Source organism: Saccharopolyspora aridisoli, assembly GCF_004348445.1.
In the GTDB taxonomy this organism is placed as follows: Bacteria; Actinomycetota; Actinomycetes; order Mycobacteriales; family Pseudonocardiaceae; genus Saccharopolyspora; species Saccharopolyspora aridisoli.
In genome coordinates this window covers 1-57,671 of the sequence record NZ_SMKV01000014.1, presented here as the reverse complement: position 1 = coordinate 57,671, position 57,671 = coordinate 1, and the positions used below count along the sequence as shown (strand labels likewise).

Sequence of the window (57,671 nt, the reverse complement as noted above, 5' to 3'; positions counted from 1 at the left end):
GCGTCATCGAGTACGGCCCCGAGGGGCAGCGCCGCGGCGAGGGAATGCGGGTGTTCGTCAACGCCTTCGAGCCGCCGCCGCGCATGCTCGTCTTCGGCGCGATCGACTTCGCGGCCGCCATGGCCCGGATGGGTGCTTTTCTCGGCTACCGGGTGACGGTGTGCGATGCGCGTCCGGTGTTCGCCACCAACAGCCGGTTCCCGGGGGTCGACGACGTCGTCGTGGACTGGCCGCACCGCTACCTCGCCCAGGAGGCGGAGGAGGGGCGCCTCGACGAGCGCACGGCGGTCATGGTGCTCACCCACGACCCGAAGTTCGACGTGCCGGTGCTCAAGGAAGCTCTGCGCATGAACGTCGGGTACATCGGCGCGATGGGTTCGCGCCGCACGCACGAGAACCGCTTGACGCGGCTGCGCGAGGAGGGCGTCACCGAGGAGGAGCTCTCCCGCGTGTCCTCGCCGATCGGTCTCGACCTGGGTGCCAGGACCCCGGAGGAGACCGCCGTTTCCATCGCCGCGGAGCTGATCGCGCTGCGGTGGGGCGGCCGTGGTGTGAGGCTCTCGGACGTGGAGGGCCCGATCCACCACGACTGAGCCCGCTTGCTCTCGTCGGGACGGAGTAGGACCCTCTAGCGGAGTGACATCCGTCACTCGGCGGATAGTCGTGTCCCCGAACGTTCGCGCTCCCGGCGAGGAGGCCGTTCCATGTCCCGCATCACCGTCAACGTAGACGGCACCAAGTACACCGATGAAGTGGAACCTAGAACGCTGCTCGTGCAGTACCTGCGCGAGCAGCTCGGCAAGGTGGGCACCGTAGTCGGCTGCGACACCAGCAACTGCGGTGCCTGCACCGTCCACATGGACGGGCACAGCGTGAAGGCGTGTTCGGTCCTGGCGGTCCAGGCCGACGGCCACGACGTGACCACCATCGAAGGACTGGCACAGGACGGCAAGCTGCACCCGTTGCAGGAGGCCTTCCACGACAACCACGCGCTGCAGTGCGGGTACTGCACCCCCGGCATGATCATGCAGGCGTTGGACCTGCTGGCCGAGGACCCGAAACCCGACGAGCAGGCGGTCCGCGAGGGCATGGAGGGCAACCTCTGCCGCTGCACGGGCTACCAGAACATCGTCCGTGCGGTGCGCGACGCCGCCCAACGCATGGAACCCGGCGCGGGGCCCGCGGCCGAGCACACCGAAGACACGCCCATGCAGCGCAAGCCCGCCGACGAGCGGACCGGCGCCGAGGCCACGGGAGGTCGCCAGTCATGACCGCCGTGGCAGAGCCGGAACTCGGGCGTTCCCGCAAGCGCAAAGAAGACGCGAGGCTGATCACCGGTCGCACGCGCTGGACCGACAACCTCGCGCCCAGCGGAACGCTGCACCTGGCGATCCTGCGCTCACCGATGGCGCACGCCAAGATCACCGCGATCGACACCGAGGCCGCCAAGGAGTCTCCCGGCGTGGTCGCGGTCGTCACCGGCCGCGACATCGCAGATGTCCAGGGCAGCCTGCCCTGCGCGTGGCCGATCACCGAGGACATGAAGGCCCCGGCGGCTCCGGCGATGGCCGTCGACGAGGTGCACTTCGCGGGTGAAGCGGTGGCGATGGTCGCCGCCCGCTCGGCCGCCGAGGCGCGCGACGCGATGGACGCCATCGACGTCGACTACGAGGACATGCCGGTCGTGCTGGACATGCCCTCGGCGATCGAACCGGGATCACCGCTGGTCCACCAGGACCTGGGCACCAACACCAACGCCGTGTGGACCTTCGACTCGGCCGAGGCCGGCACCGGCGGAGACGTCGAGCAGGCCCTGTCCGCCGCGGAGGTGGTCGTCGAGCGGACCTTCCGGCAGCAGCGGCTGATCCCGGCGTTCATGGAGCCGCGCTCGGTCGTCGTCGACCCGACCGGTGAGCAGATCACCGTCTGGTCGGCCACCCAGGTCCCGCACATCCTGCGGGTCATGCTGGCCATGACGCTGGGCGTCGCCGAGAGCAAGATCCGGGTCATCGCCCCCGACGTCGGTGGTGGTTTCGGAGGGAAGCTCCAGGTCACGCCGGAGGAGGTCCTCTCGTTCCTGATGGCGCAGCGGCTCGGCCGTCCGGTGAAGTGGACCGAAACCCGTTCGGAGACCATGGTTTCGGCGCACCACGGCCGGGACCAGATCCAGAAGCTGTCGATCGCGGCCACCCGCGACGGCCGGATCACCGGGCTCAAGGTCGAACTGCTCGCCGACATGGGCGCCTACCTGCGGCTGGTGACCCCGGGCGTGCCGATCCTGGGCGCGCTGATGTTCAACTCGATCTACAAGATCCCGGCGTACCACTTCAGCTGCACCAACGTGTTCACCAACAAGACGCCGACCGACGCCTACCGCGGCGCCGGGCGTCCGGAGGCCACCTTCGGCATCGAGCGGATGATGGACGAACTCGCCGCCGAGTTGGGCATGGAGCCCATGGAGGTGCGGCGCAAGAACTGGATCGCCCACGAGGAGTTCCCGTACGACACGGTCGCGGGTCTGACCTACGATTCGGGCAACTACGAGGCCGCCAGCGACAAGGCGATGGAGCTGTTCGGCTACACCGCGCTGCGCGAGGAGCAGGAGCGGCGCCGTCGCGAGAACGACCCGGTCCAGCTGGGCATCGGCATCTCCACCTTCACCGAGATGTGCGGGCTGGCGCCCTCGCGGGTGCTGGGGTCGCTGTCCTACGGCGCGGGAGGTTGGGAGCACGCGGCGATCCGGATGCTCCCCACCGGCAAGGTCGAGGTCGTCACCGGGTCCTCCCCGCACGGCCAGGGGCACGAGACGGCGTGGAGCCAGATCGTGGCGGATCGGCTCGGCATTCCCTTCGAGGACGTCGAGGTGCTGCACGGTGACACCCAGGTCTCGCCGAGGGGCATGGACACCTACGGTTCCCGCTCCCTGACCGTGGGCGGCATGGCCGTGGTCGCCGCCGCCGACAAGGTCATCGACAAGGCCCGGCCGATCGCCGCGCACATGCTCGAATGCGCCGAGGACGACCTGGAGTTCTCCTCCGGCCGGTTCGGCGTGCGCGGCACCGACCGGGGTGTGGCGATGGCCGAGGTCGCGCTCGCGGTGTTCGCCGCGCACGACCTGCCCGACGGGGTGGAGCCGAACCTGGACTCCGATGCGACGTTCGACCCGGAGAACTTCTCGTTCCCGCACGGCACCCACCTCTGCGCGACCGAGGTGGACACCGAGACCGGGCACGTGGAGATCCGCAAGTACGTGTGCGTGGACGACATCGGTTCGGTGATCAACCCGCTGATCGTGGAAGGCCAGGTGCACGGCGGCCTCGCCCAGGGCATCGCGCAGGCGCTCTACGAGGAGGCCGTCTACGACGAGGGCGGCACGCTCACCACGGGCACGCTGGCCGACTACCTGGTGCCCTCGGCAGCCGACCTGCCGGAGTTCACCACCGACCGCACCGAAACCCGCGCGACCTCGAACGCCCTGGGTGTCAAGGGCGTGGGGGAGGCGGGAACGATCGCCTCCACGCCCGCGGTGGTGAACGCGATCGTCGACGCGCTGCGGCCGATGGGCGTGAACGACGTCGAGATGCCCTGCTCACCGCAGCGGGTGTGGCGGGCGGTGACCGGCGCTCGCGCGTCCCGGGAGACGGCGCCGGAGGCCGGCGGTGGACTCGGCTCGATGAATCCCCATGGAGGTGCCCGGTGATCCCGGCCCAGTTCGAATACGTCGCGCCCTCGACCGTGGACGAGGCCGTTGCCGCGCTGGCGGCGGCAGGTGAGGACGCCAAGGTGCTCGGCGGCGGGCAGAGCCTGCTGCCCGTGCTGCGGATGCGGATGGCAGATCCGAGCACGATCGTCGACGTCGGTCGCATCCCCGAGATGCGGGGCGTCCGCGAGGACGGCGACAAGCTCGTCGTCGGCGCCATGACCACCCACTACGAGGTGCAGCGGGATCCGCTGATCCGGCAGCACGCCGAGCTGATCATGCTGGCCACCCGCACCGTCGCCGATCCGCAGGTGCGCCACCGGGGCACCTTCGGCGGTTCGCTGGCGCACGCCGATCCGGCCGGTGACCTGCCGGCCCCGGCGCTCGCGCTGGACGCGGAGATGGTCATCGCCGGTCCCTCGGGTCGGCGCACCGTCCCGGCGTCGGACTTCTTCGTCGACTACTTCACCACCGCGCTGGAACCCACCGACCTGCTGGTCGAGGTGCGGATGCCGAAGTGGACCGGCTGGAACGCGCACTACGAGAAGTTTAACCGCGTGGCCCAGGCGTGGTCGATCGTCGGAGTCGCCGCAGCGGTGCGGGTTTCCGGCGGCGCCATCGCCGAAGCCCGCATCGCGCTGACCAACATGGGCGCCACCCCCGTCCGCGCGATGGGTGTGGAGCAGGCGCTGGTCGGCCAGCAGGCCACGGCCGATGCGGTCCGCGCGGCCGCCCGGCACGCGACCGAAGGCACCAGCGCGACAAGTGATTCCAGCGCTGATGTTGACTACCGGGAGCACCTCGCCGAGGTCCTGACCGGACGTGCGGTGCTGGCGGCGGCAGGCGGCTGATCCGCTCCGGCGAAGACCGGGTCTGGCGGCGTTCCGCGGAACCGCCGCCAGACCCGGATCGTTCTTGTGGGCGGGTGGTCCTCCCCGCTGAGCCGATCGGGCTATCGGCGCGCCGTCCGGCCTGGGAGGCTGGTGGGTGGACTGCGTTATAGCTTCAGACTGAAACGATGGCTCTGCGCCTGAGCCGAGCACGGTCAATCAGGAGGACCTTCCAGTGGAAATGCAGCACACGTTCAGCGTTCCGGTGCCGATCGATGCGGCGTGGAAGGCGATGACCGATCCAGAGCGGGTCGCTCCGTGCATGCCCGGCGCCACGCTCACCAAGGCCGAAGGCAACGAGTTCGCCGGTTCGGTGAAGGTCAAGCTCGGACCGGTGACGCTGCTGTACAAGGGAACCGGTGTCTTCAAGGACATCGACGAGGAGAACCGGCGGCTGGTCATCGACGCCAGCGGCAAGGACTCGCGGGGCAGCGGCACCGCCGCCGCGACGGTCGTCGTCACGTTGACCGACGAGGGCGACACGACCTCGGGCAAGGTCGACACGGACCTGAAGGTCACCGGCAAGCCCGCTCAGCTGGGCCGCGGCCTGATCTCCGAGGTGGGCGGCAAGATCTTGAACCAGTTCGCCGACAACCTCGCCAAGAAGCTGGAGTCCGAGCAGGAGGCCCCACCCGCGCAGGAGAAGGCGTCGGCCGAGCCGCAGAGCACCGAGACCAAGGGCGGCACCAACGGCGACGGTGCCGCCGCAGCGGCGGGTTCGGCGGCTGCGGGCCCCGCGGTCGGTTCGGCGCGCAAGGACACCAGCTGGCGGGTCACACCGGCCAGCGCCGACTCGCCGAGCCCGACCACGGTCGCTGATCCTGCCGCCAACGACGAGGCCATCGACCTGCTGGGCACCGCGGGAACACCGGTCCTCAAGCGGGCCGCTCCGGCCGTGATCGGTCTGCTGGTGGCGTTCATCGTGCTGCGCCGCTTCAAGAAGCGCCGCGCCCGCAAGCGCGCCTCGTAGCGATTCCCCCAGGCGGGGGCCAACCCTCAGTCCTGCAGTAGGGCTCCGACCCGGCCGAGCCGGTCAAGCCACCACCGCTGCACGTCGGCGGGGGGAGTGGCGGCCGCGACCAGCGCCGGGTCGGGCTTCGGGGGCTTCGACAGCACGGGCAGGAATCCCTGCTCGGGCAGCAGCGAATCGGCGACCACGTCGCCGTCGAGCAGCGCCATGGTGCCCAGCCCGCACGCGAACGGCAGCTCGGGCAGCGCACCCGCCAGCGCCAGCTGCGCTGACAGACCCACGCTGGTCTCCACCGCCGAGGACACCACGCACGGCAGACCGGAGGCCTCGGCGACCTGCAGCGCTCGGCGGACTCCGCCCAGCGGCGTCGCCTTGATGATCGCCACATCGGCTGCTCCGGCCACGGCCACGCGCATCGGGTCCTCGGCGCGGCGGATGCTCTCATCGGCGGCGATGCGCACGTCGACCTTGCGCCGCACGGCGGCGAGCTCCTCGATGCTCGGGCACGGCTGCTCGGCGTACTCCAAGCCGTGGGCGGCGGCGTCGAGCTCGCGGATGCGGCTGACAGCGGTGTCGACGTCCCACGCCGCGTTGGCGTCGACCCGGATCGCGCCGTCGGGCCCGAGCGCGTCCCGGACGGCGGCGACCCGCTCCAGGTCTTCGGCGGCGGTCTGACCGGGATCGGCGATCTTGACCTTCGCGGTCCGGCACCCGGAGCGCGCCACGATCTGCGCGGCCTTCTCGGCGGACACGGCGGGAACGGTGCAGTTGACGGGGATCCGGTCCCTGATGGGCTCCGGCCATCGGTCACCGCACGCCTCGAACGCCGCCTCCAACCACGGAACGGCGCTGGCGTCGTCGTAGTCCTCGAACGGGCAGAACTCGCCCCAGCCGGCAGGGCCGGACATGAGCACCCCGCGCCGCACGGTGATCCCGCGGAACCGGTTCCGCATCGGCAACGCGTACACCCGCACGGCGTCCAGTTCCGCAGGATAGAAGCTCGCCATACCTCAATCCTTCCAGCCCGAACCTGCGTCCGCGCCCCCGAGGGGGACCGGACACGGCCGTGTTCGGCCCTCCGATCACGGCGGTAACCAGGGGTTCACCCAGGAGCCCAGCGGGTCGGGTACCCGGAACACCGCCGTGATCAGGAACCGACTACGGCGGTGATCCGACCACCCTGGGGTCGGGTGCTGGACCTCTCCGTGACCGGGTTCCCCGAACGCGGGGTGATCAGGCTCCCCCCGGGACGTGGGGATGCCGGAGCACTGCCGTGATCAGGTTGTGGGTGCGGCCGTGATCCGGGTTCCTCCCCGGGGCGCTGGTGTCGTTGGTGGTGGGCGGTCGGTCAGGCGACGCTGGGGCGGCCCAGGTCGAAGACGTCTACCTCGAAGCGGGCCCATTGCTGGCGCAGGGCGGTGACGCCGTGGTCGAGGATGTAGTTGAGCTCGCCCAGCGTGACCGGGAGGAGGGTGAAGACCTGGAGCTGCTCGATGCCCTCCGGGTCGGTGAAGCGGGTGAACTCCGACGGGAAGATCGGATGTCCGCTGGCCAGGACGCCGTGGAACTCGGTTCCCGGCAGCAGCGGCTTCTCGTTCGGCACGATCTGGTCGGGAACCAGGAAGGTGCGGTTCTGCACCAGCAGTTCCGAGGTGAGGTCGACCAGGTGGCGGGCGGCTTCGGCCTGCTCCCGGTAGACCGAGCAGGCCAGTTCCTGAGCGGGGTGGGCGCCAAGTGGCTGGAACCGCAGGCCGCTGCTGATCACCGTCGTCAGATGGAGTTCTTCGAGGTGGAAGAACACCAGACCGTAGCCGCGGTTGGTGCCGTTCACGTTCGGCGGCTCGGCTCCCGTGGGGGCGCCGGCGTAGCGCTCGAGGTTCTCCGCGAGGCCGACGAAGCGGTGCGCACCGCCCATCGCCGGCCGTTGGTGCTCGGTTTCCATCCGATCTCCAGTGTCTTGCAGCTCAGGCGCTGCGTTCGTTCAACGCAACGGTAGCTGCAAAGCAGCCGAACGCGGGCCCCTTTTGGATGACAGCTATCCGAGGCTCACCCGGAGTTTCGGTCACCCCGCGTCCGGGAGAGCCGGGCCGAGCAGGTCGTCGGCGTCCACGATCCGGTAGGCATAGCCCTGTTCGGCGAGGAACCGCTGCCTGTGCGCGGCGTAGTCGGTGTCCAAGGTGTCGCGCGAGACGACCGAGTAGAAGTGCGCCTGCTTGCGCTCGGCCTTGGGCCGCAGCAGCCGGCCGAGCCGCTGCGCCTCCTCCTGCCGGGACCCGAAGGTGCCCGACACCTGCACGGCGACCGAGGCTTCGGGCAGGTCGATCGAGAAGTTGGCGACCTTGGACACGACGAGCCGGTTGATCTCGCCGCGCCGGAACGCGTCGAAGAGCTCCTCGCGCTCCTTGTTCTTCGTCGAGCCCTCGATGATCGGCGCCTCCAGCGCCTCGCCGAGCTCGTGCAGCTGGTCCAGGTAGGCGCCGATGACCAGGGTGGGCTCGTCCGGGTGCTGGTCGAGGATCGCCTTGACCACCGGGGCCTTGGTGCGCGCGGTCGCGCACAGCTTGTAGCGCTCCTCGGCTTCGGAGGTGGCGTACTGCAGGCGTTCGTCGTCGGTCAGCGTCACCCGCACTTCGACGCACTCCGCGGGCGCGATCCAGCCCTGCGCCTCGATGTCCTTCCACGGGGCGTCGTAGCGCTTGGGGCCGATCAACGAGAACACGTCGCCTTCCCGGCCGTCCTCGCGGACGAGGGTGGCGGTCAGGCCGAGCCGGCGGCGGGACTGCAGGTCCGCGGTCATCCGGAACACCGGGGCGGGCAGCAGGTGCACCTCGTCGTAGACGACCAGGCCCCAGTCGCGGGAGTCGAACAGCTCCAGGTGCTTGTACTCGCCCTTGGAACGGCGGGTGATCACCTGGTAGGTCGCGATGGTGACCGGCCGGATCTCCTTCTTCTCCCCGGAGTACTCGCCGATCTCCTCCTCGGTCAACGAGGTCCGCTCGATCAGCTCGCGCTTCCACTGGCGGCCCGCGACGGTGTTGGTGACGAGGATCAACGTGGTCGCCGCCGCCTCGGCCATGGCCGCCGCGCCGACCAGCGTCTTGCCGGCGCCGCAGGGCAGCACGACGACGCCGGAGCCACCGGCCCAGAACGACTGCACGGCTTGGCGCTGGTAGTCGCGCAGGTTCCAGCCGTCCTGCTCCAGCTCGATGGGGTGCGCTTCGCCGTCGACGTAGCCTGCGAGGTCTTCGGCGGGCCAGCCGACCTTGAGCAGCATCTGCTTGAGACGTCCGCGCTCGCTGGGATGCACGACGACGGTGTCGTCGTCGATGCGGGCGCCGAACATCGGGGCGATCTTCTTGTTGCGCAGGACCTCTTCGAGCACGGCGCGGTCCACGGAGACCAGCACGAGGCCGTGCGCGGGGTCGTTGGTCAGCTGCAACCGGCCGAAGCGGCCCATGGTCTCGACGATGTCGACCAGCAGCGGCTGCGGCACGGGGTAGCGGGAGAAGCGAACCAGTCCGTCGACGACCTGCTCGGCGTCGTGCCCGGCCGCGCGCGCGTTCCACAGCGCGAGCGGCGTGATCCGGTAGGTGTGCACGTGCTCCGGCGCGCGCTCGAGCTCGGCGAAGGGTGCGATGGCGGTGCGCGCGTCGTCGGCGAGGTCGTGATCGACTTCGAGCAGCAACGTCTTGTCGGACTGGACGATCAAGCAGGACACACATACCTCCAACAGATAGGTTCGTCACGTGACCCACGAAGCTGCTCCCGAGTCCGTCACACCTCGCTCGCCCAAGGCTATGCCTCGTGCGAAGAGACGGAAGGGAACACCTGTCACGACTGGGCCTGGGATGCGCGCGGCCATCTACGTCCGGCTGTCACGGGACACCGACGAGAGTACGTCCCCAGAGCGTCAGCGGGCGGCGTGCGAGGCCATATGTGAGGCACGCGGTTGGGAAGTCGTTGCGGTCGAGGAGGACATCGATGTGAGCGGGTTCTCCCGCGGCCTGGAACGTCCGGGACTCCAGAGAATCTTGGCCCGCCTGGCCGACCTTGATGTGGTGGTGTTTTTCAAGATCGACAGGCTTGCGCGGTCGACCGTCGACTTCGCCGAGATCATGCAAATCGCGGAGACGCAGTCGGTTGCACTGGCCTCGGCGCAAGAGCCTCTGGACCTCACCTCCTCGATGGGGCGGGCAATGGCGCGGGTGATCGCTGTTTTTGCTGAGTTGGAGTCCGACACCATCGGGTCCCGAGTGTCCAATGCGCACGAGCATCTGCGCCGTGAAGGACGTTGGACTGGTGGGCGAGTCCCGTACGGGTACCGGGTTGTTCCCAACCCGAACGGTGCTGGGCGGGTGTTGGAGATCAACCCTGACGAAGAGAAGGTCGTTCACGGGATCGTTGATCGAGTCCTGGCTAAAGAATCGCTCATGAAGATCGCCACGGATCTGACCAAGGCGGGTGTGGTTTCGCCTGGGCACCGCTCACGTCAGCCGAACGGCAAACGGAGTGATTCGGAGCGGTGGTATACGACCACGCTGCGGAGCTTGTTGACGAACCCCCAGTTACTTGGCCAGGTGATCGAAGACGGTAAGCCCATCTTGCGGACAGACGGGCTGCCGCTAGTGACACGTCCTCCGATCCTGGACATGCGCACTTGGCATGCCCTCCAGGATGAGTTGACACGGAGGAGTGACCGCAGTGAGCGGCGGCGCGAGGGGACAGCGTTACTGCGGGGAGTCTTGTTCTGTTCGTTGTGCAGTGGGCGCATGTATACCTACGTGGCGGGCGGGCGCACTCGATACCGTTGCATTGGTCGGTTGAAGCAGCGACAGGCTGGCCAGGACGTGGATTGCTACGGACCGAGCGTCGCGGCAGAGGCGCTGGAAGCGCATGTGGCCAAGGAATTCCTCCGTGGGATCGGTCACATGCCGGTGGTGAAGATCGAAAAGAAGGTCGCTGAAGATTTCCGGCCTCAGATCCGACAGGCTGAGGAAGCGCTGAAAGACCTAGAGGCTGACCGATACGAGCGCGGCCTCTTCAAGGGCGAGGACGGTGCTCACCGGTACGCAGCGCAGTACGCCAAGCTGGAAGAGCGGCTGTCCAGCCTTAAAGCGAGGCAGAGTGATGCAGCTCCCGGCGGCGTTGAAGAGATTCCAACCGGCAAGACGCACGCCGAGCTGTGGGACGATTCAGACACTGCTGGTCGGCGAGACCTCTTGCTGAACGCCGGAACGTTCGTCGAGGTGGCGCCTGCCCAACGCGGCGGAAAGAAGCTCGACCCATCGCGCATCTCGGTCTACTTTGGACCCGAAGGCTTTATCCGCCGAGCTGAGGCGGAAGGCAAAGACCCCGAGTCCGCCACCCTGATGTTGATTGATTCTGATTTCAACTAGCGCTCGCCGCTGGGCACAAAGAGTAATTGCCAGGCAATGTAAGGCCCTTCCGGGGGAGCAAGTGCTACGGCTGCGTCCGTAACACTTCGCCTTGGTTGTAACGGATGTTCATGCCTGTGTGCTGCACTGTTGCGCCGGTTACGGCTGTTACGGCCGAGCTGGGCGCGCCCGCCTCGAAGTGGCCGATGATCACCTTTTCGTAATTCTGGCGCGCGCTCGCCTTCGGGCTACTTCCTAATTCTCACTTTACAAATTGATATGATTTTGGTAGTTCAATTGTGAAGGTTCGCGATGAGCAAGCTCCCTCTTGACCCGCCCTGCACGCCGCTAGCGATGGCATGGGCGAAGGGAGAGGCAAAAGCCTCTTCCTTCGTCCTGGGCAGCTAGGCAACGCTATGGTATGACGCTTGTAATTGCACTTATCGGACTCGCGCTAAGTTTGATATCGCTTGGCTGGCAGATCTGGTCTTGGCTACACAACGGCCCCTGGGTACAGGTCACGTCGCAACATGCATACGCTGCGGAAATCGGTGGAGCCGTAGGGCCGCACCTGATCGCAGTGCGCGCAATAAACAAGGGCAGGGCAGCAACGACGGTAACCGGCTTCGGACTTCGGAGTCCCAGCGGGGGAACGATCGTCTCGCCGAACCAGCCGATGCAAACACACTCCCTTCCGCATCGCCTCGAACCACACTCCGACGCGACCTTCTACATGCTCGGCTCCAGCGTGAAGGAAACCCTCCAGGAGCAGAAGATCAGGCCATCGGACGTACGGCCGTACGTGACGCTTGGCAGCGGCAAGTCGGCTCGTGGGAAGCCGGTGAATTGGTGAGAAAGCCCGACCCCTCATTTAACTAGGAGGCGTTCGCTCTTACGCCCCCGTAACAAGCGTAACTGGCGTAACAGTGCAGGTCACAGCCTTGAAGGCCCGAAACGATCCTTCAGTGTCGTTACGGCGCGCGCACGAGAAGCCCAATTTGTGATCTGGGTCATATGCGGCTTCGTGCCCAGTTCGGGGACTCCAGCACCCACTACAAGGGCGAGGGCCATTTCCCGCCCGTCTGCCGGGGTCGACCTGCACGCGCCCGTGCCCCGCGTGCTTCCCCCCGGCCTCTCGCCGCGCCGTCCCGTAAAGCGCTCCACGTCGCGTCTCCATGCCGCGTGGTCGGTTGACGGCGCGGCGTCTCTACGTGGGCACCTTCCAAACCTTCGAGGGAAGGGAAATGGTCGCAGGCAACAGCAACCCCAAGTGGCGGACTGGCTGCGTGTTCGAGGACCCGAGCGCAGTGTTGCCCTACCTCTACCGATCAACAGCGGGTGAAGTCCGGCGTCTGGCGGCCACGATGAGCCGCCGGATCGAGATCGAACGCGGTGCCGTGCACCCGACACCGGTCGACATGACCGCCGAGCAACTGTCCGCCTTCGAGCCGCGACCGATGACCGTCGCGGAGTACGCAGCCCGCATTGGCGATGTCCGGGCTCTGCTAGATCGTGCAGACGAGCTCGCCGCGATCGCTGAACAGACAGAGGAGTGGGAGTTCGGGCATGACCACCGAACGACCCCGACTCCTTGACCAGACTCCACCACGTGCCCGCAGCGATAGCGGCGAGCCCTGCCCGTGGGGCAGGGCTAGGGGATGCCCATGCGCGTCGCCGCGGATCCCTCGGGCGTTTCTATCGCTGCGCGACGTGGTGACCCGCCGCGTGTCTGAGCAGGCAGACAAGACCACACCGGTCTTTGGGTTCGATTCCCTGCGTGAGCGCTCGGGCATCTCGCTACCCCCAGAAGGCACGTCTTCTTACGGCGCCTCGCGAGATGCCCCGGCCTGGTTGACGGGGCGTTCTCACGACTGATCACCGCGAGTCCCCGGCCCAGGCCCTCAACTTCCGCGCACCTGAACCGCCGGCACCCGTTCGCCGGCGGGCGTCTCCAGGCCCGCGCAGCCCGTGCGACCTGACAACTGAATACGGCACGAAATCAACGTCACAGGAGGCATGAACCATGACCGCCGAGGACAGCGACAGCAAGGACCGCACGACCTCGGGCAGCAGCTCCGACAGCGACTCGGGCTCCTCGTCCCGGTCGCGAAGCGGGAGCAGTGACCGCTCCGGCTCCTCGTCTTCCCACAAGCGCAGCAGCGGCAGCGACTCGGGCTCTTCGTCGGGCAAGCGCGGCAGCGACAGCGATTCGGACTCCGGCTCGTCTTCGCGGAAGCGCGACAGTGACTCGGACTCGCGTGACCGCGACTCCGGCTCGTCCTCCAGGAAGCGGCGCGACTCTGACTCGGACTCCGACTCCTCGTCGCGCAAGCGCAGCAGCTCGGGCTCGAAGAGCGGTAGCGATTCCGACAGCGACTCCAGCTCCGGCCGCAGGAACACCAGTGACCGCAGCTCCGGTTCGGACGACTGAGTTCCCGGCAAAAGTAAAACGGCCCGGCAAACATCCGTAGCGGATGCTGCCGGGCCGTTCGCCTCAGCTTCTCGCACGTCCTACTGGAGACGTACCGGCGGGCCGCACTGGCGGTTGCCCATCGTCTTGCAGTCCCATCCGGCGTCGTCCTCTTCGATCCGGCCGGGGTGGTGCGCGCTGGGCGCAGGCACGATTGTGGTCTGACTTCCGATCGGTCGCTCAGCCAGTGCAGCGCCCACAAGTAGGACGAGAACGACGCTTGCAATCCACGCTTTGATCATCACGCCCAATTCCCGGTGACCTCTGCGCTGTAGTGCTCGTACCCGCGCTTTACGAGCTCGTCGAAGTCCAGCGATAGCGCATCGCACAAGTGCAAGAGGTCGGCGAGTAGGTCCGCGACGACGAGGTCGATGTTCTCGCCGTGCAGGCGAGTCGTCTCGGTGAAGGCTTCTAACGCCGGGACGGCGAAACCGGCACGCCGCGAGTTGTCGTGGACGTGGTCCTCGGGCGAGTTTCCGTAAAGCATGTCGCCTTCGCCGTCGAAATCGATCTCGGCCAGGTCTTCAACTGACTCGGCATCGATGCGCTCGGCCGGAAACCGGTCGACCGTCGACAAGGGCTCAGGGCTGTAAGCAAGCTCCCAGTCGTACATGCTGGGGCCAAGCCACGTGATCGGCCGCCCACAGTCCTTGCAGCGATCGCCCTTGTCCGGCATGTCATCCGGGCGGTGGGCTCCCCCCGAGCTCTGGCACAGGGGCTCGGTCTGCTCCGTGGCGCTGACAGTTGTGTTTTCGGACATTGGTGTTCTCCAATTCGTTAGGGCACCGCAACGCTCAGGCCCTAAGAACCTGAGCGCCACGGCATGTCTCAACGGCCGACAGGGAACGACTCCGCATCGGAGTCCGGCGCCGCGACCTCGAACTGAACGCGGGAGAGCATGAACGAGGAAAAGCGGCGGTGGCCGGTGCTCTGGACGTGGTCCTTCTCCCAGCTGTTGCCGTCCTCAGCCGTGAAGACCCACGACGAAAACTGCCCGCACTCCAGGCAATCCGTCCGCAGCCACGACGCGTGCGGCCACTCCGTTGGTGCCTGCTGGAGGTTCGGGACGGTCAGGAGAAAGCCGACTGGTGAGACACGCCGGTCTTGTAACCAGGATGGCAACCCCGGCGGCTCTGGCTGGAGATCTGGAAACAGATCGATCTGTCCTGGTTGTGGGTGCGCGTTGATATGCTTCGATTCAGCCATTGGAACCTATCTCCGATGGTCAGCGAGTCGCCCTGGTCCTTGCCCGAGGCAGGGCGGCTCGCGCGTACAGATCTGATGCGCCCCTCTCTGCGGCGCGGTCCCTCCGGTGTCCGTTGGGACACCGCAACGCTCAGGCCGAGACCTGAGCATCACGGCGTGTCTCAACGGCTCAGGAGTCGATGCGGTACACGAACACCCGCGCGCCGATGTGCATTGCGTCGAACCACTGCAAGGCGACCCACACGTGCGCCCAGTTGAACGACAGCCGGAGGTAGTCAGGTAGTGCCTTGATCGCCTCCCCGTCGACCTCCAGACAGTATTCCGCTGCGAAATTCTCCTCGGACTCGTAAATTCCTTGCCCGTTTTCCTTGATCCACCGCGCGACTTCCCACCCGTCCATGGAGCGGTTCAGGTGTCCGTCGCTGTCCAATTCCTGGATCACGACGCGGATCGCGTCGCGGTCGAGATTCAATAGCGGACCCGGCGTATCCGTTTCCAGGTAGTCAACCACCGAACGAAGCCACCCCATTTTGATCACCTTTCCGATCGAGTCCGTTGGGATACCGCACGACACGGACCACGGCCCGTGTCGCACGGCGTATCTCAGCGGTTCAGATCAGCCATAGACGACGTCGCCCAGGACGGCGACCTGAACAATGCAGTCGAACGAGTCGGCATCGAGCTGGCACAACTCGTCTTCGGCGTCCGCGTGACTTTCGGCGGTCAGAACGTCGCGAGCCTGGCGCACGTATCGATCAGCGAGCGATGTACCGCCGCGCTCGATCTTCTCCATTGCCGCCAGGATTTCGTTGTGGCCAACGGTGGACGAACGGTCGAGGTTGTCGGATTCGGTGATCTTCACCGACCACTCGCCGGTTACGTCGCCCTTCTCGGTGACGTGGCGCCATTCGCTGTAGTTAAACCACGATGAGCCGAAATGCAAGGAGTCAAGCAGGATGTCATAGGTGGTTTGCTGGCTCAGGTATGCCATTTTTCCTCCGTATCCGTTGGGATACCGCACGACACGGGCCAGTTCCCGTGTCGCACGGCGTATCTCAACGGCTGGCCGCTTCGGTCCAGTCGTGCCAGTCGTGCCCGTACATTTCCTCTGCGGACTGGACCGTCTCGAAATCGTCCTTGCCCTCCTCGTAGGCGTCTGTCCAGATCTGGGCGACTTCCGCGAACCGTTCGGGCATTTCGGTTTCCGGCGTCGGGCCATAGGCGTCCACGTAGTTCGCCTGGTCATACCCCGCATTGAAACCGTTCTCGCGTGCTTCGTGCTCGTGGTCAGAGTGGCGAAAGTCCCGATAGACGGTGCCCATAGCCATTACATGCTCCCTCAGATTTCCGATCCTGTATCGGCGGCACGGTGTCAGGGTGAATCTGACACCGACCGTAGAAACAGTTCAGACGTCCCACTTAAGAACAGTGCGGGCGACGTGCAAGACTGTGTCTTCGTGGCAACCGTTGACGACGGACGTTGCCGTTTCGCAGTTCCACTCGTTCGTCTCGTAGGAGTAGTACGCCTCGCGGATAGTGTCTTCGCTCTTTTCCCGCAGGTATTCGACGTATTCGGCATGGTCCTCGACCGGATAGCCGTAGTGCGTCAGATCGTCGGGAATGTCAACGTCGTTCTGTTCCGCGAGTTTGATCAAGTCTCTCTGGGTGTCGTCGCCGAGGAACTGTCCCCATGCTTCATCGGCCAGCTCCAAGACGTACTCAGAGTGGGTTTCCTCGTTGATCAGTGGGTAATCCGTGAGTCCGTCCATGGTGTCGGCAAGGTGCTTCAGCCACCCGATGCCGGTTTCGATGTCTTCACCGTTAGTCGGAAGCTCGCCTAACTGAATCCACGCGGAGTTTTCACCGTGAACGCCGTTGGTGGAGACGTTGACCCCTGGCGTTCCGTCCAGTGCCCGGACGTTGGCGGCATCAAGGTCGGTACCGCCGTAGTCCGAGTAGCTGATCAGATTCAGAGTGACCGGGAAATAGTCCTGCGGTTCCTCGCCATCGCTGAACACAAGCGCGTACAGGTGCTCGCACCTGTCTGGCTTGTCAATGCCCCATTTGTAAGGGCGCTCCTCGATAAGCGAGGTGTAAGGGTTGCCGATCAACCGTTCCCAGAGTTCAACAACTCGCGCGTACTGCTCCGGCGAATAGACGTGCGTCATCGTGAACAATTGATTCCTCCCAGTTGATCGGGTAGGCGACGCTTTGTCGCCTGATCTCTCAGATGCCGACACGGAATATCCGCGCCGACTACTCAAAGATCAGTTTCGCGGCGGAGTTAAGCGCTATGGAGTTGTCAAGGAACAAAAGCAGATCGCGGAGGATATTGGGATTCCGTTTCGCTGATTTTTGCGTACGGCGATAAGCCTACGGATAAGGCTATTTCGGTCAAGCATATGTGTTGTCTATCACATCTGCACGTAGCAAAAAGTCTCTGACCAGGGGAGATGCATATATGGATGCATGGGGTGGCAGTGCCCGTAAGCAGCGGCTACCGCGTACCTGGTCGCACCTGCGGTCACAGGTGATGCGTAGGGACGCCTACACCTGCCAGATCAACGGACCGGATTGTGTGCGTGCGGCTACCGATGTGGATCACACGCAACGTGGTGACCTGCACGAACTAGCCAACCTGCAAGCCGCATGCAAGCCATGCCATGCACGCAAGTCCGCCCGTGAGGGTGTGCAGGGGCGCGCACGTCGTGCCGCGCTGCGGCTACGTCCGGCCGAGCGGCACCCAGGGTTGACCGGCGAGCACTGACCCAGGGGGAGGCCCCTCCCCCTGGTCATTCGGGCTCGGTGGGCATAGCGGCCCAGCAGTTGTACGGGTTTTCAGGTCGCGCAGCGGCCGATTCTTTCGATTCGATTGGACTTTCATGGAGACGGGATACTTCTGGACGCCGCTGATGGCCTGGCACGACACCGGGACATCCGCGGGGCTGTTCAAGCCGAAGCCGTTGTCCGGGATCGAGCCCGGTCAGCACTTCGAGCACCCCGACACGAAGCGCAGGCTCGCTGAGCTGATCGAGACCTCGGGTTTGCTCTGGGACTTGGACCGCATAGACGCGGTGCTGATCGACCGCGAAGACCTGGAGCGCGTTCACGACGCGAGCTACCTCGATTGGCTGGAGCAGGCCAGTGCGAACGATGGTGGCCGGGTGGATGGGTCCAGCCCGTTCGGGCGCGATAGCTACGACATCGCGCGGGTGGCCGCCGGGGCACTGCGGCAGCGATGGACGCCGTCCTCGAAGGTTGGGTCGACAACGCCTACGCGCTGGTTCGTCCGCCCGGCCACCACGCGCGCCGAGCCGGCGGCCTTGGCTTCTGCCTGGTCAACAACATCGGAGTCGCGATCGCGCGGTCGATCGCCCGCGGGGATGCCGAGCGGGTCGCGGTCGTGGACTTCGACGTGCACCACGGCAACGGCACACAGGACATCTTCTACGCCGACCCGAACGTGCTGACGATCTCGCTGCACCAGGACCAGTTGTTCCCAGCGAACTCCGGTCATTTGCACGAGAACGGCAACGGGCCGGGTGTCGGCGCCAACCTCAACGTCCCGCTGCCTCCGGGCTCGGGCCACGGTGCCTACCTGGCTGCCTTCGATGAGGTCGTGCTGCCCGCGCTGCACCGGTTTGTTCCGGACGTGATCGTGGTCGCCGCCGGGTATGACGCTGGGGCTTACGACCCGTTGGGGCGGCAGATGCTCACGAGCGCGACCTACCGGGAGATGACCCGCAAGCTCCTGTCCGCGGCCGAGGAGCTGTGTGACGGGCGCCTGGTCGCGAGCCATGAGGGTGGGTACTCGCCATGGGCCGTTCCCTTCCATGGCCTCGCGGTCTTAGAGGAGATGGCCGGCGTCCGGAGCGGCGTCGCTGATCCCTTCGCCCGCAGCTTCGAGATCGCAGGTCAACAGGACCTACAGCCGCACCAGCGCAGCGCTATCGAGCGGGCCGCCAACCTCGTGACCAACCGCCTCGACTCGACGGCCTCGTAGGTCTTCCGGATCGCGGTGAACTGTCCGGAGAGCGATACCGGGGTGCCGTCGGTCTGGATCTTCTCCCAGTAGTCGAACAGGTTCTCCTCGGCGGTGTGCCAACGTACCGGCAACGCGTCCCGGTCGCGTAGCCCCCACTTCTCCAGTTCACGATCGCTGGCCGAGCGGACTGCGCCGGCAAGGTCTCGAAGGCGTTCCCCTTGCCTCTCGTCGACGCCCGACGGGCTCGATGAGCTGGTCAGGGAGATGGGGCCATTGTTGACGCCGATTTGAAAGCTGGTCCCGGCCCGACCACTGAACTCGTTGTGGATCTCGTTCCCCTTGGCCACCCGCACAGTGTGCCGGACACGTCTGCACGCCTGTACGGAAAGACACCCAACTGCCCGAACCGTTGACGCATCCTTACGCGCCTCAAGTGGTCGCTTAGCTCAAGTCGGCCAGCAACCACGGAAAGGAGGGCCACGCGATGGGCACTCGTGGCCCTGTCCCCAAGCGCAGCGAACAGCGAATTCGCCGCAACCGCACGGACCAGCCCACCGAGTCGGTGACTGAACTTGGTGCCGTCAGCGCACCGGACCTCGGGCTCGATGACCCGCACCCGCTCGTCGCGGAGTGGTATCGGGCGCTGACCGAGTCCGCGCAGAGCCGCTACTTCGAGCCGAGCGACTGGCAGACCGCGCGCTTCGTCGCACACACGATGGACCGCTACGTCCGGTCGTCGAAGCCGTCGTCGCAGATGTTCGCCGCGCTGATGAGCGCGATGTCAGACCTGCTGGTTACCGAAGGCGCTCGGCGCCGGGCGCGGATCGAGATTGAGCGTGGGCAGGTCGAAGAGAGGGCTAGTGTCTCGGCGCTGGCCGAATACCGTAGATCTCTAGGGGTCTAACCGGTGGATTCCTTGCGGGCTTGTAGCTGTTTGGTTTTGCTAGCTTGCTAGAAGATCGAGAGCTGTCCCTGCGATAAAAATCAGTAGTGCTATGGTGCGTAGGCGGCGTTCGTTTGCCATCGTAATCGCGCGATTGAGTAATTTGGAAGCGATTCGCGACCATGTTGTAAGGAGTAATAGCGTCATCCTGGTCGGTTCGAATGACGTGAAAACGCGCATGAAGATATTGGGGTGTTCACGTCGGGTCTCGTCGTCGAGTAGGGCACTGATGGCCACTACGAAAAAGATCAATCCCCACAGGGCGTAGAGCAGGCCTGCCGAGAATATTCCAGGTACAATTGGAACCCAGATTATCGCTATCGAGACTCCCCAGTATAGGTTGAAATTATTTTTGGCTCCGTAAAGGCGGAGCGCAGCGCGTTCTTGGGTCTTGAACCTTTTTCTCATAAAGGCGTCGACCTGTTGATTAAACAGACGTGCGCCGTGCTTACATTCCCATAGTTTCAATGAGGGTGATAAGGTATGCAGCCTGCCGGGATTTGGCGGCTCTACGCAGTAGGCGCAACGGGACTTGTTTTCGAACTCGTCACGTAGGCGCTGTAGGATGTTCTGGTATTCGTCATCGTGTTTGAACGAGTGCTGCCATTCTCCGAGCGATCGAATTGCTTCATGTGCGTCTAGTGCCGTTCGGGAAAGATCGGAGTCGAGCGCTTGCCGTAAGTACCTGTCGGTGCTGCCCATTCGCCGCCCAAGTCGTAGATATTGAATCTTCTTCATTCTTCTGTCTGCGCGGCTGTCGATCCGGTCTCTTGTTTTTCTTAAGCCTCTAGGTCCGTAGATATCGATAAGTGCAACAAATCCAGCCGCGAATAGAACGAACTTCCCAATGCGCCCCCAATATAAAATTGTAATGCCCAAGACTTTGTGGTGTTCCGGAATTTTTTCTTGTGGCCAAGTTAAACTCGCGTCCCATGCCCCGTAGTGCAGCGCGCCGATTACCGCAGCCGCCATGGCCAGTCGTGTGAGCCATTTGCGTATTTTTGAAGGCCGTCTTCGATTCGGGGTGTTCAGATGCTTGTCTGCGTTGTGTTCGGCCTCCATGAGCATGATCTTGCCGTGTAGTCGTGCGGTTGTCATCGGAGAGCGCGGTTCTTGACAGCGAGCTCGATGGGTGAGCGTTCTGTTTCCTCGCCCGCGGCGTGGAGGGGAGGTGATCAGGGTGGCAGCGCTGAGGGAAGGCGGCACGCTCGAACCGGTCCTGATTGGTCCCGGGGGCCTGCCGCAACGCACGCTGGGCTGGGATCTGCTCGCGTGGACCGCCGACTATCTCAACCAACCGGACGGTGAGGGTGCTGGGCAGCGGTGGCGGTTCACGCCGGAGCAGGCACGGTTCATTTTGTGGTGGTATGCGGTCGATTCATCGGGCCGCTCCGTGTACCGCAACGGCGTGCTCAGGAGGATGAAGGGCTGGGGTAAAGACCCTCTCGGCGCCGTCTTATGTGCCCTGGAGTTGTGCGCCCCGGTCCGTTTCGACGGCTGGAACGCTGAGGGCAATCCGGTGGGGCGGCCAGTTGCGGCGCCGTGGGTGATCACCGCCGCAGTGTCGAAAGACCAGACGAGGAACACCATGAGGTTGTTTCCGTCGTTGCTGTCGGATGCGTGCGTCGATGAGTACGGGCTCGACATCCACCACGAGATCATCCACAAGGCCGGTGGTGGGCAAGTCGAGTCGGTGACCTCGTCCCCGCGGGCGTTGGAAGGTGCTCGTGCGTCGTTCTCGCTGATCAATGAGTCGCATCACTGGTTGGCGAACAACGACGGCCACGAGATGTATAAGGTCATCGTCCGCAACGCGGTGAAGACCCGGTCCCGGCACCTCCAGATCACCAACGGCCATGTTCCCGGCGAGGAAAGCGTCGCTGAGCAGGCATGGGAGGCGTGGCAGAAGATCCAGGCGGGTCAGGCCCGCGGGACCGGGATGCTCTACGACTCCCGTGAAGCCCCGCCGGAGACCGACATCCATGATGAGGCGTCGCTGCGGCAGGGCCTTCTCGCTGCCCGTGGGGATGCGACGTGGCTGGATGTGGAAAGCCTTGTGGATGAAATCCATGACATCCGCAATCCACTGTCGGTGAGCAGGCGGTTCTACCTGAACCAGATCGTCGCGGCCGAGGATGCGTGGATGGCCTCGCACGAGTGGGACCGCTGCCGCATCGACGCCGAGCTCAAGCCCGGTGAGCGAATCACGCTCGGGTTCGACGGCAGCCGTAGCGACGACTCGACGGTGCTGATGGCCTGCCGGGTCGACGATGGCGTGTTGTTTCGCTTGGCCGCGTGGGAACACCCGGCGCATCAGCCGGTCTGGGAGGTTCCGCGTGAGGACGTCGACAACCATGTCCGTGCGGCGTTTGAGCGCTACCGCGTGCAGGCGATGTATGCCGACATTGCTTATTGGGAGTCCTACGTTGATCAGTGGACTGCGGACTTCGGTCGCCGAGCCAAGCTCAAGGCCAGCCCCCGCAGTGCGTTCGCCTTCGACATGCGCGCCCGCATCCGCGACTTCGGCCTGGGCTGCGAGAACTTCCTTGAGGCGGTGCTGAACCAGCACGTCAGCCACGACGGCGATCCGCTGCTGCGGCAACACGTGCTCAACGCCAAGCGGCGGGTCACGAAGTACGACCACATCGGCATCGGGAAGGAAACGCGCGACAGTAAACGGAAGGTTGACGCCGCGGTGACGGCGGTCCTGGCGTGGATGGCTCGCCAAGAGATCGTCAAGGGCCGCCGAGTGGGAGCGAGAAAGGTGGTGTTCCACCGCTGATGGAGCAAGCTGAGTTGGACATCATCGATCGGCTTCAGACCGAGCTGGCTGCTCGCGAGTTGTACACGCGGGTGGAGACGGCCTACTACGAGGGCCAACAGCGGCTTACCTCGATGGGTCTGGCGATCCCGCCAGAGATGCGCAATCTGTCGGTGATTGTGAACTGGCCTGGCATGTACGTCGATTCACTCGAACATCGCCAGGATGTCGAGGGTTTCCGGTTGGCCGGCGGGTGGCGTGGTGATGAGCAGCTGTGGGACTGGTGGCAGTACAACGACCTTGATGAGGAGAGCAGCCTTGCGCACCTGGAGGCGCTGATCCACGGCCGCGCGTACGTGTGCGTGGGCTACAACGAGGAGGACCCCGAGGTCCCGTTGATCACCGTGGAATCCCCGCAGAGCATGATCGTAATGACCGATTCCCGCACCCGGCGGGTCACCGCTGCGCTGCGGCTCTACGAGCCCGACCCGACTCGCGATGTGCAGGGTTGCGTGCTCTATCTGCCGGACGTGACGATCTACGCCGAGCAAGTCGACGGCCGGTGGGTGGAAACCGACCGGCACGACCACCGGCTCGGGATCGTGCCCGTGGTCGCGCTGATCAACCGAGCTCGGGTCTCGGACCGGCAGGGCCGTACCGAGATGCGGCGCATCATGGGCCTGACCGACGCTGCTTGCCGCTCACTCATGAACTTGCAGGGGGCGCAGGAGTTGATGGCCACGCCGCAGCGCTACATCCTCGGTGCTGATGAGGGGCTGTTTCAGGACGAACTCGGTAACCCGATGCCGACCTGGCAGGCATACCTCGCCCACATCCTCGCCATCCCGGAGAGCGGCACTGAGGTCAAGGTCGGCCAGTTCACCGCTGCGGACCTGCGCAACTTCACGGACACCTTGAACGCCTATGCCCACCACGTTTCCGCGCTGACCGGACTCCCCAGCCACTACCTCGGGCTAGCCACGGACAACCCGGCTTCGGCGGATGCGATCCGCTCGTCAGAAGCCCGGCTGGTGAAGTCCGTGGAACGGAAGAACCGCGCGGCCGGGGGCGGGTGGGAACAGGCAATGCGGATCGGGTTGCGCATCACCGGCGGCGATCCGGACGCCTACCGGCGCCTGGAGACGATTTGGCGCGATCCGGCCACACCCACCGTCGCCGAGAAGGCCGACGCAGTGCAGAAACTCTCCGGCGGTCAGCCGCTCTACGACCGCGAGACCGCGCTCGAAGAACTTGGCTTCAGCCCCGAGCGGATTCGTGTGGTGATGCAGCGGGTCAATGACGATCCGATGCTCAAGCTCATGGCGATGGAGGGAGGTGACCAGGCTGGCGCTGACGATCAGCCAGTACAGCAGCAGGCAGGCGGGGATCGTGCGCCGGCTGGCGCGAGCGATCCTCAAGCTGCTTAGCCCCTTCCGCGTCCAGGCGCTTAGCGATCAGCAGTACCACGTCCTGCTCGGCCAGATGTACGACCTTGTCGACGAGTCTCGCCGCGAGTCCGCCAAGACCGCGCGGGAGTACTTCGACAGCCAGTGGAACAACGAGTTCGACGAAGACCCGCCGGACGTGGACCTCCCGCCCTACCGGCCGGAGTGGTCCGAGGCGGCCATGCGATCACTCGAACCGCAATTGACCAGCCGCAACACCCCGCGCGAGACCCTCCACCGGGCCTCTCAGATCGCGACCAAGGAGGCCGAGAACGGCGGCCGACGCACGATCATTCGTGCCGTCGAGGACAACGAACGCGTCCTAGGCTGGGCGCGGTACGACCCGGACTCACCGACGTGCGCGTTCTGTCTAATGCTCATCTCCCGCGGCCCGGTCTACAAGACCCGCCGCACGGCCGGCGACCAGCAGGTCTGGCATCCGGGCTGCACCTGCAAGGTGGTGCCGGTGTTTTCCCGCGGGAGCTGGACGGGCCGAGAGCAGTACCTCGACGCCGACCGCCTGTGGCGCGAAGCCACGCGCAATTGGTCCGGCCGTAACGCCATTAATGCCTTCCGCCGCGCTGTCGACGACCAGCGTCGCGACGTCGCCGACGCTGCTTGATCCCTACCGCTCCTGGCGAGCGGTTTTGACCTGGTCCTGGAGGCCACCTATGCCTGAATCCCTACCCGATCCCGCTAACGCCGATGTGGCCCCGGAGGACACGTCGACTGAGCCGGAGCGGGAGTCGATCGAGACCCTGCCCGATTTCGCCCAGAAGATCATTAGGTCGTTGCGCTCCGAGGCCGCCACACATCGGCACAAGGCCCGAGTGGCGAGCGAGAAGGCCGCCGCGTTGGAGCAGGAGACCGCCGCGCTGCACGCGGCGAAGACCCATGCCGAGGCGACCTTGGCGGAGTCTCGGATGGATCTGACCCGCATTCGCGCCGCGTTGTCGGCTGGTGTGCCGGCCGAGGTCGTCGAGGACTTCGCTGCCCGGTTGCACGGCTCAAATGCCGAGGAGATCGCCGCCGATGCTGCGCGCTTGAAGTCGACCTTCGGGGTCTCGGCGCGACGTGGGGACCCGTCGCAGGGCTCCTCTGGTGGCTCGGCGATGACCGATCACCCGTTGACGAACTTCTTCCTGTCACACCGAACCTAAAGGAGGGCTGCTGTGGCGTTCGAAAACGAACTTGCCCCCAACGAGCCCACGACCAACCACGCCATCGCCGATGGGCGCCACCAGCTGCGGATGGCGCACCTGCAATCGCACGACGTTCCTCGGGAGATCGTCAGCGACATCTTCCGCGAGGCCCAGGAATCTTCGCTCGTGCTGCGCGTCGGTCGTCGCATTCCCGTCGGCTACGGGGAAACCATCATTCGTGTCGACGGCGTGCAGCCCGAAGTCGGGCAGGTCGGCGTCGGCACTCGTCCAGAAGACCGCGAGGGCTACACGAAGCCGGTCTCCGGGGTGAGCTGGGGCCACAAGAGCTTCGGGCCGATCAAGCTTGCCACCATCGTGACCGCGAGCGCGGAGTGGGAGCGGACTGATCCGCTGCCGTTCTACCGCGACCTTCAGTCGAAGATGAGCCGGGCGATTGGCCGCGGTGTCGACCTCGCGGTGTTCCACAATCGGCGTCCGGACACTGGCGCTGCGCTGCTGGGCACCGAGCTCAATAGCTACGTCAACGCCACGCCGAACCGGATCTGGCTTTCCGGGGACATCTACACCGACATTATGACCGGCTACACGATGCTGGCCGAATCTGACAAAGATTTGACCCAGTTCGCCGCCGACGAGCGCGTGCGTCCGCAGTTCATCTCCGCGCGGGATCACAACGGCAACCAGGTGTTCCAGTCCCGGTTGAACCTGGCCGATCCGTTCGACTCGATCGCCGGTCTGCGCGTGGAGTACGGCAAGGCCGTGCCCGGTCGCATCGGCACCTCTCGCGATACCGGGGTGCGCATGTTCGCGGGCGACTTCAGCCAGATCGTCTACGGCTATGCCGATCAGATCACGCTCAAGCGCACCGACGTCGGCTCGATCGAGGTTGAGGGCCAGCAGGTCAACCTGTGGCAGACCAACCAGGTCGCCTACCTCGTGGAGGTGACCTTCGGCTGGCTGGTCAACGACCCGAACGCCTTCGTCGCCTACGAAATGGCGCCACTGCCGCACGTGGCCGCCGCTGCCTGAAAGGAGCCGAGAATTGACTGACTTCAACGCACTACCCGAGCTGCACGAAGGCGACCACGGCCACATCGACGCCCACAACACCATTCGCTCGATCTTGTGCGACCACGAAGCTCGGTTGCGTGATCTGGGCGTGCGCATTTCCCGCTTAGAGCCCCGGCCGTGGCTGCCCGAGGACCCGGACAACCACGCAGGCCAGCGGCCGTTGCTTCCCGAGGACCCGCGACAGGCTCCCGAGCTGCCCGAGCAGCCGCCGATGCGGCAGGACCCGGAGCTTCCCGAACAGCCGCCGGCCGTCCAGCGGCAGCCGCGGCAGGGGCGGTGAGGCGGATGCGCCTGATCAGCCCGTACGGCCGCGAGATCCACGTGTTCGGCCCGATGGTCCCGGCCCTGCTGGCGGTCGGCTACACCGACGCCGACGCCGAGTGCCCCACCGACGAGGAGGGAAGCAGCGATGCCGGTAGCCACAGCACAGGACGTGGCGCTGAGGCTCGGCAGGGACCTGGACGAAGCCGAGGTTCCGCAGGTGGCAGCACTGCTAAGCGACGCGGAAACGCTGATCCTAACGAGACTGCCTGACCTGTACGCCCGCATCGAGCACGGCCTGCTGGCTACCGAGGTGGTCGTGCTCGTCGAGGCCACCGCGGTCATCCGGGTGTTGCGCAACCCTGAAGGCATTCGCTCGCAAACAGCGGACGCCTACAGCGTCAGCTACGACACCCGCGCCGCGTCCGGAAAGCTCGACCTCGCGCCGCAGGAATGGCGCCTGCTCGGGGTGCGCACCGGCCTGTCCGTCCTCCGCCCGTTCCTGCCACCCGCGGCCTGGTGGTGATCGACATGCGTTTTGCCCGCCCGATCACGATCAGGGTCCGGCGTGTCGAATCGGATGCCTTCGGGGAGGAGACCGTGCGCGCGGTGTTCACCGTGCCCGGCTGCGCACTGGCGCAGCAGTCGACCGGCGAGACGCCCGGCGATCGTCGCAACGAGGTCACCACACGCTTGCGGCTGTTGGCACCGGCCAGTGCCGACCTGCACGCAGGCGACGAGATCGAGCTCCCCGAAGGGCGGCGATTCCGCCTCCGCGGCGACCCCGCCGCACCGCGATCCCCGTTCACCGGGTGGCGGCCCGGCCTCGTCATCGATATCGACGAAGTAAGGGGGTAGGGATGCGCTATCGGCGCAACAGCCGCTCCACTGGCCGGTTCCTGCGCTCGTCGCAGCTGTATCCGGTCGTGCGGGAGACCACCCGCGAGATCGCTCGGCGAGCGCGACGCTTGGCACCGGTCGGTGACACGGGCGACTACCAAGACGGGATCACCACCAGCTACCACGGCGGGTGGACCGATGGGCGCCTAGTCGGGGAGGTGGAGGCCACCGCGCCGCATTCGGCCGCAGTCGAGTTCGGCAACCGCGGCAACCAGTACTCCGCACAGCACGTATTGCGCCGCGCCGCTGCCGGCGAGGAGTAAGGCCGTGTACTCCGACACGCGCCCGTTTCCCGATGCCGAGCAGGTGGTCATGGCTTTGCTGGAGCCGCTGGCCACCGTCGTGGTGGTCAGCCCTCGCGAGATCAGCAATTCGCTGATTCAAATCCACAGGGCTGGCGGCGCCGACGACGGAGTCACCGACATCGCCCGGCTGGAAACCGAATGCATCGCCTGCTCCCGGCACGACGCCTGGCGCCTGGCCGAGGCGGTCCGTCAGCGCGTCCTTAACGCCGCGGCCTCTGTCCACGCTGGAGCGCTCATCGACCGCACGGCCGTCGAGATCGCCCCTCAGCAGGTACCCGACGACAACCCCGACATCCGGCGCGTGGTGGCCACCTACCGCTTGTCTATGCGCCGCCCGTTGACAGCGGGAAAGGACTGAAGACATTTGCCTGCTTACGAAGAGATCGCCAACCGGCAAGCCGAGCTCATCCGCAAAGCCCTAGCTGGGTCCGTGTTCGTGGCCCCTATCGCCGCGCCTCTTCCGGAGCGGCTGACCAGTGGCCGCGATGCCGAGCTTGTGCCGCTGCCCCAGGGCTACGGCGACCTGGGATGGATCAGCAAAGAGGACGGGGTGAACTGGGTTCGGGAGACCGAGGTCTCCGAGGTCACCTCGTGGGGAGCCTGGGAGCCCACGCGCCGGGACATCCAAAGCGACGTCACGGAGATGACCGTCATCGCCCAGGAAACCAACCTGCGCACCCTGGGCATGTACAACAACACCGACCTTTCGAAGGTCAGAGCCAACCCCGAAACCGGGGAAGTCTCCTTCGCCACCGCCGTGCGGCCGGCCACCCAGTACTGGCGAATCTTCGCCGTCTTCGCCGATGGCGCCGGCGAGGACACGATCTACGTCGGCCGACTGCTCCCGCGCGCGATGGTCTCCGAGGTCGGCGAGCAGGTCTGGACCGACGGTGAGGACGACCCGGTCGCCTACGAGATGACGCTCACCGCCACCCGCGACTCGGCCGCCGGGTTCTCGATCCGGCACTTCTTCGGTGGCCCCGGCTGGCGCAAGCTCCTGACGCGCATGGGCTTCGCGCCAGACGAACCGGTTCCGCCCGCCCCGTGGCCGACCCCGATTCACCAGCACGGCATCGGCATCACCGCGACCGTGACGAGGGCCGCATGAGCACCAACGGCAGAAAGGGCAAACCCGTGGAGCAGCGCAACGTCCGTACTGAGGTTCGCACCTTCGAGCAGTTCAGGGCCGAGGCCGACCGCGCCGAGCCCTACCCGCTCGACCTCGGCGGCGAGGTCATCGAGATCCCACCGCCTGACACCACCGAGCAGGTGTTCACGCTATCTGAGAACGGACACAAGCCCCGCGAGGCTCTGAAGGCTCTCTGCGGCGAGTACTACGAGCGCGTCTACTCCCGGCTCAAGGGGGAACACATCTCGGTCTTCAACGGCCTGGTCGCCGACATGGCCGCCCACTTCGGCATGGGCAGCGCCCCTTCTGGGCCTGGCGGGAACTGATCGAGCTGATCAACCGCTACGGCGAGGAGATCGAATACGACCTTCTCACGATCGGAGTGGACATCCTCGACTTCTTCCGAGGCGTGCACCCGTGGATGCGGTTGTTCCGCCTGCTCAACCAGTTCCCGCGCACCTCGCATTACTGGGCCGCGGTGCACAGCGACGACGACCGGGCCGACGAACTGACCGACCAGAGCGAGGGCGAGCAGGACAACGGGCGAGCGTCACGCCCGCCGCTGGAGACCTGGACCCAAGAAGCAGAACTGCTCGCACTGATCGCCGACCTGCTGGCCTACCAGCGCGCCGATTTCTCACAGGTCCACAGCAAGTCCCACCGCTGGCGCGCGCCGAAGCCGGTGCCGCGCCCGGAAACTGCGCTCGATCGCGCTGCACGGCGCAGTGAACACCACCGCCACCGCGACATCGTCGCGGCCATGCTTGGCGCCTAGGGTCCTGCTCTCGAATTGGTCGCGGCCCGTCGCGGGTAGGTAGTCGGGCGACCAGCCGTCGTCGTCTAGGTTCGGCAGGGCGTGGCTAGGTGGTCACGGAGCCGGGCGTGACGGAACTGGTAGACCACACCCGTTCGGCGCATTACGCCGAGGTCGTAGGCGTCTTCGAGGAAGCACTTCGAACGCCAGGGCAATCGACGGGTCAGCGGAAGCCACAAGCGTACGAACAACAGCCAGGTTCCCCATGCCGAGAGCATCAGACGGACTGTTCCGCCTACGAGGCCAGCCAAAAGCCCCAGCTCATTTGTGAACCCGAACACAAGGCCCACGGTGAGCCCGGTCGTGGCGGCAGCCGCAGTCGACCGTGCGAGTGTGACTGTGCGATCCATTTTCAATAGATGCCAGGGGTTAACCGCATCTTGCGGTGTGTGATTCTCGCCCATGGCTGAAACAAGGATGTTCGCAATCCCGGTTGCAGTACCGGCCGTGATCCCGAAAATAAGCCCACCCAGAAGGCCATGTGTGAACCCGTACGCGAGTTCGTCGATGATTCCATTACTTAGTCCATAAGTAAGTCCGTCTCTGATCCAGAAGAGGAAGTAGTAGAGCCCGACTGCGAGTCCGCATGCAAGCCCAACCGCAAACGCGCTGGTGAACTCTGCCCAGGAATTTTTGAGATAGGTTTTTGGTGGGCGTATTCCCTTGCTGCGTGAACGAAAAAGTATGCGAAGCCGTTCCGGGTCGCGGCCCATGCGTCCGCGCGCGAATCTCGCGTCATTGATTGCCCCCAGCGCAAGCCCGTAAGTGGGCCAAGTCAAGAGCATCTCTGGTGCTGTTAAACCGTCGTAATAAGTGATAGCAAGAATGGGGACGAACCCTACTGTTGCCGCTGTAACGAGGATTCGAGTAAAGCTGTTGAGGGCAGTAGAGAGCTTCCACCAAGCGAGGTCCTGGGCGTTGTTACTGATGAGGTGGTTTGCAAGGTAGCTGAGCCAGCGGCGGGCTTGGTCGGGGTTCCAGTTCGGGCTTCCTTTGTGTTGTGGGTCGGTGTTTCTGCGGGTGTAGACGGCGCGGAGGTAGGCGTCCAGGAGGTGGTTTTCCAGCGCCTCGGCAGTGGGGAAGCGCTCACCGTTGAGGAGTTCGCCGGGTTCGTCCGGGGTGTCGTTGTAGACGGTGCGGGCGAGGGTGATCATCAGCGGGCTAGTCAGCACGGCGGTGAGGTTCCGGCTCACGATGTCGTATGGCGAGGTGCGCAGGTGGGTGAATACCGCTTCCCAAGCGGGGGCACGGGTTTTGCCGGTGCTGTGGAGCAGGTACGTCTTGGCGTCGTCGAGGGTGATGTCTTCGAGGATGATGGCCGCGGCTCCGCTGACGGCTTTGGTCTGGTGGGCGGCGCGGGCGTACTCGTTCGGGCGGCTGGTGACGATTAGCGGCATGTCTAGATTGCTGATTCCGCGGATGGCGGCGGAATGGTGCTCCTCGGGGATCTCGTCGAAGCCGTCCAGAACGGGCAGGATTAGCCCCCGTGCTATGAACCGCTCGGCCGGTTTCGCGCCGTTCGGGTTCGGGTAGTTCAGGAACGGGTAGTCGCGGATTAGGCGTTCGGTTAGCCAGTGCCGAAGTTCGGTTGAGGGGTTCCAGTCGGCGAGGCTGAACAGCATTGGAACCGAGCCGGTTGGGCTGTTCTTGAGCAAGTCCAGGATCAAACGGTGTGCGAGCACCGTTTTGCCTGCGCCAGCCCGCCCTAAGATCACGAGCCGCCGGGATTCGACCGCCTCGTAAGTCTGCCGGATCGCAGTGAACTGGCCCTCCAGCAACGGCGGAGCACCATCGAGCTGGATCTTCTCCCAGTAGTCGAACAGGTCTTCCGAGGCGATGCGCCAGCGCACTGGTAGTGCATCCCGGTCGCGAAGTCCCCACCTCGTCAGCCCATCCGCGCTTGCCTCACGCACTGTATCGGCAAGTCGCTGAAGGAGTTCCGCCTGCTTCACGTCGACGCCCAACGACCCCGGCGGACTTGTCAGCCAGATGTTGCCGTGGTTGACGCCGATCTGAGCGTTGTTCCAACTCTGACCACTGGAGTGATTGTGGATCTCGTACCCCTTCGCCACCCGCACAGTGTGCCGTAACTACCTACACGTCGATCGTGATTTCGCCCGATCCATCCAAACCGTTGAGGACAGACCCAACCCATTAGAGGAGGCGGCACACTGTGGCAAAGTTCGAAGCAGGCACCGCCTTCGTGCAGGTCGTCCCTTCCCTGCGCGACTTCCACAAGACGATTGGCCAAGCCCTCAAGGGCCTTGACAACCAGGTCGCCCTGCCGGTGTCGGCCGATGCCGCCGACGCTGAAGCCGCAGCGGCCCAGCTTTGCAAAGGGCTGAAAACGAGACCCACCGTCGATGTTTCGGCCGACACTGCCCCAGCGCGGGAAAGCGTCGAGCAGTTCCAGCAGGAAGCTGAGAACACCTCGGTCGAGATTCACCTCTACGCGGATACCTCGAACATCGAGGCGGACACGCAAACGATGCTGGCGCGGCAGAACACCACCAGTGTCACTGCCGAGGCCGACGTCAAGCGTGCCCAGGCGCAGATCGACGCGCTGGCAGCCACCGTGCCACCGGTCGAAGTGCCGGTGGACGCCAATGTCGCCAAGGCGGAAGCGAAAGTCGCCGCTCTTGCAGCGAAGAAGGCCACCGCCGAGGTCGAAGTCACTGCGCAGATCGACCAGGCCCAGGCCCGTATCGAAGAACTGACCACCCAGCGCCGTGCGCGGGTGATGGCGATCGAGGCAGACATGGCGCCGATCCGTCAGCAGATCGCCGCGCTGGTCAAACAACGCGACGAGAAGCAGATCGACGTCACCGCGGAGATCACCAAGGCCGAGGCGCAGCTTGCCAAGCTCAACGCGCAGAAGCGCGGCGTCGAAGTGCAAGTCGACGCCGACATCTCCCGTGCGCAGGCTCAGATCGACAAGGCGCGCGCGCAGTGGGAGCACACCGCCTTGAGCGTGGATGCCGACACGGCGATCGCGCAGGCCAAGCTCGAAGAACTCCGCGAACGCGCCGACGAGATCGACGGCCGCAAGCTCGCCCTGCGCGCCGACGTCGAGGGCGCCGAGCGCGCGATCAACGTCCTCGGTCTGCTCTCGGCGGGGCTGTCCATGCTCGGCGCGGCAGCCCCGGCTGCGGCTGCCGGACTCGCGGCCGTACCAGCGTCCCTGGTCGGGATCGGACAGGTCGCCGGTGCCGCCATCGCCGGGTTCAACGGCATCGGCGAGGCCGTGAAGGTGATGGAAACCGTTCGGCTGGACAATCTCACCGATCCCGGCGCGACCAAGGAACAGCTCGACAAGATGAACGACGCGCTCGCGTCGTTGACCCCCGCCGGCCGCCAGTTCGTGACCTTCGTCAGCGGCGAACTGCTACCGACCATGCGCACCGTCGGCGACAGCGTGCAGGCCGAGATGCTTCCACCCATCCGCGACGCACTCGGGCAGCTTATGCGCCTCGCGCCGCAGCTCAACCACGCCTTGGTCTCCACAGGGCAGGTGCTCGGCGAGGTCGCCAAGCGCTCGGCGCAGCTGGCGACCACCCCGCTGTGGAGCAACGACTTCACGCTCGTGGCCGAGGCCAACAACCGCATCATGGCCTCGCTGGGAGGAGCAGGGCTCGCCTTGGCTGACGCGCTTCGCTCGATCACGGCGGCAGCCATGCCGATGCTCGACACCTTCGCCCAGTGGGTCGAATCCCAGGCGATCCTGGTCAACCAGTTCAACCAGACCCAACGCGCCAGTGGAGCGCTCGGCGTGTGGTTCTCACAAATGAGCGACCGGCTCGCCGAGTTCGGCGCCATCGCCGTGCAGACCGCAACCGGCGTCGCTGAACTGCTCAACACCCTCGCCCCGCTCGGAATCGCGGTGGCCGGGATGGTCGGCAACCTCGCCGAACTCGTCGGCGGATTCGCCTCGGCCAACCCAGCGCTCACCCAGGTCATCGCCGCAGCAGCCATCGCCCTTGCCGGGTTCGTCGCGCTCGGTCGCGGCATCGGCGGTGTCGCCGCCGCGATCACCTCCGCGCGGGCTGGCTGGCAGGCCCTCGCCGGGCTGATGACAACCTGGCAGGCGCGCGCCACAGCCGCCGGCGCCGCGATGGGAGCCGTCGCGACCTCGATGACCGGCAGCGTCACCGCAGGCCAGCGCGTCACCACAGCAGTCGGCGGTGTCGCCGCCGGGTTCTCCCGACTCATCAGCGTGGTCCCGGTCGCCGGTGCGGTGATCGGTGGCGCGGCCCTCGCTCTGGATGCGGTGGCCACCAACGCCGATGAGGCCGCGAACTCACTGCTCAAGGGCGGCAGCGCGGCACAGCAAGCCATCACCTCGATCAACGAGGACAACTCGCTGACCGGGCTGGGATGGCTGGACGCCTTTGGCGGACCGGGACAGTGGATCAAGGGCCAGTTCACGACCACCCTCGACGAGGCCAAAGCCAAAGCGAACGAGCTCTACACGGCGATGACGCCTCTGCAACAAGCGCAGACCGACCTCACCCGCGCTCAAAACGACTACGCCTTAGCCGTCCAGCAACACGGCCCGGCCTCGGCTGCCGCCGCTCAAGCCCAACAGGCTGTGGCCGCGGCAACGGACCGGGTTGAACAGGAGCAGGCTGCCGCTGCTGCCGCGACCAAGTCCCACACGGATCGAATGGTCGAGCAGCAGTTGCAGGCGATCTCGGCGCTGGACAAGGACTTAGCGCTGCGCCAGGCGTTGACTGCGGTCACGCAGGCCCAGCAACAGGCGGCAGCAGCAGTCGCCCAATATGGGGCGGGCAGCATGCAGGCCACCGTCGCTGATCAGCAGTTGGAGCAGTCGATGTTGCGTGCGGCCCAAGCTGCACGCGACAAGGCCGTGGCCCAAGCCCAGGGGGCGACGGCGAACGACCGGGACCGGATGGCCACCGCGGCGTTTAACCAGACGCTTGCGAACCTGGTCATGCAGGCCGGAACAGCTGCTCCGGTCGCCTTGCGCCAATACCTGGCGAACCTGAATTCCTCCGCGCTCGGCGCGATCGGCGCACGGATGGAAACCGACCGGTTCGGTCACGCCGTACTCGTGCTTCCGGGTGAGAAGCGCGTCTTCCTCGGGGTCAACGGCGCCGACGAGGCCACCGCCCGCATCAACGCACTGCGCGCCTCGATCGAGGGACTCCCCGAATCCCAATGGATCACCGTCTACACCCGTCAGATCATCGACGCCGTCCAGCCTCCACCGAAAGACCCAAACGCACCACCATTGCCCTTGGGCAACGCCACCGGCGGACTCGTGCAGCCCTTCGCCACCGGCGGCATCGCCGGACTCAAACCCATGCGACCGGTCGCCCAGGTCGTCCCGCCGCAGACCTGGCGTGTAGTCGGCGACAGGATGCGCGGCGACGAGGCGTACATCCCCGTCAACAACTCCGCACGCTCACAGGCGATCTTGGCCAAAACCGCCAGCCGGATGGGCTACGCACTACTGCCCAAGCAACAACAGTTGGTAGGCATGGCCTCCGGTGGCCTCGTCGGACGACCCGTGGCTTACAACAACACCACGCCGCCACCGCGCGTACTCCCGCGTGACGGCAAGCAGATGGTGTCTCCCGCCCAACAGGTGTGGTCACCACAGATCACGGTCCACGCTCGCACTGGCGCATCACCTGAGCACATCGCGCACGCCGTCGACCGGCACCTGCGCATCCGCTCACGTTTGTAGGAAGAGGCTTCAAGCTACTGCACAGAATTATCCCAAAACCTGGGAACGTTCTCGAATTTCATCAGTTTTATGAGGTAAACCATCTCATAAAACAATCTCACGGGCATGCGCGCTTGAGGAGGCATTGATAATCCAGTGAGCAGCGTGGAGGCGATAGCGGCGTCTACAGCCCGGCTAAAGCTTCCGAATTCTTTGTATTCCTCTTGGCTGCGAAGGTTGGTTTCTAGGGCGTCTACCAGTGTATCGTGGAAAGTAGAATCCAAAGTGGTTAATCGGCCACCTTCTCCCTCCCGGCGAACCAGGCCCAGGTCGTACATGATGTCGGTGAGCTGAAGCCCCATCTCGCCTTGAATGCGTTGTGTGAGCTCGTTCCCTTCTTCTCCTGCGGAGTCCTCGATGAGGCTTTCTCGGGCTCTCTGAGACTCCAAAAGCCTGTTCGCTGCAGCAAGTCTCGCGTCCCAGGCGAGCAAATCCGCTGCGGCGACGTCAAATTTGTCATCGCGGGAGAAGTTTAGGCTGACATGGGCGGTTCCTGAATCAAGGAGATTTGCATAGTCAAACCCGTGGTCATCTGGTATGGAATACCAGCCGACGTCGTTGGATACGTCCCAGAGAACGACGACGACAAGCTCCTGGAAACGCGACCAGCGGATCAACTGACGAACACCAAGCTTGACCGACGGAAGCTTTTTGGTCTCGTTCATACAGTCGCGCTCGGTGCCTTTGACCTGGACCCAAATCGGCTTCGGGTCAACACGGCCACGGATACAGGTCTTCACATAAAGGTCTTCGCCGTAATCCTTATGAATCTCGTCAACTGCGGCGCCTTGCTTGTTCCAGATCCTGCGGACGGCGGCAACGGCCTGATCTGCGATGACATGCTCTCTGGTCCTTCTCGTCACTTTCCGAGCTCTTCCCTTGAGTGGAACTACCGCGATGGTCGCCGACTACTGACTCTCACACAGGCTACTCGCCCGAATCTCATGAAAGGAGGCTGCTTGTGGATGGCTCTCCGATCTGGAGCCTCGGTCCTCTGACGTTCGACCCGGAGCAGCCGGATCGCCGAGGCGTGCACTGGATTCTGACCAGTGAAGAGGGATTTTGGGCAACGCCTGCTACCAACGCGGAAATCAACCCCCAGTTAGCCACACACGGCGCGTTCCGCTCTCCCGGTTGGAAATCCGAGCGCACGATCACGTTGGAGGGCCAGGCATTCGCACCCGACGCTGCGGCGTTACGCCGCGCCTCGGCTGCGCTTACCGGCTTACTCAGCGACCCGACTATCCCGATGGCCTTGACTTGCTACTCGGAGATCGGGGCGCTGACCTGCGAGGTCTACCTAGACGACCAGATCTTGACCAAGCCGACCGAAACGGCGGCGTTCGGGTTCGAGTGGTCGCTTCAGGTAGTCGCACCGGACCCGCGCCGCTACTCGCTGGCGTGGCACCGCAGTGACATCGGACTGCCCTCGCAGGGCAGAGGTGGGTTGAAGTTCGGCGACGGCCTGAACTTCCAGCACGGACTGCGATTTGGCTTGGGTGCGAGCTCGGGGGCGATGGTCCTCATCAACGAGGGCACCGCACCGAGCGCACCGCTGTACAGCCTGCATGGGCCGCTGCACCGGCCAAGGCTGACCGTCAATACGGGTGGCAGTACAGCAGTTCTGGCCTACGACGCGGCCCTGAACGAAGGCCAGACGCTCGTGATCGACCCGGCGGTGCCCACCGCTCTGCTTGACGGCCGTACCCCCGTACGAGGCCGGATCTTCCCAGCACAGTTCGACCGGTTCGTCATCCCCGCGGCGAGTTTCGACGGCGAGCCCGGACGGCTCTGCGTGCGACTCGGGCACGACGGCCCTACCGGTGCCGAAGGCCACCTCGAAGCGGCCTGGCGGCACGCCTGGTTCTGAACCCCACCTCTTACTTCTCAGGGAGTTTCCCCATGTCCACCATCGGCATGTACGTGACCTCGGATGTTGACCCGTGGGCCGTCGAAGGGCAGATCGGCCTGCGTGACGCGCGTATGGCCTTCTCCGCCCTGCTGGCACCAGCGCCGCATGAACCTATCGATGTCCGAGCCGGCGTGCTGCTCTCCGGCGACAGCGAAGGCTTCGACGGCTCCTGCCACACGGGCCTGCGGGTGCAGGCAGCGCAGTCGATGAGCCTCACCGTCGAGCCCGGCAACTGCGTGATCGCGACCGAAGACGGCCCGTACATCTGCACGCTCAACCGCACCGCCCGCCTGCACCTGGAACCGGCCAGCCGGTACATGAACCGGATCGACCTCGTCGTGGCTCGCGTGTACGACGACATCAGCGAGACCCTGCTGCCGTCGAAGGGCCGACACTTCTGCATCGAGGTGTGGACCGGCGACCCCTCGCCGACAACCCCCGTGGCTCCGGAGCCCGACGGCATCGGGTGGATTCCGCTCGCCCAAGTCCGGGTACAGGCCGACACGACCCAAATCACCGCCGAACAGATCACCGACCTGCGCGGGCCCGGCCTGGCCACCCGAGGTGGTCTGCGAGTACTGCACGGCCGGGACGCTCGCGCAGACTCACCCGCCTTCCGGCAGCCCGGCGCATTCCCCGGGGAACAGCGGTGGGTCACCGAATCGGCCTTCGCCGCCCAGGTGTGGCAGGGCGGTGGCGAGGACCGGACCCGTCACGGATGGCACGGGGTTCACAACGCCGCCACGCACACCGCCTCGCCCGGCCCCGGCGACTGGCTGTGGCTTCGCGGCGGAGGTGCGCTGCGCGAGGTGTGCAGCGTGACGATCCCCGACCCCGGCGTGCCCTACAGCATCTATCCGACCGGTCGGGTCGTTACGCGGCAAAGTCCGAACACCGCCGTCGATGTCCACATCAAGGTCCACGACCCCAACACCGGACCAGCAGTGAACTGGACCGGATACGAGACCGGCAACACCGACGCCGACTCCCGCCACGTTTTCGGCGTTCCGCCACTGCGAAACGGCCCGTTTACCGGCGAGATCCAGGTCTTCCTCACCGTCCAGGTCATCCGCACCAACAACCCGGAGTTCGGAGCGGCCTACCGCGGTGACGACGTCGGCGACAACCTCCTGTCCGTCGAGGTCTGGCCGTTGTCTCGGCGTCTGTGAGGCGGCGCCCATGATCGACGAATGGCGCGTGCTCGTCGCACGAACTACCACCGGACAGATCGTCGGCGACATCCGGATCTCTGACGTGCCGAAGTTCGAGCGCCGAATCTCCGACCCCGGCAGTTACACCGTCGAGGTCTACCTCGGCACCGGCGCAAACACGGCCGCCGACCTGCACGAGTTCACCGAGACCGGCGCCTACTCCTGGGTGGTGTGCTACGGCGATCACGTCGTGCAGGCCGGGCCAGTGCGCACCTGGCAGTTCACTGATTCCGCGCGCACGCTCTCGGTCTCCGGTGCCGGCATCGGGTCGGAGTTCGACCGCCGGGTACTGCGCAATCCTCGCGGCCACACGGCAATCACCGACCCTTCTGAGGACCTGGTGCTCCGAGACCTCTCGGTGCGTGGACTGATGGGGGAGTTGGTGCGGGCCAACCTTGCCCAGCGCGGCTACGGCCTGCCGATCGTGCTGCCGGAGCCCGAGCCCGGTCCGGAGTCGGTCACCTACTACGGCTACGACCTGGCCAACGTCTGGGAGCGGCTGCGGGATCTATCCACTCGGGAAGACGGTCCGGAGTTCGAGTTCCAGCCACGGCTGGTCGACGGCGGAACCCGAGTGGAATGGGTGCTCGATCTCGGAGACCCGCTTCTCGGGGCGCGCGACACCGCGCTCGTGTGGGACTACGGCGCCGCGATCGGGGCGATCGATCTCGACATCGATGGCAGCCGAACCCCGGCCGCCCGGGTATGGGTCAAGGGCGCCGGCGGAGGCCGAGACCTCCTGACCGGGGTCGCCGCCGTGGACCGGCCAGGAACGCCCCCGGTGGACGTGGTCAACACCGAGCACGTGTCAGAGCGACGCCAGGACGTTCTCGACTCCTACGCCCGCGCTTCCCTCGCCGCAGGTCAAGCGCCGGGCACCCGGTGGGAAACACACCTGCGACTCGACAAACCGGGATCAGGACTCGATGACTGGGCGCTCGGTGACGCTCCAACGATCGCGATTTCCCGGCACCCCTGGCTTGCCGACGGCATCTATCGACGCCGCGTAACCGGCTTCTCCGACGCCAGCGCAACCGAGATCGCCCTCGACCTGGACGTCATGCCACCACCGTAGGAGACAACTATGTCAACACAGGACGAACTCGCTCGCCGCATCAGAGCGCTGGAGCGGGCCTTCGACGAGCTGACTCGACGCCTTCCGCCCGCCCCGAGCCCCGTCGAAACCATCACCGATCTCCTTGACGAGGAGCGGCAGTGATCGACCTCGCACGCATCCTCCACGACGCCGGAGTGCGCACCGTCGTCGCACCTGGCTGGCAAAACCGAAGCGTCAGCGGCACACCGCCCCGTCCGATCGGCGTGCTCAACCACCACACCGCCACACCCTCCAGCGCACGCAACCCCGCACCGAGCGTGCAGCTCACGATCGACGGCCGTTCGGACCTAGCGGGGCCTCTGTGCCACATCGTGATCGGAACAGACGGCACCGCCCACGTGATCGCGGCTGGCCGGGCCAACCACGCCGGCCGCGCTCGCGCTTCGGGCCCGAACCCCGGTGGCGATGGCAACACCCTCTATCTCGGAGTGGAGTGGGACTACGACGGGACGCATCCGCCCAGCCGCGCCCAGTACGCCGCGGCGGTGCAGGTCAACGCCGCCCTGCTGCGTCACCTCCAACGCCCGGCCGAAGCCGCCCGAGGCCACCGCGAAACCTCCGTGACCGGGAAGGTCGACCCCGGTCATGTTGACCTCGACCAGTTCAGGCGCGACATCGCTTCGGCGATGGCCGCGCCTGCGGGAGACGACATGCAACTCAGTGACGAATTCACCGACTGGGCCGGAACGAAGAAAACAGTCCAGTCCCTCTTCGACGACCTCGACCGGCGGTTGGCGAGCTTCGAGCACATCTTCCTCAAGCCCGGTTCCGAACCGTCCCGTATTCCCGGGGACACCAACCGGACGAACCTGCGCGACGCGATCATGGACACCACCGCGCGCGTGGTGGAACTCCAGCGGGAGGCCGGACGTCCGGCACCGTGGCCCGAGCCGTTGCCTTCCGACAACCTTGCCCCGCCACCTCACCCCGAATCGCCGGAGACACCACAGTCGAAGGAGTCGGGGGGCGAAAAACCAGACGGCGCTTCGGAGCCGAGGCCCTCGCGTAAGCCGAGCCGCACCGTGGCCGCTGGTGGCGCTGCCGGCGCCGTCGGGACCGTCGCTGTCTGGATCGCAAGCCTCTACGGGGTTCAGATGCCCGAGCCTGTCGCCGCCTCGATCGTGCTCGTACTGAGCACGGTCATGACCTACCTCGTCCCCACCCCGGCACCGAAGCAGGAGGCCCGTCGATGACCACTCCGAACGCCGAGTTCTACGCCGCGCAGTCCGTCTTACCGCCGTCGACGTACGCTTTCGTCTCCGGCGGCGCGGGAACCGAGAGCACCGTCCGCCGCAACTTCGACGCATGGGAGGGGATGCGTCTTCCGCACCGGCTCCCGGCCAACGTTGGGCAGCGGGACATGTTCACCACGATTCTGGGCACCCAGTCGATGGCGCCGGTGGCCGTGGCCCCGATGGGCGGACTCGGTGCCGTCATGCCGGGCGCTGATCTCGCCATCGCCCGTGCCTGTGAGAAGGCAGGAGTGCCGATGGTCGTTTCGACGATGGCCTCCAGCACGATCGAGGACATCGCGGCGGCCGGTGCCGATCTGGCCTTTCAGCTCTATCCGATCCGTAACAGGGACGTGCAGGCCGATCTGATCGACCGTGCCGAACAGGCTGGCTACCACGCACTTGTCGTCACCATCGACACCCCGATGCGCCACGGCTCGGCGCGCGAGCAGACCACCGGGTTCACGCTTCCTACGCCTGCGAACTTCCACAATCTCGACGACGCCGAAATCGACCCCTCGTTTACCTGGGGCGACCTGGAAGTACTCGTGGGTAAGACTCGGATGCCGGTGTGGGTCAAGGGCGTGCTCACCGCCGAGCAAGCACAACGGGCGATGCGGGCAGGTGCCAACGGCGTGATCGTGTCCAACCACGGTGGCAGGCAGTCCGACGTCGCGCCGGCCACCGCAGGAGCGCTTCCCACCGTCGCGACGACCCTTGAGGGCCCCGGATTGCTCGTCGACTCGGGCGTTACGACCGGTTCCGACGTCCTGCGGGCACTCGCGCTCGGGGCGGATGGAGCCCTCATCGGGCGACAGGTCGTCTACGGGCTCGCCGCCGGCGGTGAACAGGGTGCGCACGCTGTGCTGACTCGCATCATCGGCGAGCTCGACCGTGCGATGGCGTGCGCCGGCTGTTCCACGCTCGGAGACGCCAAAACGCTCCGTGCATGACCATTACGCCTGGTCATCTCTAGGGGACTGGCGTCGTCGAAATATTCATCGGTAACATTCAGCCAGCTTGAAGAGAGACGCCGCTGGCGAGGGGGACGCGAACGTGGGCACGCCTGAAAACGCTGAGGACATCAGCGCTGAGGTTCGCGGGCGTGTGAACGCGGCCGTGCACCACCTTCGCGATGCACACAAAGCGTCAAAGTCAGAGAAGCAAAAAGAGGCGATCGGTCATCTGGCCGAAATCATGCTCTGGCTTCGCAAAAACTGCCGTCGGCTCGATGGCAAAATGGACCTAAACGGTCAATCGCGGGAATACAAAGCACTCATCAAGCGAATCCGCGAAGCAGCGGGTGATTCTGGCGATCCGCTGGACATACCCACTCAAGCTCGTCACAAAGTGACTGAGCTGCTGTTTCAAGATCCTGATATTACCGATGAGGTGCGCGCCGAATATGGTTTCGGCGCTGCGCCAGCGCATATCGTCGCGCGAAGAAAGCATGACGAGCGGCGGTCTCGTGAACGCGCTTTCCGGCGTTCTCCATTGGTCGAGAGTATCGAGCAACTTATCCGTGATGTGGAACAGCTAAGTCTGTCGCAGCTGGATGACGCGAGCGTGTCTGATTGCGAGGCTGTCGTTGAGAAGCTGAGTCGGCTGGAGACCCTGGTGAGGGAGCGACGCGACGAGATCGGCGAGATCTTCTAGCCGGCCTGACCTGTGATAACGGCCCGTCTTCCCCTGGTGGAAGGCGGGCCGTTGTTATCTCCACGTTCTGCTCTATTCGAGTGAATGCCTGCCGGGCTGTGCCCACCTATCTCGGTCCAGCACCCCTTACCTCGGTGCAACCACAGCCCGAGCGAAGGAACGCGTATGGCAGGCATACAAACCCTCAACCGCAGCGGATCGCGCTTCTACGTCGATCCGGACGACAGCAGCAAAAAGGCGCCAAGCGTGACCAGCATCGTCGCGATGCTGCCCAAACCCTTCCTCACCAGCTGGGCGGCAAAACTCACTGCTGAGAACGCGATCGACCACCTCGGGTCCATCGTGGACCTAGCGCTGACCGACCGAGCGGGCGCGATCGACTACATGAAGCGCGCCCACCGGCGCAACACCCAGGCCGCAGCCGACATCGGCACCGAGGTCCACGAACTGTTCGAGCGGATCGCCCGCGGTGAGGTCGTTCGCAGCGTCCACCCAGACCTGCGTCCCTACGTCGACCACATCCACGCATTCCACGACCGCTACCAGCCTGAGCACCGTCACATCGAAGACGCCGTTTGGTCCGACAAACACGACTACGCGGGCAGTTTCGACACGATCGGTGATATCGACGGTGAAACGGTGATTCTGGACGTCAAGACCACGAGGTCCGGAGTCCATGAGGATGTCGCTCTCCAACTGAGCGCGTACGCCTACGCCGACCGCATCATCAAGCAGGACGGATCCTCGGAACCGGTTCCCGACATCCATGCCGGCGCGGTGCTGCACCTGCGACCCGAGGGTTGGAAGCTCGTGCCGGTCCGCATTGATGAAGAGGTGCTGGGGTATTTCCTGCACCTACGCCAGATCTTCGATTGGAACAGCGAGGTCTGCAAAACCGTCATCGGCAAGCCGGACTACGAATCCGTGGCCTCGACAGGATCGCAGCGCCGGAAGTCGAAGAGTTAAGTGGTCGCCTGAAGGCGACAAATCACCCCGAGCTCATCGCCGCAGCTTCAGTGCTGATTGGCCTGCCAATGGCTGTTGTCTCAATTTTCCTGACAGGAGCATCATGACCCTGCGCATTTGGGAAACCGACCCTGATTCCAAGCCGCGCCCTCGAAACCGTTACGTCGAAGACGTCGTGGGCTACATCCACGGCGGAATGATGATCAAGACCAAGCCGGTGTCGTTGTCGGAGTGGCGCTTCACCACGGACGACCCCGAGGTGGCCGCACGCATCGCGGAGCTCTACGGCGGCGAGGTCGAGGAGTGGGACACCGAGCGGGCCAACAACCAGCAAGTCCTATCCGAGACCTCGCGCATCGAGCTGGTCATCGACGACCCGGACGCCCTGCGCTCCCGCATGGTGCTGTGGGGACGCAAGGGAATCATCCACGCCTGCGATGGCCTCTACTTCGTCGATGGTGAGGATCGCGGGCAGCCCTGCGGCTGCCCGCCCGAGTTCTCCGTCCGCAAGGCCAACGCGGAGAAGGGCACCGGGCCGCAGCCAGAGATCACGCTCAAAGCGCGGTTGGCGGCGGACGAGAAGCTGGGCTTTTTCCTGTATCGCACGAGCTCGTGGACGCTGACCAAGGAGCTCCATGAGATCGAAGCCGCGATCGCCGAAGCCGGAGGGGAGGGTAGCCGGGTTCGGCTGACCTTGAGTCTGGAGCACGTGGAGTTCACCACGAAGAAGGGCCAGCACGTCGACTATCACCGGCCCGCGCTGACCGACATCACCACGGACACGACCTCGTTGGAAGCCGCAGCGTAGCCATGCCGCTCACTGCGCCCCGGTCGTCCCTACCTGGGAAACCGGGGCGTATTTCGCGTCCCAGGAGCCCTCGTGCCAGCTGAGTCCGCACCGTCCGAAACCGAAATCCCCGAACTTCCCTACACCGCGCGTCCGCGCCGGCGACGGCACTTCCCACCACCGCCGAACCGCGAACACTACTGAACGGAGGTTGCCATGCCCGTTTACGTCTACCTCGCTGGATTCTCCTGGGCGACGGCCGACACCGGACATCAAGAGTGCTCCCAGACGGAGCTGACCCGCGCTTACGAGTCCATCAGTGTCCTGTGCGACGAGCTGGAGCAGACCCAGCGTGCGCTCGCAACCAAGGATCGGGAGCTGACGTCGCTCAAGCGACGCCTGTCCGATCTGGCAGGTACGGCATGAGCCGAGCCCGAGCGACCGGCACGAACTGGGAACGCCGGTGCGCCAACTACTACTCGCAAGTGCTGGGCACACCGGTTCGCCGACTGGCTCAACACGGCGTGCTCGACATCGGCGATCTGGAAGGGATCTACCTGCACGCGGCTGAAGCCAAGGCACACCGCAAGTGGGACGTTTTGGAGTGGGTCCGGCAGGCCCGGCGGGAGGCCGACAACAAGGGAGTGCCCTTCCACGTGGTTCTGGCCAAGCGCCCGCCTATCGCTACGCCGGAGTGCTTGGCGATTTCCACGATCGCCAACCACGCCGCCCTGGTCGCACGGCTGCGCGATGCCGAGGAAGCACTTCAGCGCGCCGATCCGGCCACCTACCGCGTACACGTGGCCGAACACGGGACACCATCACGGAGGTAGCGGTGCACATCGACACGCTGGTGCAGCGGCTCGCGGCGGGGGGACCGGCTGAGCAGCGCAGTGACGGGTGGCTGGTGCGCTGCCCCGTACATCGGGACCGCCACCCCTCCCTGTTGATCAGCGTGAGCCCGGAACGCAAAGCCATCTTGCACTGCCGTTCCCAGGGGTGCGACGTCGCCGCCATGCTCAAACAGGTGGGACTGGCCTGGTCAGACCTCTTCGACGTCACCGGCGAGATCACCGCGGGAACAGCTCCCTCAACCGAGCTCGACACTGCCGATATCGCCGCGCTCACCGCCTACCTGGACCGCGCCCAAATGGCCTTCGCTGGCTCGCCGGCCGCCACCTACGCACGCCAGCGATTCGGCATCACCGAGGACATCGCTCGGGAGCTACGCCTGGGGTTCGACGCTGGCACCACACCGTTCGTCCACCTCTCGGACTCCTTCCGCGAACACCCTCGGCTGGTCGTGCCCTTCTGCACAACCGACGGCATCGCGCACGGAGCACAAGGCCGCGACCTGTCAGGCACAGACCCGAATCGGTGGGCGGGACTAACCAACCCGGAGGGCAAGAGGTGGACGCACTTGGCCTGGTTCAGCCGCCAGGCACACGGCCCCGTTGTGGTCACCGAAGGGCCGAGTGACGGACTTGTGGTCGCCGCGACCGGCTTCACCGCGGTGGCCGTGGCGGGTGCCTCGCACGCTCGCCGACGAGCTACGGCGGAAGCGATCGTAGCCGGAAACGCTGGACGGGAGATCGTGCTCGCCGGCGATGCAGACGAGAGCGGACAGCAGTTCAACACCCACCTCACCGAGCACCTGGCCGAGATCGGAATTCGCGCTCGCTGGCTGTCACTGCCTTCCGGGTGCGGCGATCTGGCCGACTGGCGTCAGCACAGCGGCGACAGCTTCGCCGACGAGTTCGGCGAGGCGATCCGGACGGCCCGGCCGAAACCGCTCGACGGCGACTTCGATGACGACCCAGCCGAGTTGCTTGAGGAAGTCCGCACGTTCTTGCAACGGTTCCTGCTCATCGAGCCCTCAGCGTGGTTCGACGTCATCACGCTGTGGATCGCCGCGACGTACTTTCTGCGCCGCACCGAAGCCGCCGACGTCGCTCCGCGACTGGGGTTTTTATCCACAGTGCCGGGATCGGGCAAAACATTGGCGTTAGATCTGGTGTGCCGGCTCGTGCAAGGGCGGCTGGCGGTGGACCCCACTGCGGCGTCAGTGCTGCGCACGATCAACGCGCTGACCCACGAAGACTCTGACCCGGGCAAGCCTGATGTACCGGTGCCGCTGGGCTTGGACGAGGTCGACAACCTCTATGCCGCACGAGGCCAAGACACCAGCAGCATCACCGCAGTGTTGAACAGTGGCTATAAGCGGGGTCAGGACACCATCCGAGCCGACACCAACGACCAGCGTAAGGCGATCTCCTACACGACGTTCGCTCCAATCGTCTGGGCTGGCCTGGCTCGCGCCGCTCTGCCGGATGCCCTGCTCTCGCGCACTTTCGTGGTGTCGATGCAACAGGCCATGCCACACGAACGCCCGGCGTCGTTTCGCCCACGTCGGGACGGCCCGGTCGCCGATGACCTGGCAGCGAAGTTGGCGTCTTGGACTGCCTCGGTCGCCGACGACGACGCGGTGAGCACCGTCCTGGATCAGGTCGAAGACGAGCTGGCGCCGATGGTCTCCAACCGGGACCTGGAGCTGTGGTCAGTGCTCTCACTTCCCGCGGTGATGGCCGGTGGGCAGTGGCCGGCGCGGGCCTACGCCGCGTGCGAAGCGCTCCGCAATGCGGGCAAGGACCAGGCTGAGAACATCAGCGTTCGGTTCCTTCGGGCCACGCGCGACGTCTACCGCTCGGGCAACTGGGGGCGCGGGATCAACGACCGCGTGGTGTTCCGTTCGGCTCTGGCCGAGCGCGTCATCGACGCCGATGCCATCTTCGCACGCTGGGGCCGAGGTCAAGGTATCGACGACGAACATGTACGCCGGTTCCTGGCTGAGTTTGGCGTGCGGCCAGTCGTTGTCCGCGTCGGCAAGGAAACAGGTAGGGGCTTCCGGTGGGCTGACCTGATGCCGCCGTGGAATCGCTATCTCGGTGAAGACCCCGACGAACCCATCACGGAATGAGGGAGGTGACCATGCGCAGCTATTCCTACCGCGTTGCCGGCGAGCAGACGGTGACATTCGTACCGGAGTCCAGCGATGACTTGGAGGAGTTCGCGGCCTGGGTTCGGCGTGAACACGGTCGCGTGATCGGGGTCGATACCGAGGGCACCGGGCTGGACACCTACGCAGCAGGCAACCGCCTGCGCACCGTGCAGTTCGGCACAGGCACCGAAGCTTGGGTGGTGCGGGTCGAACATCGACCCCAGTTCGAGGCAGCCGCACGGAACGCACTGCTGGGGCTACCCCGGATTGCGCTGCACAACGCGCCGTTTGACTGGCTCGTACTCGACCGGCACCTGCGCGTCCCGATGGAGGTGCTGGCACACAAGACCGTCGACACACGGATTCTCGCTCACCTGCTGGACCCCAGAGGCCCGGAAGACGGTGGGATTGGCCACGGCTTGAAGTCGCTGTCACAGCATCACATCGACCCCGACGCCCCGGATACCCAAGAGGGCCTGATCAGCGTGTTCCGGCAGCTCGGGCACACCAAAGCCACCGGCTGGGCGGCGATTCCATCCGACCACCCGACCTACCTGCGCTACGCCGGACTCGACGTCATCTTCACCTCCCGCCTGCTGGACGTGCTTGGCCCACTCGTGCACGAGCGCAGTTTGGAGCGCCTTGCTGACTTCGAACACCAGGTAGCACGGGTCTGCGCCACGATGGAACGTCGCGGCGTCTTGATCGACAAGCCCTACGTCGACGAACTGTCGTCGCGACTGGCAACCGAGGCGGAGCACCACCGCAACCGCGCCAAGCGGTACGGAGTCTCGACGATCGGGTCCACCCGCCAGGTTGCCGACGCGCTCGTGGCGATGGGCGAAGTTCTTACCGACACCACCGCCAGCGGGGCACTGCAAGTCGACAAAGACGTGCTGCTGCCACTGGCCGACCTCGATCCGCAGTGGGAGCGCCTCGGTGTCCGCGAGCCCAACCCGCTCGCCGATGCTGTCGTGCGCGCCAAGCGCGCGTCGAAGTGGCTGACGACCTACGCCGACGCGATGGCTGCCGGTCTCGATGAACGGTCCCGACTGCACCCGAAGATCAATTCACTACAGGCGCGTACCGCGCGCATGTCGATCAGCAAGCCGCCATTGCAGCAGCTCCCCGGCGGAGACAGCACTATCCGCAAGGCGATGGTGGCCAAACCCGGCAACATCATCGGCAGCGTCGACTACACCGCCATCGAAATGCGGGTCTTGGCCGCCCTAGCCGGCGACCGCGCGATGGTCACCGCCATCAGAGACGGCGCCGATCTGCACGACTTCACCGCAGAGCAGATCTACGGACCGGACTTCACCAAGCGCCACCGCAAGGTGGCCAAGACCACCGGGTTCGCCAAGGTCTACGGCGGTGGTGTCGAGTCGATCGCGCGTCAGACCGGAGTACCGGAGGCCGATGTCCGCCGTGCGATCGCCGCCTACGACCGGACCTTCCCCGGCATCAAACGCTACTCAGCCCGCCTGACCGCACGAGGTAAGTACGGGGCGAAAGAGCTGATCTCGCCCACTGGTCGCATCCTGCCGCTGGACCGCAGCAGGCTCTACGCCGCAACGAACTACATGGTCCAAAGCCTCGCCCGTGACGTCTTCGCCCAAGGTCTCCTGGGCTTGGACAAGGAGGGTCTGACCGCCTACCTGCGATTGCCGGTGCACGACGAAGTGATCTTCGAGGTAGACGAGGACGATGCCTTCGAAATCGCCGAGACGATCCAAGCGACCTTGGCCGTGGCCGACTTCTTCGGTGTCCCGTTGGACACCGAAGCCGAGCTCTTCGGGCCGGCCTGGGAACCCTCTGCCACCCGCTACGTCCGGACAGGAGACGGCTCATGGACCAGGACAAGCCCAGTATCCGATGCCGCCTGAAGTCCGACTGGCCCCAAGGCAGCTCATGGCAGAAAACGGTACCGCCAAAAGGGTGGAGCGTAATTTCAAACAATTGTGGCTAGGTAATTCCACCCAGCTGCAATAGGGCAAATTCGTCCCATTACTCCAAAAGCGTGTGATAAGCCAGACGGAACCCTGGCTGCGCAATAAGATCGTTACTTTTCGCACTTTCAAGATCGAGAGCAACCACGTAGCTTTCTCACGGTACGTGTTCCCTGGGGTGGGGTTGTCACTCTGACGAGTGGCATCCGAGGGGGCGAGGGGGGCATGCCCGGCACAGGCCAGCGTCCTACTTAACGTCGAAAGTATGCACTGGCCGGTCACGAGAGTAGCGAAGGGCTTGCTGACGCACATGACTACGGAACGTGGTTGTATAGGGGGAGTTCAGTGGATGGGGGCACGTTTGAAGAGCGCATCTCGGCGACCAGAGAAGCAGTTTTCGGGAACAACCAGCTCTCCAACGTGGCACGCGCACTCGTGCGCAATGTTGGATTTCAGGATGTCGCCGAGAACTATGACGAGCCGGAATACCTCGTTAGCTTGATCAGCCAGCGACGCGACTCCGTCGCCGAGCTTGCTCTATACCGCCACTACACGGTGATGATTGAATCGATCGGCGCCCGGTTCGGGCGGCACCCCGCTTTTGGTCCGGATGACGGACACCAGGAAGGTGCACTTGCCCTGCTGGAGATGGCACGCAATGGCGCTGCTGACTTCACCCGGCGTGCCAAGCGCGCGATCACCAACCGCGTGGCGACGGAAGCCTCACGCCATTCGCGTGCCGTGACCGGCTACTCACGCGATCAGCTCCGCACCGTGGCCACGGCCTTGGAGGACGCCGACCATGACGTCGATGTCGCGCGAGCTGCCGTGACCAACCACCCGGACATCAACCGGCGAATGAAGCCCGACACGTTCGACGCGATCGCCGCGCTTCTGCTTCCCGCAGCTCCCTCTACGGATGAAGCCGATCTCGATCCGGTCGACCCGTCATGGCCGGAGGACGCCACCGCTGCCTACGTCGATGAGCTGCTGCACCATCGGACCGTCAGCGCCGCCGACTACGAGCTGCTGTGTCGCGCCTACGGCTTGGCCGGCTTCAAGCCGCATACCGACGACGCCCTCGGCCTGCACTACGGAGTAGACCGAAGTGTCGCTGGAAAACAGCGCCGCAAGGTGCTGACCACGCTGCGCACCGCCGCAAAGGAGATCGCAGCAGCGTGACCAGCCTGTGCCTGGAAGCACAGCCAGCGATTCCACCGCTGCAACGGTGGAATCGCCATGTCGAAACCCTGTCTCAACCAGTGGAATCGACCGGGCGACCGTACAGCAGCCAAGGAGATTGTCTCCAACTTCGCCTCGGCTGTTCTGGTCGCCTCGGTCCCGAGAAGGAGGAGCCGTGCCCGAGCTCAGTACAGACGCCCTCGTTCCGGCGGCCCGATTCACCATGCAAACCGTGTGGGAGGTCTACTCGAAGCACAAAGAATTCCTAGGCACGGTCCGCCGCATCGAACGATCAGGCGCCACGGTCTACGAGCCAGAGCGCAAAGACGGCAAGCCGGTGCCGGTGCCAAGGGGCTCATCGCGCCGCCCTGGATGGCCGTCGAAGGACGCTGCAGCCGCAGCTCTCGTACTCTCCTACGGCTGAAACGGCGACTCCCACGAATGCATAGAGCCCTCTCCCCAGCTTCGATCGGGAGAAGGCTCTTGGCATTTTCAGGTCGCCGATGTGTTGAGCAAGGTTCACCGGGCCCCGAACAGGCCGGGGAGTATGTAAGCCCAGGCGCTGACACACCCCGCAGCCTTCCCGACCTCGCGGCGCTGGACCGACCTTGCGCGGCAAGTAGTTCGTCATGCTTGCTAGATCGACGCGGAATCCGGTGCCACAGGTTCCGACCTTCACTAGACTTGTTCAAGCTGACAGCCCCAGAGGCTAAAGACAGGCAGACCGCCCACCCAGAGGGCTTCAGTACACGTCGGCCAATTGGATCAAGCTCGTTCATGGATGATTGGTGCGTTGCTAAGTGTCGAAGGAGCTGTTCGCTGTGACCGCTACTCAACCGCCCGCGGTTTTCGACGTCCGCGAGAACCGGCACGAGGATGTTCTTGACCGTGTCGAACAGGCGTTGGGGGTGCGTCTCGATCGGGCGTCTGTGGTCTACGGGGAGCACGGGGCTACGGAGGGCTTCCGCACCAGCGACGGCACTTGGGTAAGAGTGGAACGCCGCCAGCGGTGGCGGATCAACAGCGCGGTGTGGATCGGGTTGGAAGCTGCGGCGACGATCCGTGGGGTTAAGAAGCCTGAGTGGTTCCAAAGCGCTACGTGGTCCGATACGACTAGGGACGTCGTGTGGCGTGTGGACGAGGTGGAGTTGATTACGTCCCCCGTGGTGGGTGATCTTGCGACGGCCGCGACGCTTCCAGATTCGTGGTGGACGGGCCTACATGAGTCGCTGGCCGCGCTGGGAACGCACCCAACCGAACGGGTCGGTATGAGCCAAGCTCACCTCACCAAGAGGATCACCGAGGTCTTCGAAGGCGTCGATACCATTGTGGATGAGTGGGCGACTGCGCACACGGACCTGCATTGGGGCAACCTCTCCACAGAGGGCCACATCATTGACTGGGAAGACTGGGGCGCGGCGCCGCGTGGGCACGATGCCGCGACCTTGTGGCAATCGGCGCTGCCTGACCGCCGGATGGCCTCGCGGGTACAGCACGAATTCTCTGCTGATCTTGAAACTCGTTCGGGCAAGCTTGCACAGCTGTTGCAGTGCGCCAACGCGATCCGAGCTGCCGCCCGCCGCGGAGCGCCGACACCACTGTCTGAACCCGCGCGGGCGGCTGCGGACGTTCTGCTTGCTGAACTAAGGCGTGCGTGAACCTACGCCAACGTAGCCCGCCGCTAGTTCCTCGGTCAGCTCCCCGCACAAGCCTTCATCGAGCAGAGCCCTGGCGAGCACATCGGCATTGACTCCCGTGGTCTTGGTGACCTGGTGAACATTCGCCGGGTTGCCTGACAGCAGTAGGCGTAGCGCCGGTTCAGCCTTGGCCGCGAACGTCATTTCCTTGCCGGCGGCGACAACCTCGACGGTGGAGCCGTTCGCGTGGATGCGCGGAGGGAAGTCGGCCATGCACACCACGTCGGTGACCGGACCGAAGACCCCGGATGTAGTGACATGCCTCCGCGATGGGCGCTCCTGCTCGCGGGCGGCGAGGTACACGTCCTGCGAGTACTGCGCGAGGAGCTGCGGCACCCGCTCGGCGAGCGCGGCCGAGCTGCCCTCGCGATCCAGATCGAGCCGGAACGCCTCATCCGTACGGGACCGGTCGGCGACCCACGAAAGCCAGTCCACCCCGGTCCGCTTTACGAATCCGAACGTCGCGTGCAGGCTGTAGCCAGCATCGTCGCCGGACCGGTCAGTACGGGTGGCCTGGTGCCAGAATCCGCGCGGAATGTGCATGACGTCCCCAGCCCGCATAGTGCCGGACCAGACGATTTCCTCTGGCGGCTCGCCTGAGTGGTCGGTGTCTCGGTACATCGGCGCGACACGGCTGGTCCCGCGTACCTCCCACGATTTCTCGCCACCAAGCTGCACGATCAGGACATCATGGTCGTCCCAATGCAAGTTGAACCCAGCCGCGTCGGCCGTGGTCAGGTAGGTGTTCACCTGTACCAGCTCGCGGGACCACCACTGCAATGCCTGACAGGCGATCTCCATCGTGGGGTCGAACGCGTCGAGCGTGTCCAGCACGACGGTGCAGCCATCACCGAGGAACTGAGCGAGGCGTTCCATCCGCGCCATCGACAGGCTTTGCCCACGACGCGTCACTACGTTCCTCAGATACCGGTCCGGGTGCATTTCCTCACCGTGCTGGAACACCCGGAACTGCGGGAACTCCAACGACCGCCGCATGATGACATCCAGCAACCGCGTTGGAGTCAGGATTCGTTGGCACAGCGCCGGATCGTTCATGCTGCCGTGGGCAAACCCGGCGCCAAGCGGACGAGAATTACTCCATCCCAACGCCTTTTCGATCGATTCGACTAGGTAGTGATCCACAATTCCCTCCTTGCTCGTAAGAACGGTGGGCAGACCGACGAGCGCGGATTGGTCTGCCCACCGTCACAACAACGCGCTTACTCCGGAATGTTCAGTCCGTCGCCGCCCTGGTCTCCGTGGCCGTCGCCACCGCCGGACTTGGACGGGTCTCCGTGCGACAGATCCATGCGGTCACGCACGACCGACACCTTCCGCACACCGATCACCAAGTTGTCTTCCTCCATCTGCTTTCCCTCCCTTCGTTGCTCGCTTCTTCACGCTGGCGTGAACCGCCAACGCTGCATACCTCCGGGCGGGCACTCTTACCCACGCAGAGGAAGGTCGGAGATGCTGTTTCTACAGGCGCCTTTTCAGCGCTTCCAGCAGCTGCGCCAGAAACTCTGGCGTTGGCTTGGCCCACCCCTGGCTGAGGGAGAGGTCATCCACTAGCTGCAAGGTCTGCGTAGGCATGTCATCAGCGAGATCGCCGGACCAGGCGGTGACGTACCCGTCTGGGCTCTCGTTCGCGGAGTGTTTGCCCACGGCGCCGCAAGTCATCGTCTTGCGGTCACCGATTCGTCGGTGTTGAGCTCGTCGATCACGCGGGTCAACTCGTCGACGAAGTTGCCGATGTGGTCTTTCGGCACGTGAAGCACGGTGGCCGCAGCCCTGGCCGGCACCAGTATCGCGAGTCCACGCGACGTGGACCTGAGACGGAGGCAGGTCGGGTTTCCGAGGCCGTCCTCGGCCGAAATCTCGCTCCAGTGCATGACTGGTTCTCCTTACGAATTCCTCGCCAGCGTGGTCAGTGCGGTTCGGGGCTGCCGCACTGACCACGGCGGCTATGAAACCCAGTCCAGCGCCGAGGCTTCGGGGCTCCGCGCTGGACCGGGGTCTAGAAGTGAAAAACGTCAACTCGCTCGTAGCCGTGGCTATCCACGGTCGACTGCCAGAGGCATTGCCCGCAGAAGGTCTCGATCCCCAGTGATTCGGGCTTTGAGCGCGTGCCGGGCTTGGCCAGAGCGATCTGGCCTCCGCACAACTGTGCGACCTTTGTCCCGTCGTCCAACCTCGTGGGATCTGTGGTCGTCGCATGTCGTTGGTCGGATTCGTGATCCACGACCCACCAGAACGTGAAGATCCCGCCTCGGATGTTCATGACGGCACCTCTGGACCAGGGTGGGTGCGGCCGGCGGGAACTCCCTGTTCCTCGCTCCCCACCGGCCGCCCCATACCGCCGCGCGCCAGGTGGAGGGCCCGTCGCGGCGTGGCGGCGTCAACTTGGCTTCTCGGTCTGCTGTCAATCAGGCGTAGGAGGACCAACGGTCCGCCGAGCATGGCGGCTGCCAGGAAGGTCAGGATCAGATCTACTGCCATGTGTTCGTACCGCCTTGGTCGTGGTCCTCGCTGGCGGCTTGGTGCCAGCAGCCGAGCCAGCGGTGGAGGCGACATGTCCGGCTGCTGGAACCGACTGTGAACCCCGTTGGCCTGTAGAGGAATTGCTACGACGCATAGCCGTATGCAGCAGGTATGCCTGTGATCCATAAACCGAGGCACAACGGGATATTGCTCGGTTACACTGCGAGCGATCACTACGCTACGGAGTGAATCGCACATGGGGATGAACACGTGCGCAGACTGCGGATGCCGACTCGCTGGGGATCAACACGGCAAACGGTGTAGTCCATGCGCCCGTCGAGCTCAGTACCGGGAAGCTGAGCAGCCGCCTACGCCTCCCAATGACTTTTGGGAGCGCGAGGACGTTCGTGCTGCTATCGCTGAGCAACACTTTGGTCGTATCGTCCGGTTGTACCGTTTTGCGTTTGTGCCCGCGATCAATCAAGCAACGATGGCCGAGTGGTTGGGAATTGGGCAAAGTCAACTAAGCCGCATCGAACGGGACCGGCCACCGACCGATCTCGCCAAGCTTGGACGGTGGGCACACCTACTTCGTGCGCCCGCGTCCGCGCTGTGGTTTCGGTTCGGCTATGTGTCGGATGCATCGCCAGCAGATGGGCCACCACCTACCCTCGCGCCGTATACGCACCACGACCGAGGAGATGACGACGTGGATCGCCGTGACGTCCTCAAGTTGGCAAGCGCAGCCATTATGAGTGCTGCGCCGTGGCAGAAGCTCGCCGACACAATCGAACACGGTCGCGCCCCTGATGAGCGCACGATCGACCTGGTGCAGGACCGCACAACCGAGTTTTTCCACCTGGAGGAAACGACGCCCTCTAGGACGATCCTGGCGTCGCTCGCGGAGCACGGACGGACGTTGCAGGATCTGCTCGCCGTGACGTCGAACGAGCGAGATCGGCGTCGTTTGTTGTCCGCCGCTGGTGAGAGCGAAGCGCTCGCCGGGTGGCTGGCATTCGATCTCTCGAAGCCGCGCGAAGCGCTCAGGCGTTACCGCGAGGCCATGCGAATGGCCGAGGAAGCCGGCGATGGACCACTGACCGCATGCATCCTGAACTACTGGTCGTATCTGCTTGCTTCGCAGGACAAGTCGTATGAGGCTGTCGAAGTACTCGCTAAAGCGGGGGAACACGTGCGCGGTTCTGCGCCAACAACGCAGGCTTGGGTCGCAGCAAGACAAGCTGAGGAAGCTGCTCGAATTGGGGCGACCTCGACGGTGGAGCGGGCGCTTGAGCGGGCCTTCACCGCTTATGACTACGCGCGTCCGCACCATGAGCGTTCGTGGACCAGCTTCTTTGGTGCTTCCCGGCTTGGGAGCTTGGCAGTTTCGTCGTACGGCCGTTTGGGACACCGCGAGACAGACAGTCTCGCTGGTTCCCTGCTCAAGTCCCTGTCGCCGTCAGAAACCAAGGTCCGTGCCCTAGTGGTGTCTGATTTGGCACTTTCCGCAGCAGCCAACGCTGACTACGACCGTGCTGATGGATTGGCCAGGCAAGCCCTCCCGATGGCTGTTCGCTATGAGGCGAGCCTCGCGCAAGACAGGTTGTGGGAGCTGACCGAGACGCTGCCGCAGCCTGGTGGGCGTGGCATCGCCAATGACCTGCGGCAGCGCATCACATCCGGTCTGGCAGGAAAACGTCAGGAGGCTTGAGTCTCCTCGTCAATCCACTTCAAGTACGCATCATTTCCGGCTGTGATCGGGGTGACGATCACTTCCGGGACGTCGTAGTCGTGGTTGGTCTTGATGTGCTCGATCACAGCATCGGTGCGGCCAGCAGCAGTCTTGATCTGCAACTGCCATTCGGGGTCGTCCTGGGCAGCGCCATCCCACACGTAGAAGCTGCGGATCGGAACGACCTGCACGCATGCTCCAAGACGAGCTTCCACGATGCTCCGCGCGAGGGTGGCCGCCTTGTCTTCTGAATCTGTCGTGGTCACAACCTGCACGTAGTCAGCCATGTCGTCAGCGTACTGCCCTTGAGGTCAGGGATCGACGATCATTGCGGTCGAGAAGGGGCATCCTCCCGAGGTTCTACGACATCCGCCGGCAGCCAGCCGGTATGCAGAACACCTTCGAAACCATCGCCTCGACGCACGCGAAACCGGACCTCGGCCAGCCACCCTCCGGTTGTGGTGCGCAGCCACGCGCTTAGCTCGCCGGGAACCACAGCCTGGACATCCCACGCCTCTCGGAACGGTTGGACCGCAGCGGTGACCGGGTAAAGGCGGGAGAGGTGTGGGCGAACGCGACGGTCGTCGCCTCGCTTCCATGACGGCTCCGGATGGACCATATCGAACACAGCTTCTAGTATGGGTGTTGCGTGCCTCCGGATGCACGCCTCGGCCCCGCAGCCGACGAAGTTCGCGCATGACCGACGTAGATGTTTCCACCGCGGAGAGAGTCTAGATGAAGCCGCAGAAGATCCATCTGGACATACGGGTGGATACAGACGAGACGATGAAGACAGTCGAGGCGCTGGAGCAAGTGGCGGCGAGCGTCGGACAGGCGTTGAACTGCACCTTCGTCGAAGGTGAGTTTCAACGGTGGTACGCGCAAGTCGCCTATGTGTTCGGTCTGAAGCTCTCCGTGGTGGGTGTGGCCGGAATCGGCGGCAAGGATGTGGCCAAACTCGTCGGAAGCGTCATCGAGAAGGGATTCCGTTACGCCCCGGACGGCAGTGGGTTGGCCGAGATCGAGCGGGTGGACATCAGCGACTACATGGTTGACTTGCTCACCATCCGCACCGAACTCCAGTGGTACCGGCCTACCCCTGAAGACCGGGCCGCTGAACGTGCAGCGGCCGGCAGGTTCGACGACATGCTCGGCGGAGTCGGCCCGCGGGGGTGGACGACCGACGACGAGGAGAAATTCGGCGACTGGTAACCGAATTCGGGCACGTGCACGACCGGCTCACCTTTCACACAAGGTCCCAGCTCTCTTCGATGGTGTAGCTGTATTGGAAACCACATCCAGTAAGATGTGTATCAGACTTGATCGCTTGGACGATCAGAGGTCCGTCGGTCAAGGTGAGCGCTCCCTCGGGGATGGGTGGAGTTTCCGCAGGTGATCAGCACTGTCGGCAGCCACCGGCCGGACTCCCGGCCCAGTATTGCACCCGGGCAACACCGCCCCCGCCGGGTCCAGTCCCAGCAACGGCCCGAAGTGACTCATCTCGCCCGCTCCTCCGGGTGGAGGACGCCCACGACCGTGGTCGCGCCCGCGCCGTTGGTCAGCAGGTGCGTCGCCCGGCGGGCGGGGGATTGTGGGTGGGGATGGGGTGGTGGG

Annotated in this window: 57 protein-coding genes (1 of these 57 running past the window's edge); 40 read left to right on the top strand and 17 right to left on the bottom strand. The window is 64.9% G+C overall.

Going from position 1 to position 57,671, the window contains the following annotated elements; genetic code table 11:
• From E1161_RS13510 to E1161_RS13490, 5 genes are all read left to right on the top strand, one after another.
• Positions 1-593: the 3' portion of an XdhC family protein gene (locus tag E1161_RS13510; protein WP_132623245.1), read on the top strand. 523 nt of this gene lie to the left of the window's left edge; only the last 593 of its 1,116 coding nucleotides appear in the window; its start codon lies off the left edge, out of view; its stop codon occupies positions 591-593.
• Between the two features lie 111 nt (positions 594-704).
• Positions 705-1,271 carry a (2Fe-2S)-binding protein gene (locus E1161_RS13505; RefSeq protein ID WP_132623243.1) on the top strand — a complete coding sequence of 189 codons (567 nt, stop codon included), beginning with the start codon at positions 705-707 and terminating at the stop codon, positions 1,269-1,271.
• Complete coding sequence (locus E1161_RS13500) at positions 1,268-3,700, top strand: xanthine dehydrogenase family protein molybdopterin-binding subunit (protein WP_132623241.1); 2,433 nt, start codon at positions 1,268-1,270, stop codon at positions 3,698-3,700. The genes E1161_RS13505 and E1161_RS13500 overlap by 4 nt, the downstream gene beginning before the upstream one ends.
• Entirely contained in the window at positions 3,697-4,551 is an 855-nt protein-coding gene (locus E1161_RS13495; RefSeq protein WP_132623239.1) for an FAD binding domain-containing protein, read from the top strand. Before E1161_RS13500 ends, E1161_RS13495 begins: the two co-directional genes overlap by 4 nt.
• Before the next feature lie 214 nt (positions 4,552-4,765).
• The gene (locus E1161_RS13490) at positions 4,766-5,560 is read left to right on the top strand and encodes an SRPBCC family protein (RefSeq protein ID WP_132623237.1); all 795 of its coding nucleotides are present in this window, start codon (positions 4,766-4,768) and stop codon (positions 5,558-5,560) included.
• A gap of 26 nt (positions 5,561-5,586) precedes the next feature.
• Here E1161_RS13490 and E1161_RS13485 read toward each other — a convergent pair whose 3' ends face one another.
• The 3 genes from E1161_RS13485 to E1161_RS13475 form a co-directional block, all read right to left on the bottom strand.
• Entirely contained in the window at positions 5,587-6,567 is a 981-nt protein-coding gene (locus tag E1161_RS13485) for an o-succinylbenzoate synthase (RefSeq protein WP_132623235.1), read from the bottom strand.
• A gap of 341 nt (positions 6,568-6,908) precedes the next feature.
• Entirely contained in the window at positions 6,909-7,502 is a 594-nt protein-coding gene (locus E1161_RS13480) for a suppressor of fused domain protein (protein WP_132623233.1), read from the bottom strand.
• 120 nt (positions 7,503-7,622) lie between these two features.
• Positions 7,623-9,278, bottom strand: coding sequence for a DNA repair helicase XPB (locus E1161_RS13475; protein ID WP_132623231.1), 1,656 nt, complete (start codon positions 9,276-9,278; stop codon positions 7,623-7,625).
• Between the two features lie 79 nt (positions 9,279-9,357).
• Between E1161_RS13475 and E1161_RS13470 the strand changes: the two genes are divergently transcribed.
• Positions 9,358-10,956: a recombinase family protein gene (locus tag E1161_RS13470; protein ID WP_328591254.1), complete on the top strand. Its 1,599-nt coding sequence runs from the start codon at positions 9,358-9,360 to the stop codon at positions 10,954-10,956.
• Between the two features lie 1,190 nt (positions 10,957-12,146).
• Positions 12,147-12,530, top strand: a complete 384-nt coding sequence (locus E1161_RS13465; RefSeq protein ID WP_132623227.1) for a hypothetical protein — start codon at positions 12,147-12,149, stop codon at positions 12,528-12,530.
• A 280-nt stretch (positions 12,531-12,810) separates the two neighbouring features.
• On the opposite strand, the gene E1161_RS13460 is transcribed toward E1161_RS13465, so the two are convergent.
• From E1161_RS13460 to E1161_RS13425, 7 genes are all read right to left on the bottom strand, one after another.
• Positions 12,811-13,377 (bottom strand): hypothetical protein, encoded by a 567-nt coding sequence (locus E1161_RS13460; RefSeq protein WP_165939787.1) that lies wholly within the window; start codon positions 13,375-13,377, stop codon positions 12,811-12,813.
• Between the two features lie 269 nt (positions 13,378-13,646).
• Positions 13,647-14,165, bottom strand: a complete 519-nt coding sequence (locus tag E1161_RS13450) for a hypothetical protein (protein WP_132623223.1) — start codon at positions 14,163-14,165, stop codon at positions 13,647-13,649.
• Positions 14,166-14,233: 68 nt separating this feature from the next.
• Positions 14,234-14,611 carry a hypothetical protein gene (locus E1161_RS13445; protein WP_132623221.1) on the bottom strand — a complete coding sequence of 126 codons (378 nt, stop codon included), beginning with the start codon at positions 14,609-14,611 and terminating at the stop codon, positions 14,234-14,236.
• 169 nt (positions 14,612-14,780) lie between these two features.
• Complete coding sequence (locus E1161_RS13440) at positions 14,781-15,122, bottom strand: hypothetical protein (protein ID WP_132623219.1); 342 nt, start codon at positions 15,120-15,122, stop codon at positions 14,781-14,783.
• A gap of 105 nt (positions 15,123-15,227) precedes the next feature.
• Positions 15,228-15,602: a hypothetical protein gene (locus tag E1161_RS13435; protein ID WP_132623217.1), complete on the bottom strand. Its 375-nt coding sequence runs from the start codon at positions 15,600-15,602 to the stop codon at positions 15,228-15,230.
• Positions 15,603-15,666: 64 nt separating this feature from the next.
• Positions 15,667-15,939: a hypothetical protein gene (locus E1161_RS13430; protein ID WP_165939786.1), complete on the bottom strand. Its 273-nt coding sequence runs from the start codon at positions 15,937-15,939 to the stop codon at positions 15,667-15,669.
• Positions 15,940-16,017: 78 nt separating this feature from the next.
• Positions 16,018-16,779: a hypothetical protein gene (locus tag E1161_RS13425; RefSeq protein WP_132623213.1), complete on the bottom strand. Its 762-nt coding sequence runs from the start codon at positions 16,777-16,779 to the stop codon at positions 16,018-16,020.
• A gap of 1,070 nt (positions 16,780-17,849) precedes the next feature.
• Here E1161_RS13425 and E1161_RS13415 point away from each other — a divergent pair.
• Positions 17,850-18,614 carry an arginase family protein gene (locus E1161_RS13415; RefSeq protein WP_235875004.1) on the top strand — a complete coding sequence of 255 codons (765 nt, stop codon included), beginning with the start codon at positions 17,850-17,852 and terminating at the stop codon, positions 18,612-18,614.
• Here the strand turns inward: E1161_RS13415 and E1161_RS13410 are convergent.
• The gene (locus E1161_RS13410) at positions 18,527-18,943 is read right to left on the bottom strand and encodes a hypothetical protein (RefSeq protein ID WP_132623209.1); all 417 of its coding nucleotides are present in this window, start codon (positions 18,941-18,943) and stop codon (positions 18,527-18,529) included. The two genes, E1161_RS13415 and E1161_RS13410, sit on opposite strands and share 88 nt — an antisense overlap.
• A 137-nt stretch (positions 18,944-19,080) precedes the next feature.
• Here E1161_RS13410 and E1161_RS13405 point away from each other — a divergent pair, with 137 nt between their 5' ends.
• Positions 19,081-19,500, top strand: a complete 420-nt coding sequence (locus tag E1161_RS13405; RefSeq protein ID WP_132623207.1) for a phage terminase small subunit — start codon at positions 19,081-19,083, stop codon at positions 19,498-19,500.
• A gap of 39 nt (positions 19,501-19,539) precedes the next feature.
• Here the strand turns inward: E1161_RS13405 and E1161_RS13400 are convergent, their stop codons facing one another.
• Positions 19,540-20,601 (bottom strand): hypothetical protein, encoded by a 1,062-nt coding sequence (locus E1161_RS13400; RefSeq protein WP_132623205.1) that lies wholly within the window; start codon positions 20,599-20,601, stop codon positions 19,540-19,542.
• A gap of 118 nt (positions 20,602-20,719) precedes the next feature.
• Here E1161_RS13400 and E1161_RS13395 point away from each other — a divergent pair, with 118 nt between their 5' ends.
• The 13 genes from E1161_RS13395 to E1161_RS13335 all read left to right on the top strand — a co-directional run bounded on the left by E1161_RS13395 (position 20,720) and on the right by E1161_RS13335 (position 29,349).
• Positions 20,720-22,321 (top strand): terminase large subunit, encoded by a 1,602-nt coding sequence (locus tag E1161_RS13395; protein WP_207920232.1) that lies wholly within the window; start codon positions 20,720-20,722, stop codon positions 22,319-22,321.
• Positions 22,321-23,727 carry a phage portal protein gene (locus E1161_RS13390; RefSeq protein ID WP_132623203.1) on the top strand — a complete coding sequence of 469 codons (1,407 nt, stop codon included), beginning with the start codon at positions 22,321-22,323 and terminating at the stop codon, positions 23,725-23,727. Before E1161_RS13395 ends, E1161_RS13390 begins: the two co-directional genes overlap by 1 nt.
• Positions 23,636-24,367, top strand: coding sequence for a VG15 protein (locus E1161_RS13385; RefSeq protein ID WP_132623201.1), 732 nt, complete (start codon positions 23,636-23,638; stop codon positions 24,365-24,367). The genes E1161_RS13390 and E1161_RS13385 overlap by 92 nt, the downstream gene beginning before the upstream one ends.
• A 49-nt stretch (positions 24,368-24,416) precedes the next feature.
• Positions 24,417-24,905 (top strand): hypothetical protein, encoded by a 489-nt coding sequence (locus tag E1161_RS13380; protein ID WP_132623199.1) that lies wholly within the window; start codon positions 24,417-24,419, stop codon positions 24,903-24,905.
• 12 nt (positions 24,906-24,917) lie between these two features.
• The gene (locus E1161_RS13375) at positions 24,918-25,937 is read left to right on the top strand and encodes a phage major capsid protein (protein WP_132623197.1); all 1,020 of its coding nucleotides are present in this window, start codon (positions 24,918-24,920) and stop codon (positions 25,935-25,937) included.
• A 13-nt stretch (positions 25,938-25,950) separates the two neighbouring features.
• Positions 25,951-26,259, top strand: coding sequence for a hypothetical protein (locus E1161_RS13370; RefSeq protein ID WP_132623195.1), 309 nt, complete (start codon positions 25,951-25,953; stop codon positions 26,257-26,259).
• Between the two features lie 153 nt (positions 26,260-26,412).
• Positions 26,413-26,766, top strand: a complete 354-nt coding sequence (locus tag E1161_RS13365) for a Gp19/Gp15/Gp42 family protein (RefSeq protein ID WP_165939785.1) — start codon at positions 26,413-26,415, stop codon at positions 26,764-26,766.
• Positions 26,760-27,098: a hypothetical protein gene (locus E1161_RS13360; RefSeq protein WP_132623191.1), complete on the top strand. Its 339-nt coding sequence runs from the start codon at positions 26,760-26,762 to the stop codon at positions 27,096-27,098. Before E1161_RS13365 ends, E1161_RS13360 begins: the two co-directional genes overlap by 7 nt.
• Positions 27,099-27,100: 2 nt before the next feature.
• The gene (locus tag E1161_RS13355; RefSeq protein ID WP_132623189.1) at positions 27,101-27,403 is read left to right on the top strand and encodes an HK97 gp10 family phage protein; all 303 of its coding nucleotides are present in this window, start codon (positions 27,101-27,103) and stop codon (positions 27,401-27,403) included.
• A gap of 4 nt (positions 27,404-27,407) precedes the next feature.
• Positions 27,408-27,803 carry a phage tail termination protein gene (locus tag E1161_RS13350; RefSeq protein ID WP_132623187.1) on the top strand — a complete coding sequence of 132 codons (396 nt, stop codon included), beginning with the start codon at positions 27,408-27,410 and terminating at the stop codon, positions 27,801-27,803.
• Between the two features lie 6 nt (positions 27,804-27,809).
• On the top strand, positions 27,810-28,553 hold the full coding sequence (locus E1161_RS13345; protein WP_132623185.1) for a phage tail tube protein: 744 nt from the start codon (positions 27,810-27,812) through the stop codon (positions 28,551-28,553).
• Complete coding sequence (locus E1161_RS13340) at positions 28,550-28,900, top strand: hypothetical protein (protein WP_132623183.1); 351 nt, start codon at positions 28,550-28,552, stop codon at positions 28,898-28,900. The genes E1161_RS13345 and E1161_RS13340 overlap by 4 nt, the downstream gene beginning before the upstream one ends.
• 56 nt (positions 28,901-28,956) lie before the next feature.
• Positions 28,957-29,349, top strand: a complete 393-nt coding sequence (locus tag E1161_RS13335; RefSeq protein ID WP_132623181.1) for a hypothetical protein — start codon at positions 28,957-28,959, stop codon at positions 29,347-29,349.
• A gap of 65 nt (positions 29,350-29,414) precedes the next feature.
• Here E1161_RS13335 and E1161_RS13330 read toward each other — a convergent pair whose 3' ends face one another.
• Positions 29,415-31,460 carry an NACHT domain-containing protein gene (locus tag E1161_RS13330; RefSeq protein ID WP_165939784.1) on the bottom strand — a complete coding sequence of 682 codons (2,046 nt, stop codon included), beginning with the start codon at positions 31,458-31,460 and terminating at the stop codon, positions 29,415-29,417.
• Between the two features lie 101 nt (positions 31,461-31,561).
• Here E1161_RS13330 and E1161_RS13325 point away from each other — a divergent pair, with 101 nt between their 5' ends.
• Positions 31,562-35,098, top strand: coding sequence for a coiled-coil domain-containing protein (locus tag E1161_RS13325; RefSeq protein ID WP_132623177.1), 3,537 nt, complete (start codon positions 31,562-31,564; stop codon positions 35,096-35,098).
• Between the two features lie 14 nt (positions 35,099-35,112).
• On the opposite strand, the gene E1161_RS13320 is transcribed toward E1161_RS13325, so the two are convergent.
• Positions 35,113-36,000 carry a DUF4365 domain-containing protein gene (locus E1161_RS13320; protein WP_165939783.1) on the bottom strand — a complete coding sequence of 296 codons (888 nt, stop codon included), beginning with the start codon at positions 35,998-36,000 and terminating at the stop codon, positions 35,113-35,115.
• A gap of 98 nt (positions 36,001-36,098) precedes the next feature.
• Here E1161_RS13320 and E1161_RS13315 point away from each other — a divergent pair, with 98 nt between their 5' ends.
• From E1161_RS13315 to E1161_RS13250, 15 genes are all read left to right on the top strand, one after another.
• On the top strand, positions 36,099-37,007 hold the full coding sequence (locus tag E1161_RS13315; RefSeq protein ID WP_132623173.1) for a hypothetical protein: 909 nt from the start codon (positions 36,099-36,101) through the stop codon (positions 37,005-37,007).
• Between the two features lie 32 nt (positions 37,008-37,039).
• Positions 37,040-38,218, top strand: a complete 1,179-nt coding sequence (locus E1161_RS13310; protein ID WP_132623171.1) for a hypothetical protein — start codon at positions 37,040-37,042, stop codon at positions 38,216-38,218.
• 10 nt (positions 38,219-38,228) lie between these two features.
• Positions 38,229-39,335 (top strand): hypothetical protein, encoded by a 1,107-nt coding sequence (locus E1161_RS13305; RefSeq protein ID WP_132623169.1) that lies wholly within the window; start codon positions 38,229-38,231, stop codon positions 39,333-39,335.
• A 9-nt stretch (positions 39,336-39,344) separates the two neighbouring features.
• Positions 39,345-39,479: a hypothetical protein gene (locus E1161_RS28365; protein ID WP_268951388.1), complete on the top strand. Its 135-nt coding sequence runs from the start codon at positions 39,345-39,347 to the stop codon at positions 39,477-39,479.
• Between the two features lie 32 nt (positions 39,480-39,511).
• Complete coding sequence (locus E1161_RS13300; protein WP_235875003.1) at positions 39,512-40,570, top strand: peptidoglycan recognition protein family protein; 1,059 nt, start codon at positions 39,512-39,514, stop codon at positions 40,568-40,570.
• Positions 40,567-41,562, top strand: coding sequence for an alpha-hydroxy acid oxidase (locus tag E1161_RS13295; RefSeq protein ID WP_132623167.1), 996 nt, complete (start codon positions 40,567-40,569; stop codon positions 41,560-41,562). Before E1161_RS13300 ends, E1161_RS13295 begins: the two co-directional genes overlap by 4 nt.
• A gap of 103 nt (positions 41,563-41,665) precedes the next feature.
• On the top strand, positions 41,666-42,265 hold the full coding sequence (locus E1161_RS13290) for a hypothetical protein (RefSeq protein WP_132623165.1): 600 nt from the start codon (positions 41,666-41,668) through the stop codon (positions 42,263-42,265).
• Between the two features lie 165 nt (positions 42,266-42,430).
• Entirely contained in the window at positions 42,431-43,231 is an 801-nt protein-coding gene (locus tag E1161_RS13285) for a PD-(D/E)XK nuclease family protein (protein WP_132623163.1), read from the top strand.
• 103 nt (positions 43,232-43,334) lie between these two features.
• The gene (locus E1161_RS13280) at positions 43,335-44,039 is read left to right on the top strand and encodes a recombination directionality factor (RefSeq protein ID WP_132623161.1); all 705 of its coding nucleotides are present in this window, start codon (positions 43,335-43,337) and stop codon (positions 44,037-44,039) included.
• Between the two features lie 195 nt (positions 44,040-44,234).
• The gene (locus tag E1161_RS13275; protein WP_132623159.1) at positions 44,235-44,444 is read left to right on the top strand and encodes a hypothetical protein; all 210 of its coding nucleotides are present in this window, start codon (positions 44,235-44,237) and stop codon (positions 44,442-44,444) included.
• Complete coding sequence (locus tag E1161_RS13270; RefSeq protein WP_132623157.1) at positions 44,441-44,851, top strand: hypothetical protein; 411 nt, start codon at positions 44,441-44,443, stop codon at positions 44,849-44,851. The genes E1161_RS13275 and E1161_RS13270 overlap by 4 nt, the downstream gene beginning before the upstream one ends.
• Before the next feature lie 2 nt (positions 44,852-44,853).
• Positions 44,854-46,995 carry a DUF3631 domain-containing protein gene (locus E1161_RS13265; protein ID WP_132623155.1) on the top strand — a complete coding sequence of 714 codons (2,142 nt, stop codon included), beginning with the start codon at positions 44,854-44,856 and terminating at the stop codon, positions 46,993-46,995.
• 11 nt (positions 46,996-47,006) lie between these two features.
• Positions 47,007-48,902, top strand: a complete 1,896-nt coding sequence (locus tag E1161_RS13260; protein WP_132623153.1) for a DNA polymerase — start codon at positions 47,007-47,009, stop codon at positions 48,900-48,902.
• 408 nt (positions 48,903-49,310) lie between these two features.
• Positions 49,311-50,147, top strand: a complete 837-nt coding sequence (locus tag E1161_RS13255; protein ID WP_132623151.1) for a hypothetical protein — start codon at positions 49,311-49,313, stop codon at positions 50,145-50,147.
• Positions 50,148-50,947: 800 nt separating this feature from the next.
• On the top strand, positions 50,948-51,805 hold the full coding sequence (locus tag E1161_RS13250) for a hypothetical protein (RefSeq protein ID WP_235875002.1): 858 nt from the start codon (positions 50,948-50,950) through the stop codon (positions 51,803-51,805).
• Here E1161_RS13250 and E1161_RS13245 read toward each other — a convergent pair.
• Together E1161_RS13245 and E1161_RS27165 are read right to left on the bottom strand one after the other, a co-directional pair.
• Entirely contained in the window at positions 51,791-52,987 is a 1,197-nt protein-coding gene (locus E1161_RS13245) for a JmjC domain-containing protein (RefSeq protein WP_132623149.1), read from the bottom strand. The two genes, E1161_RS13250 and E1161_RS13245, sit on opposite strands and share 15 nt — an antisense overlap.
• Positions 52,988-53,064: 77 nt before the next feature.
• Positions 53,065-53,211, bottom strand: coding sequence for a hypothetical protein (locus E1161_RS27165; protein ID WP_165939781.1), 147 nt, complete (start codon positions 53,209-53,211; stop codon positions 53,065-53,067).
• Between the two features lie 1,823 nt (positions 53,212-55,034).
• Here E1161_RS27165 and E1161_RS28060 point away from each other — a divergent pair.
• Positions 55,035-56,036: a hypothetical protein gene (locus tag E1161_RS28060; RefSeq protein WP_235875001.1), complete on the top strand. Its 1,002-nt coding sequence runs from the start codon at positions 55,035-55,037 to the stop codon at positions 56,034-56,036.
• Here E1161_RS28060 and cutA read toward each other — a convergent pair.
• Positions 56,024-56,344: a divalent-cation tolerance protein CutA gene (gene cutA / locus E1161_RS13235; RefSeq protein ID WP_132623147.1), complete on the bottom strand. Its 321-nt coding sequence runs from the start codon at positions 56,342-56,344 to the stop codon at positions 56,024-56,026. The genes E1161_RS28060 and cutA overlap by 13 nt on opposite strands.
• 448 nt (positions 56,345-56,792) lie before the next feature.
• Here cutA and E1161_RS13225 point away from each other — a divergent pair, with 448 nt between their 5' ends.
• Entirely contained in the window at positions 56,793-57,269 is a 477-nt protein-coding gene (locus E1161_RS13225) for a hypothetical protein (RefSeq protein ID WP_132623143.1), read from the top strand.
• The last annotated feature ends 402 nt before the right edge of the window (positions 57,270-57,671 follow it).

Coding starts and splice junctions, on each gene's coding strand:
- E1161_RS13295 (WP_132623167.1), top strand. CDS start 40,567: ATGACCACTCCGAACGCCGAGTTCTACGCCGCGCAGTCCGTCTTACCG.
- E1161_RS13270 (WP_132623157.1), top strand. CDS start 44,441: ATGAGCCGAGCCCGAGCGACCGGCACGAACTGGGAACGCCGGTGCGCC.
- E1161_RS13430 (WP_165939786.1), bottom strand. CDS start 15,939: ATGGCTATGGGCACCGTCTATCGGGACTTTCGCCACTCTGACCACGAG.
- E1161_RS13405 (WP_132623207.1), top strand. CDS start 19,081: ATGGGCACTCGTGGCCCTGTCCCCAAGCGCAGCGAACAGCGAATTCGC.
- E1161_RS13485 (WP_132623235.1), bottom strand. CDS start 6,567: ATGGCGAGCTTCTATCCTGCGGAACTGGACGCCGTGCGGGTGTACGCG.
- E1161_RS13425 (WP_132623213.1), bottom strand. CDS start 16,779: ATGACGCACGTCTATTCGCCGGAGCAGTACGCGCGAGTTGTTGAACTC.
- E1161_RS13390 (WP_132623203.1), top strand. CDS start 22,321: ATGGAGCAAGCTGAGTTGGACATCATCGATCGGCTTCAGACCGAGCTG.
- E1161_RS13305 (WP_132623169.1), top strand. CDS start 38,229: ATGATCGACGAATGGCGCGTGCTCGTCGCACGAACTACCACCGGACAG.
- E1161_RS13445 (WP_132623221.1), bottom strand. CDS start 14,611: ATGGCTGAATCGAAGCATATCAACGCGCACCCACAACCAGGACAGATC.
- E1161_RS13480 (WP_132623233.1), bottom strand. CDS start 7,502: ATGGAAACCGAGCACCAACGGCCGGCGATGGGCGGTGCGCACCGCTTC.
- E1161_RS13260 (WP_132623153.1), top strand. CDS start 47,007: ATGCGCAGCTATTCCTACCGCGTTGCCGGCGAGCAGACGGTGACATTC.
- E1161_RS13275 (WP_132623159.1), top strand. CDS start 44,235: ATGCCCGTTTACGTCTACCTCGCTGGATTCTCCTGGGCGACGGCCGAC.
- E1161_RS13280 (WP_132623161.1), top strand. CDS start 43,335: ATGACCCTGCGCATTTGGGAAACCGACCCTGATTCCAAGCCGCGCCCT.
- E1161_RS13435 (WP_132623217.1), bottom strand. CDS start 15,602: ATGGCATACCTGAGCCAGCAAACCACCTATGACATCCTGCTTGACTCC.
- E1161_RS13470 (WP_328591254.1), top strand. CDS start 9,358: ATGCCTCGTGCGAAGAGACGGAAGGGAACACCTGTCACGACTGGGCCT.
- E1161_RS27165 (WP_165939781.1), bottom strand. CDS start 53,211: ATGGAGGAAGACAACTTGGTGATCGGTGTGCGGAAGGTGTCGGTCGTG.
- E1161_RS13380 (WP_132623199.1), top strand. CDS start 24,417: ATGCCTGAATCCCTACCCGATCCCGCTAACGCCGATGTGGCCCCGGAG.
- E1161_RS13415 (WP_235875004.1), top strand. CDS start 17,850: ATGGACGCCGTCCTCGAAGGTTGGGTCGACAACGCCTACGCGCTGGTT.
- E1161_RS13310 (WP_132623171.1), top strand. CDS start 37,040: ATGTCCACCATCGGCATGTACGTGACCTCGGATGTTGACCCGTGGGCC.
- E1161_RS13340 (WP_132623183.1), top strand. CDS start 28,550: ATGAGCACCAACGGCAGAAAGGGCAAACCCGTGGAGCAGCGCAACGTC.
- E1161_RS13225 (WP_132623143.1), top strand. CDS start 56,793: ATGAAGCCGCAGAAGATCCATCTGGACATACGGGTGGATACAGACGAG.
- E1161_RS13400 (WP_132623205.1), bottom strand. CDS start 20,601: ATGGAGGCCGAACACAACGCAGACAAGCATCTGAACACCCCGAATCGA.
- E1161_RS13505 (WP_132623243.1), top strand. CDS start 705: ATGTCCCGCATCACCGTCAACGTAGACGGCACCAAGTACACCGATGAA.
- E1161_RS28365 (WP_268951388.1), top strand. CDS start 39,345: ATGTCAACACAGGACGAACTCGCTCGCCGCATCAGAGCGCTGGAGCGG.
- E1161_RS13285 (WP_132623163.1), top strand. CDS start 42,431: ATGGCAGGCATACAAACCCTCAACCGCAGCGGATCGCGCTTCTACGTC.
- E1161_RS13500 (WP_132623241.1), top strand. CDS start 1,268: ATGACCGCCGTGGCAGAGCCGGAACTCGGGCGTTCCCGCAAGCGCAAA.
- E1161_RS13355 (WP_132623189.1), top strand. CDS start 27,101: ATGCGCTATCGGCGCAACAGCCGCTCCACTGGCCGGTTCCTGCGCTCG.
- E1161_RS13450 (WP_132623223.1), bottom strand. CDS start 14,165: ATGTCCGAAAACACAACTGTCAGCGCCACGGAGCAGACCGAGCCCCTG.
- cutA (WP_132623147.1), bottom strand. CDS start 56,344: ATGGCTGACTACGTGCAGGTTGTGACCACGACAGATTCAGAAGACAAG.